Annotated in this window: 59 protein-coding genes (2 of these 59 running past the window's edge); 28 read left to right on the top strand and 31 right to left on the bottom strand. The window is 65.7% G+C overall.

Features of this window, described 5'->3' with window-relative positions:
• On the bottom strand, positions 1 to 470 hold the 5' portion of the coding sequence (locus ACFPPB_RS01335; protein WP_377323613.1) for an alpha/beta hydrolase family protein. Its footprint begins 448 nt before the window's first position; the window shows 470 of its 918 coding nt (coding positions 1-470); its start codon is at positions 468 to 470; its stop codon lies beyond the left edge, outside the window.
• Positions 471 to 557: 87 nt separating this feature from the next.
• Complete coding sequence (locus tag ACFPPB_RS01330) at positions 558 to 767, bottom strand: cold-shock protein (protein ID WP_072761891.1); 210 nt, start codon at positions 765 to 767, stop codon at positions 558 to 560.
• A 550-nt stretch (positions 768 to 1,317) separates the two neighbouring features.
• Here ACFPPB_RS01330 and ACFPPB_RS01325 point away from each other — a divergent pair.
• Complete coding sequence (locus ACFPPB_RS01325) at positions 1,318 to 1,785, top strand: hypothetical protein (protein ID WP_377323611.1); 468 nt, start codon at positions 1,318 to 1,320, stop codon at positions 1,783 to 1,785.
• Positions 1,786 to 1,806: 21 nt separating this feature from the next.
• Here ACFPPB_RS01325 and ACFPPB_RS01320 read toward each other — a convergent pair whose 3' ends face one another.
• Positions 1,807 to 3,042 (bottom strand): winged helix-turn-helix domain-containing protein, encoded by a 1,236-nt coding sequence (locus ACFPPB_RS01320; protein WP_377323609.1) that lies wholly within the window; start codon positions 3,040 to 3,042, stop codon positions 1,807 to 1,809.
• A gap of 192 nt (positions 3,043 to 3,234) precedes the next feature.
• On the opposite strand from ACFPPB_RS01320, the gene ACFPPB_RS01315 reads away from it, so the two are divergent.
• Positions 3,235 to 3,639 carry a hypothetical protein gene (locus tag ACFPPB_RS01315; protein ID WP_377323607.1) on the top strand — a complete coding sequence of 135 codons (405 nt, stop codon included), beginning with the start codon at positions 3,235 to 3,237 and terminating at the stop codon, positions 3,637 to 3,639.
• 135 nt (positions 3,640 to 3,774) lie between these two features.
• The gene (locus ACFPPB_RS01310; RefSeq protein ID WP_377323605.1) at positions 3,775 to 4,866 is read left to right on the top strand and encodes a phospholipase A; all 1,092 of its coding nucleotides are present in this window, start codon (positions 3,775 to 3,777) and stop codon (positions 4,864 to 4,866) included.
• A 74-nt stretch (positions 4,867 to 4,940) separates the two neighbouring features.
• Here the strand turns inward: ACFPPB_RS01310 and ACFPPB_RS01305 are convergent, their stop codons facing one another.
• Together ACFPPB_RS01305 and ACFPPB_RS01300 are read right to left on the bottom strand one after the other, a co-directional pair.
• A complete protein-coding gene (locus ACFPPB_RS01305) occupies positions 4,941 to 5,423 on the bottom strand; it encodes an FKBP-type peptidyl-prolyl cis-trans isomerase (RefSeq protein ID WP_377323603.1) in 483 nt (160 codons plus the stop codon).
• A 115-nt stretch (positions 5,424 to 5,538) separates the two neighbouring features.
• A complete protein-coding gene (locus ACFPPB_RS01300; RefSeq protein WP_377323601.1) occupies positions 5,539 to 6,024 on the bottom strand; it encodes a glutathione peroxidase in 486 nt (161 codons plus the stop codon).
• A gap of 100 nt (positions 6,025 to 6,124) precedes the next feature.
• Between ACFPPB_RS01300 and ACFPPB_RS01295 the strand changes: the two genes are divergently transcribed.
• The 3 genes from ACFPPB_RS01295 to ACFPPB_RS01285 all read left to right on the top strand — a co-directional run bounded on the left by ACFPPB_RS01295 (position 6,125) and on the right by ACFPPB_RS01285 (position 8,844).
• A complete protein-coding gene (locus ACFPPB_RS01295; RefSeq protein WP_377323599.1) occupies positions 6,125 to 7,135 on the top strand; it encodes a methionine ABC transporter ATP-binding protein in 1,011 nt (336 codons plus the stop codon).
• Positions 7,132 to 7,809 (top strand): methionine ABC transporter permease, encoded by a 678-nt coding sequence (locus ACFPPB_RS01290; protein WP_377323597.1) that lies wholly within the window; start codon positions 7,132 to 7,134, stop codon positions 7,807 to 7,809. The genes ACFPPB_RS01295 and ACFPPB_RS01290 overlap by 4 nt, the downstream gene beginning before the upstream one ends.
• A 246-nt stretch (positions 7,810 to 8,055) precedes the next feature.
• Complete coding sequence (locus tag ACFPPB_RS01285) at positions 8,056 to 8,844, top strand: MetQ/NlpA family ABC transporter substrate-binding protein (protein WP_377323595.1); 789 nt, start codon at positions 8,056 to 8,058, stop codon at positions 8,842 to 8,844.
• A gap of 27 nt (positions 8,845 to 8,871) precedes the next feature.
• Here the strand turns inward: ACFPPB_RS01285 and pncB are convergent, their stop codons facing one another.
• Positions 8,872 to 10,059, bottom strand: coding sequence for a nicotinate phosphoribosyltransferase (gene pncB / locus ACFPPB_RS01280; protein ID WP_377323593.1), 1,188 nt, complete (start codon positions 10,057 to 10,059; stop codon positions 8,872 to 8,874).
• Positions 10,060 to 10,420: 361 nt separating this feature from the next.
• Between pncB and ACFPPB_RS01275 the strand changes: the two genes are divergently transcribed.
• Positions 10,421 to 11,239: a c-type cytochrome gene (locus ACFPPB_RS01275; protein ID WP_377323591.1), complete on the top strand. Its 819-nt coding sequence runs from the start codon at positions 10,421 to 10,423 to the stop codon at positions 11,237 to 11,239.
• Between the two features lie 84 nt (positions 11,240 to 11,323).
• Here ACFPPB_RS01275 and ACFPPB_RS01270 read toward each other — a convergent pair whose 3' ends face one another.
• The 4 genes from ACFPPB_RS01270 to ACFPPB_RS01255 all read right to left on the bottom strand — a co-directional run bounded on the left by ACFPPB_RS01270 (position 11,324) and on the right by ACFPPB_RS01255 (position 14,455).
• Positions 11,324 to 12,334 carry an aminopeptidase gene (locus tag ACFPPB_RS01270; RefSeq protein ID WP_377323842.1) on the bottom strand — a complete coding sequence of 337 codons (1,011 nt, stop codon included), beginning with the start codon at positions 12,332 to 12,334 and terminating at the stop codon, positions 11,324 to 11,326.
• 113 nt (positions 12,335 to 12,447) lie between these two features.
• Positions 12,448 to 12,852, bottom strand: a complete 405-nt coding sequence (locus tag ACFPPB_RS01265; protein WP_377323589.1) for a hypothetical protein — start codon at positions 12,850 to 12,852, stop codon at positions 12,448 to 12,450.
• 155 nt (positions 12,853 to 13,007) lie between these two features.
• A complete protein-coding gene (locus tag ACFPPB_RS01260) occupies positions 13,008 to 13,847 on the bottom strand; it encodes a histone H1-like repetitive region-containing protein (protein ID WP_377323587.1) in 840 nt (279 codons plus the stop codon).
• On the bottom strand, positions 13,844 to 14,455 hold the full coding sequence (locus ACFPPB_RS01255) for a rhomboid family intramembrane serine protease (protein WP_377323585.1): 612 nt from the start codon (positions 14,453 to 14,455) through the stop codon (positions 13,844 to 13,846). Before ACFPPB_RS01255 ends, ACFPPB_RS01260 begins: the two co-directional genes overlap by 4 nt.
• Before the next feature lie 207 nt (positions 14,456 to 14,662).
• Here ACFPPB_RS01255 and ACFPPB_RS01250 point away from each other — a divergent pair, with 207 nt between their 5' ends.
• Positions 14,663 to 15,547 (top strand): PhzF family phenazine biosynthesis protein, encoded by an 885-nt coding sequence (locus ACFPPB_RS01250; RefSeq protein ID WP_377323583.1) that lies wholly within the window; start codon positions 14,663 to 14,665, stop codon positions 15,545 to 15,547.
• A 116-nt stretch (positions 15,548 to 15,663) separates the two neighbouring features.
• On the opposite strand, the gene ACFPPB_RS01245 is transcribed toward ACFPPB_RS01250, so the two are convergent.
• Complete coding sequence (locus ACFPPB_RS01245) at positions 15,664 to 16,548, bottom strand: NAD(P)-dependent oxidoreductase (protein ID WP_377323581.1); 885 nt, start codon at positions 16,546 to 16,548, stop codon at positions 15,664 to 15,666.
• A 70-nt stretch (positions 16,549 to 16,618) separates the two neighbouring features.
• On the bottom strand, positions 16,619 to 17,791 hold the full coding sequence (locus ACFPPB_RS01240; protein ID WP_377323579.1) for a BaiN/RdsA family NAD(P)/FAD-dependent oxidoreductase: 1,173 nt from the start codon (positions 17,789 to 17,791) through the stop codon (positions 16,619 to 16,621).
• A 94-nt stretch (positions 17,792 to 17,885) separates the two neighbouring features.
• Between ACFPPB_RS01240 and ACFPPB_RS01235 the strand changes: the two genes are divergently transcribed.
• Positions 17,886 to 18,368, top strand: a complete 483-nt coding sequence (locus ACFPPB_RS01235) for a YajQ family cyclic di-GMP-binding protein (protein ID WP_377323577.1) — start codon at positions 17,886 to 17,888, stop codon at positions 18,366 to 18,368.
• A gap of 250 nt (positions 18,369 to 18,618) precedes the next feature.
• On the opposite strand, the gene ACFPPB_RS01230 is transcribed toward ACFPPB_RS01235, so the two are convergent.
• Complete coding sequence (locus tag ACFPPB_RS01230) at positions 18,619 to 19,284, bottom strand: NrsF family protein (RefSeq protein WP_377323575.1); 666 nt, start codon at positions 19,282 to 19,284, stop codon at positions 18,619 to 18,621.
• 4 nt (positions 19,285 to 19,288) lie between these two features.
• A complete protein-coding gene (locus tag ACFPPB_RS01225; RefSeq protein WP_377323573.1) occupies positions 19,289 to 19,894 on the bottom strand; it encodes an RNA polymerase sigma factor in 606 nt (201 codons plus the stop codon).
• 199 nt (positions 19,895 to 20,093) lie between these two features.
• On the opposite strand from ACFPPB_RS01225, the gene ACFPPB_RS01220 reads away from it, so the two are divergent.
• From ACFPPB_RS01220 to ACFPPB_RS01195, 6 genes are all read left to right on the top strand, one after another.
• On the top strand, positions 20,094 to 21,815 hold the full coding sequence (locus ACFPPB_RS01220) for a cytochrome c biogenesis protein DipZ (RefSeq protein ID WP_377323571.1): 1,722 nt from the start codon (positions 20,094 to 20,096) through the stop codon (positions 21,813 to 21,815).
• 116 nt (positions 21,816 to 21,931) lie between these two features.
• On the top strand, positions 21,932 to 22,534 hold the full coding sequence (msrB, locus tag ACFPPB_RS01215) for a peptide-methionine (R)-S-oxide reductase MsrB (protein ID WP_377323569.1): 603 nt from the start codon (positions 21,932 to 21,934) through the stop codon (positions 22,532 to 22,534).
• Between the two features lie 118 nt (positions 22,535 to 22,652).
• Entirely contained in the window at positions 22,653 to 23,420 is a 768-nt protein-coding gene (locus tag ACFPPB_RS01210) for an SH3 domain-containing protein (protein WP_377323567.1), read from the top strand.
• Positions 23,421 to 23,560: 140 nt separating this feature from the next.
• Positions 23,561 to 24,643: an aromatic ring-hydroxylating oxygenase subunit alpha gene (locus ACFPPB_RS01205; protein WP_377323565.1), complete on the top strand. Its 1,083-nt coding sequence runs from the start codon at positions 23,561 to 23,563 to the stop codon at positions 24,641 to 24,643.
• Entirely contained in the window at positions 24,636 to 25,940 is a 1,305-nt protein-coding gene (locus ACFPPB_RS01200; protein WP_377323563.1) for an amino acid permease, read from the top strand. Before ACFPPB_RS01205 ends, ACFPPB_RS01200 begins: the two co-directional genes overlap by 8 nt.
• A 44-nt stretch (positions 25,941 to 25,984) precedes the next feature.
• A complete protein-coding gene (locus tag ACFPPB_RS01195; RefSeq protein WP_377323561.1) occupies positions 25,985 to 26,158 on the top strand; it encodes an SH3 domain-containing protein in 174 nt (57 codons plus the stop codon).
• Positions 26,159 to 26,640: 482 nt separating this feature from the next.
• Here ACFPPB_RS01195 and ACFPPB_RS01190 read toward each other — a convergent pair whose 3' ends face one another.
• The gene (locus ACFPPB_RS01190; protein ID WP_377323840.1) at positions 26,641 to 27,051 is read right to left on the bottom strand and encodes a hypothetical protein; all 411 of its coding nucleotides are present in this window, start codon (positions 27,049 to 27,051) and stop codon (positions 26,641 to 26,643) included.
• Between the two features lie 172 nt (positions 27,052 to 27,223).
• On the opposite strand from ACFPPB_RS01190, the gene trxC reads away from it, so the two are divergent.
• The gene (gene trxC, locus ACFPPB_RS01185; RefSeq protein WP_377323559.1) at positions 27,224 to 27,667 is read left to right on the top strand and encodes a thioredoxin TrxC; all 444 of its coding nucleotides are present in this window, start codon (positions 27,224 to 27,226) and stop codon (positions 27,665 to 27,667) included.
• Between the two features lie 166 nt (positions 27,668 to 27,833).
• Positions 27,834 to 29,330 (top strand): S10 family peptidase, encoded by a 1,497-nt coding sequence (locus ACFPPB_RS01180; RefSeq protein ID WP_377323838.1) that lies wholly within the window; start codon positions 27,834 to 27,836, stop codon positions 29,328 to 29,330.
• A 49-nt stretch (positions 29,331 to 29,379) separates the two neighbouring features.
• Here the strand turns inward: ACFPPB_RS01180 and egtD are convergent, their stop codons facing one another.
• The 5 genes from egtD to ACFPPB_RS01155 all read right to left on the bottom strand — a co-directional run bounded on the left by egtD (position 29,380) and on the right by ACFPPB_RS01155 (position 35,142).
• Positions 29,380 to 30,372 carry an L-histidine N(alpha)-methyltransferase gene (gene egtD / locus ACFPPB_RS01175; RefSeq protein WP_377323557.1) on the bottom strand — a complete coding sequence of 331 codons (993 nt, stop codon included), beginning with the start codon at positions 30,370 to 30,372 and terminating at the stop codon, positions 29,380 to 29,382.
• Complete coding sequence (gene egtB / locus ACFPPB_RS01170; protein ID WP_377323555.1) at positions 30,369 to 31,619, bottom strand: ergothioneine biosynthesis protein EgtB; 1,251 nt, start codon at positions 31,617 to 31,619, stop codon at positions 30,369 to 30,371. The genes egtD and egtB overlap by 4 nt, the downstream gene beginning before the upstream one ends.
• Positions 31,620 to 31,947: 328 nt before the next feature.
• Positions 31,948 to 32,367 (bottom strand): hypothetical protein, encoded by a 420-nt coding sequence (locus ACFPPB_RS01165; RefSeq protein WP_377323553.1) that lies wholly within the window; start codon positions 32,365 to 32,367, stop codon positions 31,948 to 31,950.
• 64 nt (positions 32,368 to 32,431) lie between these two features.
• Complete coding sequence (gene rlmKL, locus ACFPPB_RS01160) at positions 32,432 to 34,618, bottom strand: bifunctional 23S rRNA (guanine(2069)-N(7))-methyltransferase RlmK/23S rRNA (guanine(2445)-N(2))-methyltransferase RlmL (RefSeq protein ID WP_377323551.1); 2,187 nt, start codon at positions 34,616 to 34,618, stop codon at positions 32,432 to 32,434.
• Entirely contained in the window at positions 34,615 to 35,142 is a 528-nt protein-coding gene (locus ACFPPB_RS01155) for an alpha/beta fold hydrolase (protein ID WP_377323549.1), read from the bottom strand. Before ACFPPB_RS01155 ends, rlmKL begins: the two co-directional genes overlap by 4 nt.
• 89 nt (positions 35,143 to 35,231) lie before the next feature.
• On the opposite strand from ACFPPB_RS01155, the gene ACFPPB_RS01150 reads away from it, so the two are divergent.
• The 4 genes from ACFPPB_RS01150 to ACFPPB_RS01135 all read left to right on the top strand — a co-directional run bounded on the left by ACFPPB_RS01150 (position 35,232) and on the right by ACFPPB_RS01135 (position 37,967).
• Complete coding sequence (locus ACFPPB_RS01150; RefSeq protein WP_377323547.1) at positions 35,232 to 35,819, top strand: N-acetylmuramoyl-L-alanine amidase; 588 nt, start codon at positions 35,232 to 35,234, stop codon at positions 35,817 to 35,819.
• A gap of 112 nt (positions 35,820 to 35,931) precedes the next feature.
• A complete protein-coding gene (locus tag ACFPPB_RS01145; RefSeq protein WP_377323545.1) occupies positions 35,932 to 36,798 on the top strand; it encodes an acyl-CoA thioesterase in 867 nt (288 codons plus the stop codon).
• A gap of 22 nt (positions 36,799 to 36,820) precedes the next feature.
• Positions 36,821 to 37,213, top strand: a complete 393-nt coding sequence (locus ACFPPB_RS01140) for a hypothetical protein (protein WP_377323544.1) — start codon at positions 36,821 to 36,823, stop codon at positions 37,211 to 37,213.
• A gap of 43 nt (positions 37,214 to 37,256) precedes the next feature.
• Positions 37,257 to 37,967 (top strand): arginyltransferase, encoded by a 711-nt coding sequence (locus ACFPPB_RS01135; protein WP_377323542.1) that lies wholly within the window; start codon positions 37,257 to 37,259, stop codon positions 37,965 to 37,967.
• Here the strand turns inward: ACFPPB_RS01135 and ACFPPB_RS01130 are convergent, their stop codons facing one another.
• Both ACFPPB_RS01130 and purT read right to left on the bottom strand, forming a co-directional pair.
• A complete protein-coding gene (locus tag ACFPPB_RS01130) occupies positions 37,968 to 39,479 on the bottom strand; it encodes an FMN-binding glutamate synthase family protein (RefSeq protein ID WP_377323540.1) in 1,512 nt (503 codons plus the stop codon). It abuts the gene before it with no gap.
• Between the two features lie 57 nt (positions 39,480 to 39,536).
• A complete protein-coding gene (purT, locus tag ACFPPB_RS01125) occupies positions 39,537 to 40,718 on the bottom strand; it encodes a formate-dependent phosphoribosylglycinamide formyltransferase (RefSeq protein ID WP_377323538.1) in 1,182 nt (393 codons plus the stop codon).
• Positions 40,719 to 40,877: 159 nt separating this feature from the next.
• Between purT and ACFPPB_RS01120 the strand changes: the two genes are divergently transcribed.
• The 5 genes from ACFPPB_RS01120 to ACFPPB_RS01100 are packed head-to-tail and all read left to right on the top strand — an operon-like array spanning position 40,878 to position 43,364.
• Complete coding sequence (locus tag ACFPPB_RS01120) at positions 40,878 to 41,741, top strand: SPFH domain-containing protein (RefSeq protein ID WP_377323536.1); 864 nt, start codon at positions 40,878 to 40,880, stop codon at positions 41,739 to 41,741.
• Positions 41,742 to 41,750: 9 nt separating this feature from the next.
• Positions 41,751 to 41,942 carry a type II toxin-antitoxin system antitoxin gene (locus ACFPPB_RS01115; protein ID WP_377323534.1) on the top strand — a complete coding sequence of 64 codons (192 nt, stop codon included), beginning with the start codon at positions 41,751 to 41,753 and terminating at the stop codon, positions 41,940 to 41,942.
• Between the two features lie 23 nt (positions 41,943 to 41,965).
• Positions 41,966 to 42,160 carry a DUF4177 domain-containing protein gene (locus ACFPPB_RS01110; RefSeq protein WP_377323532.1) on the top strand — a complete coding sequence of 65 codons (195 nt, stop codon included), beginning with the start codon at positions 41,966 to 41,968 and terminating at the stop codon, positions 42,158 to 42,160.
• A 29-nt stretch (positions 42,161 to 42,189) separates the two neighbouring features.
• Positions 42,190 to 42,570, top strand: a complete 381-nt coding sequence (locus ACFPPB_RS01105; RefSeq protein WP_377323530.1) for a DUF3887 domain-containing protein — start codon at positions 42,190 to 42,192, stop codon at positions 42,568 to 42,570.
• On the top strand, positions 42,567 to 43,364 hold the full coding sequence (locus tag ACFPPB_RS01100) for a CPBP family intramembrane glutamic endopeptidase (RefSeq protein WP_377323528.1): 798 nt from the start codon (positions 42,567 to 42,569) through the stop codon (positions 43,362 to 43,364). Before ACFPPB_RS01105 ends, ACFPPB_RS01100 begins: the two co-directional genes overlap by 4 nt.
• A gap of 10 nt (positions 43,365 to 43,374) precedes the next feature.
• On the opposite strand, the gene ACFPPB_RS01095 is transcribed toward ACFPPB_RS01100, so the two are convergent.
• A complete protein-coding gene (locus ACFPPB_RS01095; protein WP_377323526.1) occupies positions 43,375 to 43,737 on the bottom strand; it encodes a PQQ-binding-like beta-propeller repeat protein in 363 nt (120 codons plus the stop codon).
• A gap of 50 nt (positions 43,738 to 43,787) precedes the next feature.
• Positions 43,788 to 44,165, bottom strand: coding sequence for a DUF423 domain-containing protein (locus tag ACFPPB_RS01090; protein WP_377323836.1), 378 nt, complete (start codon positions 44,163 to 44,165; stop codon positions 43,788 to 43,790).
• A gap of 80 nt (positions 44,166 to 44,245) precedes the next feature.
• Between ACFPPB_RS01090 and ACFPPB_RS01085 the strand changes: the two genes are divergently transcribed.
• Positions 44,246 to 44,854, top strand: coding sequence for an SCO family protein (locus ACFPPB_RS01085; RefSeq protein WP_377323524.1), 609 nt, complete (start codon positions 44,246 to 44,248; stop codon positions 44,852 to 44,854).
• Positions 44,851 to 45,318 (top strand): copper chaperone PCu(A)C, encoded by a 468-nt coding sequence (locus tag ACFPPB_RS01080; RefSeq protein WP_377323522.1) that lies wholly within the window; start codon positions 44,851 to 44,853, stop codon positions 45,316 to 45,318. The genes ACFPPB_RS01085 and ACFPPB_RS01080 overlap by 4 nt, the downstream gene beginning before the upstream one ends.
• A gap of 58 nt (positions 45,319 to 45,376) precedes the next feature.
• Here ACFPPB_RS01080 and ACFPPB_RS01075 read toward each other — a convergent pair whose 3' ends face one another.
• From ACFPPB_RS01075 to ACFPPB_RS01045, 7 genes are all read right to left on the bottom strand, one after another.
• Positions 45,377 to 46,258 carry a cytochrome c oxidase assembly protein gene (locus ACFPPB_RS01075; protein ID WP_377323520.1) on the bottom strand — a complete coding sequence of 294 codons (882 nt, stop codon included), beginning with the start codon at positions 46,256 to 46,258 and terminating at the stop codon, positions 45,377 to 45,379.
• 118 nt (positions 46,259 to 46,376) lie between these two features.
• The gene (locus ACFPPB_RS01070) at positions 46,377 to 48,296 is read right to left on the bottom strand and encodes a GldG family protein (protein ID WP_377323519.1); all 1,920 of its coding nucleotides are present in this window, start codon (positions 48,294 to 48,296) and stop codon (positions 46,377 to 46,379) included.
• Positions 48,297 to 48,300: 4 nt separating this feature from the next.
• Positions 48,301 to 49,035 carry an ABC transporter permease subunit gene (locus ACFPPB_RS01065; protein WP_377323517.1) on the bottom strand — a complete coding sequence of 245 codons (735 nt, stop codon included), beginning with the start codon at positions 49,033 to 49,035 and terminating at the stop codon, positions 48,301 to 48,303.
• On the bottom strand, positions 49,032 to 49,976 hold the full coding sequence (locus ACFPPB_RS01060) for an ABC transporter ATP-binding protein (RefSeq protein ID WP_377323515.1): 945 nt from the start codon (positions 49,974 to 49,976) through the stop codon (positions 49,032 to 49,034). Before ACFPPB_RS01060 ends, ACFPPB_RS01065 begins: the two co-directional genes overlap by 4 nt.
• 184 nt (positions 49,977 to 50,160) lie before the next feature.
• Positions 50,161 to 51,531 (bottom strand): SRPBCC family protein, encoded by a 1,371-nt coding sequence (locus tag ACFPPB_RS01055; RefSeq protein ID WP_377323513.1) that lies wholly within the window; start codon positions 51,529 to 51,531, stop codon positions 50,161 to 50,163.
• A 234-nt stretch (positions 51,532 to 51,765) separates the two neighbouring features.
• On the bottom strand, positions 51,766 to 52,407 hold the full coding sequence (locus ACFPPB_RS01050; RefSeq protein WP_072761839.1) for a response regulator: 642 nt from the start codon (positions 52,405 to 52,407) through the stop codon (positions 51,766 to 51,768).
• Between the two features lie 103 nt (positions 52,408 to 52,510).
• Positions 52,511 to 53,703 carry the 3' portion of a sensor histidine kinase gene (locus tag ACFPPB_RS01045; protein ID WP_377323511.1) on the bottom strand. It continues 31 nt past the right edge of the window, so the window shows 1,193 of its 1,224 coding nt (coding positions 32-1,224); its start codon lies beyond the right edge, outside the window; it ends in the stop codon at positions 52,511 to 52,513.

Here is a 53,703-nt window from a genome sequence, read left to right as displayed (position 1 = left end):
AACCGGCGCCAGTACGGCGCCCCACTGGCCACCAGCAGCAGGCCGGCAAACTCGGCCGCATGCAGGCTGGCGTACAGCAAACCCAGTTGACCCCCCAGGCTGTGCCCACCCAGCCAGCAGGTCGCCTGCGGCCAGCGTGTGCGCAACGCCGCCATCCCGGCCGGAAGATCGTCCTGCAGCAGTTCGCGATAGCCCCAGTCGCTGGCCCGACCGGCACGCCGATTGCTGGAACCGATGCCGCGCCACTCGTGCACGGCCACCGCTGTCCCTTGCGCCGCCAGCGCTTCGGCCAGCGGCAGGTAGTGCCGGGCCGATATGCCCATGGCCGGCATCCAGTACAACAACCGGTGCCAGTCGCCGGCGGGCTGGACGCACAGCAATTCGAAATGGGAACCGTCGACGGCCGCCACCTGAATCACCACCGGCTCAATCCCCGCGGCAACGACAACTTCGGCAGAATGATCGGACATCCCGACAGGCTAACGAATTGGCGCGATCATTACAAAAAAAGGCCGGCATATGCCGGCCTCTTCAAAAAACAGGATCCGCCACCTCAATCAAACGGGTGTGACGTCTTCGGCCTGCAAGCCCTTCTGGCCGTCGACGACCTTGAAGCTCACCTTCTGCCCTTCCTGCAGGCTTTTGAAACCCGAACCCGTGATGGCGCGGAAATGCACAAACACGTCAGGGCCATTATCGCGGCTGATGAAGCCGAAACCCTTGGCGTCGTTGAACCACTTGACTGTACCCACTTCACGATCCGACATGACTCACTCCGATCCATTACCAGACGCTGAGACAAACCGGCCCCAACGGGCCGACGGTTTACTGAGCATGCAGGGGCGGGTGCAACGGCGGATTCAGGAAACCCTTACGGGGCACGCACGTAGCCAAGCAGACACAGTGGCCCAAGCATAACGGATTTCATGCGCGCAAGTGATTTGTCAAGCCGATTGTCACGGCGATTAACCCGGCGGGATAAAACCGGGCATCGCTGTCAGGTTTCCCGTGGAAAAGTGCCCATCGGCCGGGGCACTTCGCCGGCCTGCCGGTCCTTCTGGCCTTGCGCTGCCATGTAAGGAGACCTGCCGCCTTCCCGAAAACTTGACGCCGCCGGTAATCGCCCGAAAATGCACAAAGCGTCCAAGCCCATTGCCACCGGCAATGAATCGATCAATGCATTCGATTTTGTCCATCGGGCGGTAAATTCAGATTTCCTTTACCTCGAACCTTGTCTAGTGTGGATAAATTCCGCGATCCGCTACCGGCTTGCCATTCGGCCGCCGGCAAGGTCGCCAAGCTGGAGGAGTGTCGACAATGCCTATCCTGACCCGTCTGACGCTGGTCGCCATGGTCGGTGGTCTGTTACTGACTGGTTGTGCCGAGCAAAAGGCCACCCGGACGACCACCACATCGACTGAAACATCCTCTGCAACCACCTCCGCAGCCGCCGCCGGGAATGCCCGCCAGCGCAGGACCCCCAAAGGCCATATCATCGTCACCGACGTCAACCTGCCTGACCGCACCGGCATCCCGGCCTGCGACGATTATCTGTCCAGCTACCTCGCCTGCCATCGTGCCGCGGCCATTTTTGCGCCGAATCAACTGCAGTCTCGTTACGAGGCGATGCGCACCAGCCTGCTGCGCGACTCGGAGAATCCCGACATCCGCCCGCAGCTGGCGGCACGCTGCAACTCGCTGGCCAGCCAATTGCGCGAGGCCTTGCACGGCAAATCGTGCGCGGAAACACCCGCCCCGAACAGCAGCGGCAGCGGCACGCCCTGATTCCGGGTACGGTGCCGGCGCTTACTGATCCTTCGAGACGGCACGCAATGCCTTCGCCAGCGTCGCCGGCTGGGTGCGGCCCAGCCGGATTTCCGGGGTGCCGTGCCAGCGGGCCGTCTCGACGATCGCCTTGGCCACAGCCTGGACCAGCGAAGGCACGGGCGTCACGCCGGGCTCCAGAAACAAGGCCTTGATCTCGAAGACGCCGTCGCTGCGATGTGCCTTCGCGTCGAGCCGGCCGATCAACTGGCCGCGATGCAGGATCGGCAGCACGAAGTAGCCGTAGCGGCGCTTCGCTGCCGGTGTATAGCACTCGATGGTGTATTCGAAATCGAACATCGTCAGCGTCCGTGCGCGATCCCATACCAACGGGTCGAACGGCGACAGCAGTGCCGTATGCGTGGCGCGCAAGCGGCCCTGCCGCACCTTGTCCAGCACGTCGCCGTGATCGCGGTGCACATACCCCGGCGTGGCCCAGCCCTGCACCGGCACCGCCAGCAGTTCGCCGCTGGCCAGCAGCGGCGCCAGCTCATGGTCGGTGACCTTCGGCCTGAGGCGAAAATAATCGGCGATCCAGCCGGCCGGCGTCACGCCCAGCGCGCGCACGCTGTCGATGATGAAGCGACGCCGGAGGTCCGCCGCCGAGAATGCGTCGGCCGCGGGATCGAACGGTGGATCGAGCCGCGCCAGTACACGTTCGGCGAGGTCGTATACGCGCTGAAAATTCTCCCGTCGAGCCACCATCAGCTCGCCCAGTGCGAACCAAGCCTCCAACCAGCGCTTCTCTGGCTTCCATTCCCACCAGCCCGGCTTGGCCGCGCCGTCCTTGCGCACAAAGTCCGCCGCGCGCACCGGGCCGGATTCGCGTATGCCGGCCAGCAGCGCATCCATGTCGGCGCGTTGTTCGCGAAGCATGCGCGCCGCGTGCCGCTGCGCCCAGTGGTGCATGCGCTGATCGTGTCCGCCGCGATGCCATCCCACATCGGCCGCGCTGATGAAGCATGCCTCGTGCGCCCAGCATTCGGCCAGGCGACCTTGGGCCAGGGCCTCGTCCAGCCAGCTCATCGGGTAGTCGCCCAGCCGTGCATGCAGTACCAGATACGGGCTGCGCGCCACCACATGGATGGTGTCGATCTGCAGCAGGCGCATGCGCTCGACCATCGCCACCACATCGCCGGGCCGGGGGCGCCGCCGCAATGGCTGCAACAGGCCTTGCGCAGCCAGCTGCAGCAGGCGCGCCTGCGTCCGGCTCAGCATGCGGCCATCACCTGAAGCGGGGCTCAACGACACGGCAGCTTCACGGTGTGTTGATCAGGATATTGAGCCGGCATTTACAAAGTCCCTGTTAGCGTGACCCCGAGTTGGACACCGGCAACGGAGGTCCCGCCCCAATGGATTGCGGATATCCGCACAATCTCACGCAACATATTCTGGCATGGAGTCTCGATCATGAAATTTCGCAAGCCACTGCTGTCCACTCTCGCTGCCGGCGCCTTCGCGATAGCCGGTCAGCTGATCGCCCAGAACGCACCGCCGTCTTCGCCGACAGGACAGGATATGCCCGCCCCGGCAACCTCGACGCAGCCAATGCCCTCTCCCTCGCCAGCGCCCTCCTCCGCTTCGACCAGTGGTCAGGCGGCGCAGGGGCAAGTCATCGTGCGGAGCGTTCCGCCACCGGCGCCTACGATCGGCCCGGCGCCTCCATTCGAACAGCTGTCCGGCGGCAAGAAGTCGATTTCAGAGGAACAAGCCGCCGCCTATCCACCGCTGGCCAACGATTTCATCCACGCCGACACCAACCGCGACGGTCACATCAGCAAGACCGAATACACCAACTGGACCAAGCAGCTCTGACGGTCCGTCCCATCGAGCCGGTCGTGATCGCATCATGGCCGGCTCTCGTTTTGCCGGTCTCGGTCATGGTTTCCCGCCTCAGCCGGGTTGCATGGACTGGGCTGCAGCCTCGACCGCCTGGGAAACTCGTTCCTGATGAAGCCTCCTTCCGCCGTCCCGCTACTGGTACTGACCGCCGTCCTGATTGCCCCATCCGCGCATGCACAAAACCCGGACCCGTCCGATATCCGCGCCTGTACTGCGATCGAGAGCGATGCCCAAAGGCTGGCCTGCTACGACCACGCTACGGGACGGGTGAATCTGCCTGCCGCGCAGAAACGGGTGAACACGGCAACGGCCGCGCCGAACATTTTCAGCCGTGACCGCAAAGACACGACGGCCGCGGTGGAAACCAACAGCGAAGTGGCGCGGCCGCTCTCGCTGCTCGACAGCCGCTGGGAACTGTCGCCCGAGAGCAAGCTGGGCACCTTCAACATCCGAGGCTACCAGCCGGTGTATGTGCTGCCGGTGTTCGCCACCAGCGACCAGAACAAGCAGCCGCACAGCCCGAATCCCGACAACACGGTGGCGCACAGCGAGCAGCTGGACAATGTCGAGATGAAATTCCAGCTCAGCCTGAAAACCAAGGTGTGGCAGGGAGTATTCGGCGATGCCGGCGACGTGTGGGTCGGCTACACCCAGTCCTCGCGCTGGCAGGTCTACAACACGAAGCAGTCGCGGCCGTTCCGCGAGACCAATTACGAGCCCGAGGCGATGCTGGTGTTCAACACCGACTATCGCCTGCTCGGCTGGGATGGCCGCTTGCTTGGCGTCGGCTTCGACCATCAGTCCAACGGGCGCGGCAACCCGCAATCGCGCGGCTGGAACCGGGTGATCGCGAACATCGGTTTCGAACGCAACGGCTGGACGGTGATGATTCGGCCGTGGTGGCGCATACCCGAAGCGCGCATCACCGACGACAATCCCGACATCAGCGACTACATGGGACGCGGCGAGATCCAGATCGTCCATGAATGGCGCGGCCAGGAATTCGGCATGATGCTGCGCGACTCGTTCCGCGGCGGCAGCCGCCAGCACGGCGCCGCCAAATTCAGCTGGAGCTTCCCGATCGCCGGCAACCTGCGCGGCTATGCGGAAGTGTTCAAGGGCTACGGCGAAAGCCTGATCGACTACAATCACAACGCCACCTATGCCGGCGTGGGTATTTCACTGCTCGACTGGTATTGAGCCGGCTGAAAAAATGAAGGTCCGGCGATGCAGCATCGCCGGACCTTGGTCATATCAGGGTGCAACCGCTACGCTCAGTGGTGATGACCGCCCGCGCCGTGCACGTGACCGTGCGCCAGCTCTTCTTCGGTGGCGGCGCGCAGATCGGTCACTTCGATCGCGAAATGCAAGGTCTTGCCGGCCAGCGGATGATTGCCGTCGATGAACACCTTGTCGTCCTCGATCTTGGTCACGGTGACGTTGATCTCGCCCTGCGGGCCACGACCCTGGAATTGCATGCCGGGCTGGATGTCCGCGACACCCTGGAAGGCCTCGCGCGGCACTTCCTGCATCAGCTCGGCGTGATGCACGCCGTAACCCTCTTCGGGGCTCACGTCGGCGATGAATTTGTCGCCGACCGCGCGGCCTTCCATCTGCTTTTCCAGGCCGGGCACGATCTGGCCGCTGCCATGCAGGTAGGTCAACGGCTCGCGGCCTTCGGAACTGTCGATGACCTGACCCTCGTCATCGGTCAGCGTGTAGTGGAAGGCAGCAACGGAGTTCTGGGCAATCTGCATGTGAATCTCGCGAATAAGTTCAAGTCCGCCGGCCAGGTGCCGACACGAACGCGCAAGGTTACCAGAACACGGCAAAACGCCCCCGACCGCGGCGGGGTTGGCGATCGTCTACCCCTCAACCGCCCAGCCGCACCAGCGTGTCCTTGCCGATCTTCTCCGGCGTATCGGTGGAGGCGTAGCGCTTCACCACCTGGCCTTCCGCGTCGACCAGGAATTTGGTGAAATTCCACTTGATCGACTCGCTGCCCAGGATGCCCTTGCCCTCGCTCTTCAGCCACTTGTACAGCGGATCGGCCTGTTCGCCGTTCACCTCGATCTTGGCGAACATCGGGAAAGTCACGTCGTACTGCGTGCTGCAGAACGTCTTGATCTCGGTCTCATCGCCCGGCTCCTGATGGCCGAACTGGTCGCACGGAAAGCCCAGCACCACCAGCCCGCGATCGCGCTGATCCTGCCACAACGTCTCCAGTCCCTTGTATTGCGGCGTGAAACCGCACTTGGACGCAACATTGACGATCAGCAAGGTCTTGCCGCGCCATTCGGCGAGCGAGCGCTGATTGCCGTCGATATCGCGGGCGCTGAAATCGTAGACACTGGACATGGCCGGACTCCCTCTGATTGGATCAATCAGGCAGTCTACGCCATTGCGTGTGACGCCCGTGGCATAGAATGGCGCTCCCAGCCGCAGGCCCAGGTCCGTCGTGATCCGCTTTGTCGATGTCCACAAGTCCTACCGTGTCGACGGCAAGGACATTCCCGCGCTGCAACCCTTCAGCCTCGACATTGCCGATGGCGAGGTGTTCGGCATCATCGGCCTGTCCGGTGCCGGCAAATCGACGCTTATACGGCTGATCAACCTGCTCGAACGACCCAGCGGCGGCGGCATCTTCATCAACGACGTCGAGATGACTGCACTGGCCGAACCGGCGCTACGCGCGCAGCGGCGCAGAATCGGCATGATCTTCCAGCACTTCAACCTGCTCGCCTCGCAAACGGTGGCGGACAATGTCGCGTTTCCGATGCGGCTGGCGGGCGAACGCGACCCCGCCGTCCTGCGTGCCCGTGTCGACGAGCTGCTGGCAAGGGTCGGGCTCACGGCGCACACCGACAAGTATCCGTCGCAGCTTTCCGGCGGCCAGAAGCAGCGCGTCGGCATCGCCCGCGCGCTGGCCAACCGGCCCTCGATCCTGCTGTGCGACGAGGCCACCAGCGCACTCGACCCGCAGACCACTGCAGCGGTGCTCGACCTGCTGGCCGAGATCAACCGCGAGCTGAAGCTCACTATCGTGCTGATCACCCATGAGATGGACGTGGTACGGCGCGTCTGCGATCGGGTGGCGGTGCTGGATGCCGGCGTGATCGTGGAGCGCGGTTCGGTGGCCGACGTGTTCCTGCATCCGCAACACGCCACCACCAGGCGCTTCGTCAACGAGGCATTGCCGGAGGAAGCGGCGAGCGAACTGGCACCGTTCGCCCAGGTGCCCGGACGCATCCTGCGGCTGAGCTTCCGCGGCGACACCACGCTGACCCCGGCACTGGGCCGCGTCGCGCGCGAGACGGGAATCGACTTCAACATCCTTGCCGGCCGCATCGACCGCATCAAGGACCTGCCCTACGGCCAGCTCACCCTGGCCATGCAGGGCGCCGGCGTGGACGCCGCCCTGGTGGCACTGCGCGAGGCCGGCATCGAGATCGAGGAGTTGCACCGATGAACATGCTGCAGACACTGTTTCCCAATATCGACGACTGGGGCGAGATCGGCCACGCCTGCATCGATACCTTGCTGATGCTTGGCGGCTCGCTGCTGCTCACCATCCTGATCGGCCTGCCGCTGGGCGTGCTGCTGTACCTCACCGGCAAGGGCCAGCTGCGCCCGATGCCCAAGCTCTATGCGGTCACCTCGCTGCTGGTGAACATCCTGCGCTCGGTGCCGTTCATCATCCTGATGATCGTGTTGATGCCGGTGACTTATTTCCTCGTCGGCACCAAGCTCGGCATCCGCGGCGCGATTCCGCCGCTGGTGATCGGCGCCGCGCCGTTCTTCGCGCGGCTGGTGGAAACCGCGCTGCGCGAAGTGCAGCAAGGCGTGATCGAAGCCAGCCAGGCGATGGGCGCCAGCCTGTGGCAGATCGTGCGCCATGTGCTGCTGCCCGAGGCGCGCGGCGGCCTGTTCGCCGGCATCACGGTCACCGCGATCGCCCTGGTCGGCTATACCGCCATGGGTGGCGCGATCGGCTCCGGCGGCCTCGGCGACCTCGCCTATCGCTACGGCTATCTCAGCTACAAGTCCGACTACATGCTGGTCACCGTGGCGCTGCTGATCGTCCTGGTACAGCTGCTGCAGATGATCGGCGATCGCATCGTGATGCGTTATAAGCGACGCTGATTTGGTTATTTGCGTTCGGCGGTGTGCGCAGCCAACCTTTGTTGGCCGCCCATGAGAAATCGCCGCCATGAGTTTGCTGCTTGCCGCCGTCGCCTTCGTCCTGGCCCTGCTCCTGCTGGCCGGCTATGTCGCGCCCAAGGCGTGACGCGTTACCGGCAACGGCCGTCCCATCAAGTTGAGCCCATCGGTTTGTGTTTGGCGGTATAGACGGCTTATCATTGTGCGCCGCACAAGCGAATATTCATCATGAGACTGCTGTTCGCCACCGCCCTGACCCTGTTCTTGCTCACGGGCTGTTCCACGCCCAAGGAAGATGGCCAGACACTTCGCGTGGCCGCCACCGCGATTCCTCATGCCGAAATCCTCAAGCAGGCCAAGCCGCTGCTGGCGAAGGAAGGCGTGGATCTGCAGATCAAGGTGTTCGCCGACTACGTGCAACCGAACACGCAACTGGTCGAGAAGAACATCGACCTGAACTATTTCCAGACCAAGCCTTATCTGGACACGTTCAATCGCGAGCACGGCGCCCATCTCGTGACCATTACCGGCGTGCACATCGAGCCGTTCGGTGCGTATTCGCACAAATTCAAGAGCATCGATCAGTTGCCCGACGGCGCCAGCGTGACCATCCCGAACGACCCCAGCAACGGCAGCCGCGCGCTGCTGCTGTTGGCGAAACACGGCCTGATCACGTTGAAAGACCCGAGCAACGAGCTTTCCACTCTGAAGGACATCACGGCGAACCCGAAGCATCTGCAGTTCCGCGAGCTGGAGGCGGCGATGCTGCCGCGCACGCTGGACGAGGTGGACCTCGCGTTGATCAATACCAACTACGCGCTGGCGGCCGGCCTGAATCCCACCAAAGACGCGCTGCTGATCGAGGACCGCAATTCGCCCTACGTGAACTACCTGGTCGGCCGCCCCGACAACCAGAACGATCCGCGCGTGCAGAAACTGGCCAAGGTGCTGAACAGCCCGGAGATCAGGGCGTTCATCGAGCAGAAGTACCACGGCGCCGTGTTGCCGGCTTTCTGAGCGCAGCCGGCTTCCCGGCGGAATGAACTAAAGCCCCTGCGTCGCAGGTATCTGGAATACCTGGCGCAGGTAGGTCACGTACGCCGCGTCCTCGCACATGTTCTTGCCCGCCGAGTCGCTGAGCTTGGCCACCGGCTGGCCGTTGCAGCGGATCATCTTGATCACGATCTGCAGCGGCGTCGGCCCTACATCGTTGGTCAGGTTGGTGCCGACGCCGAACGCAAGCAGGCAGCGATCGCGGAAGTACGCGTACAGCTGCATCACCTTCGGGACGTCGAGGCCGTCGCTGAACACCAGCACCTTGCTGCGCGGATCGACCCGGTTCGCGCGGTAATGCGCCAGCACCTTGTCGCCCCAGGCGAACGGGTCGCCGGAATCGTGCCGGGTGCCGTCGAACAGCTTGCAGAAGTACATGTCGAAATCGCGCAGGAACGCTTCGAGTCCGTAGACATCGGACAAGGCGATGCCGAGATCGCCGCGGTATTCCTTCGCCCACGCTTCCAGCGCAGCCACCTGCGAATCGCGCAGACGCGGGCCCAGCGCCTGATGCGCCTGCAGATATTCGTGCGCCAGCGTACCCAGCGGAGTCAGGTTGAGCTGGCGCGCCAGCCACACATTGCTGGTGCCCGCCAGCTGCGCGCCCAGTCCGTCGCGCAACTCGGTCACCACTTCGCGCTGCCACGTCCGCGAGTAGCGCCGACGCGTACCGTAATCGGCGATCTTGCAGCCGGCGTAATCCGGCGTATCGCGCAATAACGCGATCTTAGCCCGCAGCCGCCGCCTGCCCTCGGCCAGGTCGAGGTCCGCGCTGGTATGGCGGAAATAGACTTCGTTGATGATGGCCAGCAGCGGCACTTCGAACAGGATCGTATGCAGCCACGGCCCGCGGATGCGGATCTCGATCTCGCCGTTGCCCGCCGCGGCCGGCGCAATCTCCACGTACTTCTCGTTGAGCTGGAACAGCCCCAGGAAATCGACGAAGTCGCTCTTGATGAAGCGCCAGCCGCGCAGATAGTCCAGCTCGTCCGCCGCGAAGCGCAGCTGGCACAACGCCGCCAGCTCGGCGCGGATCTCCTCGATGTACGGCACCAGGTCGATGCCCGGGTTGCGGCACTTGAAGCGGTACTCGACCTGGGCAGCCGGATACTGATGCAGCACCACCTGCATCATCGAGAATTTGTACAGGTCGGTATCGAGCAGCGAATCGATGATCATCAGTGGCCCAGGCACGATTAAGAGGTGCGCATGAGCCATTATCCATGCCGAAGCGCATCCCACGCGAACCGCCGTCGGTTTCGCACAAAAAAAAACTCCATCCGCCAGGGGAGGACGGATGGAGTTTGTCAGGTGGCCTCCAGGGGAGGTAAGGCCAGCCCCTCAGTGGCTCGATGTGCTGCGCCACTTCCTGTCGCCATCACGGCGATACGTGTGCTTAGTGTAGCCATTGCGGTGAGAGTTCAATGCGCATGCCGGGATTTGTTCAGCTCTCCGACAGGCTCGCCGGACGACCGAGAGGAATGCATGTCGCCGCAGCAGCTGGCCTTACAATTTCTTCACGCCTTCCCCGGAGCTAGTCATGAAGTTGCTGTGCCTGCTTACACTCGGGCTGATGCTCCTGAGCGCAATCGCGCCTGCGCGGGGCGCCGAGCTGAAGATCGATCTCGGCCACGGCGTCACCACTTATCGCACCGAAACCCTGCTGGCACGCCACGACGTGCGAACGATCGACGTACCCGGAGACGTCGCGTTCCATCGCGCGATGCGTTACCGCGCGGTACCCCTGACTGCGCTGCTCGAGGGCATCGGCACCGGCGATCACCTGCAGTTCGTCGCCGGCGATGGTTTCGCCGCCGAGATTCCCGCTGCGCTGCTGTTGAACAGACAGGGCAGCGAAGCGTGGCTGGCGATCGAGGACCCGACGCAGCCGTGGCCCGCATTGGGCAAGGACCATGGCCACGCCGGCCCCTTCTACATTGTATGGACCCGGCCACAGGCCGCCCAGGTGAATCCGGAACAATGGCCGTATCAGCTGGCATCCATTCGCAAACTGGACGGCGTGGCCGCGCGCTTTCCGGCGATCCTGCCCGATCCGTCGCTGCCCGCGGACAGCGCGGTGCAACGCGGTTTCGTGGTGTTCCGGCACACTTGTTTCGCCTGCCACACGCTCAACGGCCAAGGCGACGCGAGACTCGGGCCGGACCTGAATCTCCCGCACAATCCGACGGAATACCTGCGCGCCGACCTGCTGCGCGCCTTCATCCGCAATCCGCAGTCACTGCGGCAATGGCCACAGGCGAAGATGCAGGGATTCGACGCGAAGACGCTGTCCGATGCCGATCTCGACGCCGTGCTCGCCTACCTGCGGCATATGGCCGGGCGCAAGGCCGTTCATTGAGGCCGAGCCCGCGGCCAGGCGCCATCAACGATATGGCTGTGCGTCCCGCCGCCGCCATGCTCGAGCGGCGCCGGCGGAGCCACCTCACTGGCCAAGCAGCGCCTGCAGCGATTTCTCGCGCAGTGCTTTCGGTTTGCGCGCCAGCTCGCGCACACCGGCATAGAACGCCGGCCACTGGCGCTCAGCCTGCCGAAACAGTGCGGCGAAGGCCGGGGTCCACTGCTCATACAGACCGAACGGCAGCAGCCGCGCGTTGTTGATCGGTTGCGCGACCCAGCTGTCGTAGCGATGATCGTGCGGCCAGTTACGCTCGCGCCACTGCGCGTAACGCGCGCGGAACGCCTCGATCTCGCGGCGCTTGCCGGTGGCCATGGATGCCTCATCCACACCGCTGGCATAGAGCGCCTTCAGGCGTTCGCGCAGATCCAGCGCCAGCCGGGTGAAGCCGTCATCCATCTTCTGCACGTGATCGTCCTGCGGCGGCAGGCCGCGCGACTGCCGCCATTCGCGCAAGCCTTCGGCCTGCACGAAAGTGGCGAAGGATTCGTTGAACGCAGTGTCGCCCTTCACATAGATCAGCTGGTGCGCCAGCTCGTGGAAAATCGTGCCGGCCAGTTCGTCGTCATCCCAGCGCAGCATGCTGGAGAGGATAGGGTCGGCGAACCAGCCCAGGGTGGAATACGCCGGCACGCCGCCGACCCAGGCGTCATCGCCGCGCGCCTGCAGCCGGGCCGCGTCGGCCCTGGCATCGGCCTCGCGGAACCAGCCCCGGTACGCCACGCATCCGGTGATAGGGAAACACTGCGGCACCGCTTTCACCGAATAGCGTGGCGTGGCAAACACGTTCCACACCACGTACGACCGATGCAGTTCGACGTAGCCGATGTAGCTGCGATTGTCAGGCAGTGCCAGTCGCCGCGAGGCGAACCGGCGCGCCTGCCGGGCCAGCTGCAGGCGCGCGGCGAGCTTCGGGTCGGTGGCCGGATCGCGCACAAGTTCGTCCAGCGCGCGGCGGTGAGCGATCAGCTCGCCCTGGCCGCGCGCCGCCTGCACGTAGTAACGCAGGCTGCTGCAAGCACACAGCACAAGGCCCACCGCCGCGATGACGATGAGCCTTGGGAAGCGAGTGCTGGAGGACACGAAGCGGGATCGGGACATCCCGCGATTGTGCCCGAAGGATCAGCGATGCTCAGCGACGATCACGATGGTCAATGATCGTCGTGGTGGCGGGTATCGCGGCGGCCACGACTGCCGGACGACTGATGGCCTTGTCTGCCGCTGTCATGACCACGGTGGTCGCCACCCCGATAGCCGCCGCGATCATGGTCGTGGTAGCCACCGTGGTAACCGCCGCCCCCGTAGTAGCGATAGCGCGGGCCGCTGTAATAGTCGATGCTCAGGCCCGGCGCGTAACAACATCCGTAATAGCCGCTGCCGTAGTAATAATTATCGTAGTAGCCCGGTGCCACATAGTAGGCGTTGCCACCGTAGCCGTAGTACGCATCGCCGCGATAACCGCCGCCGCGCACGTAGCTGTAACCCGGATCGTAATAGCAGCCTGACAACGCCGCGAAGGCGGCGATCAGGGCGAAGCTGGCCAACAGGCGTTTCATGATCCGTCTCCACCAAGTGACGGTACTACGCTAGGACGCCATGCTTGAACGTCTACTGAGCTTTCGGCGCATGGCCGACCGGCATTTACCTGCCAGCCATGTGCAAATACCGAAAGGACATCGCCCGAAGGCTGCCGTCGAGTGGCAGCCGCCGATCAGTCCTTGCGCTTGCTCTGCTCGCCGCGCTGCGGCGCCAGCACGCGGCCATCGCCGCCCGCGCCGCCTTCGGCCGATATCGGCGGATGCAACTCCGCGCCATTCGACGCCGGATGCGCCTGATCGGCGTCGGGCCAGCTCGGCCCTTGCCGGACCCGTTCCTGCTTCGCCTCCAGCAGCGCCTGGATCTTCGCCACCGCATCTTCCTGGCTGATGTGCTGGATCGGCGCCTCCACCGGTATGGCCGGTACGGTTTTGCGTACAGCTGACTTGGGACTGGCGGGAACGGGCTTGGCAGACGGACGCTTGACGGCTTTGGGAGCCACCGGCCTGCCGGCTGCCGCTTTCCTCTGTACGACTTTCTTCGTGGAGGCCTTCTTTACCGCAACCTTCTTTACGGCGACCTTCTTGGCGACGGGCTTTTTGACGACGGCCTTCTTCGCGGCCGGCTTCCTGGTCGCGGCCTTTTTTGCCACCGCTTTCTTCGCGGCCGCCTTTTTCACGGCGGGCTTCTTCGCCGCGGGTTTGCGTACGGCGGTCTTCTTTGTCGCTGATTTCCTGGCGGCGACTTTCTTCGCTGCCGCCTTGCGCGGCGCCGGCTTGGCGGCGCTGCGTGAGGCTGCTTTCTGAGCAGACGTTTTCTTCTTGACGGGTGCCTTCTTTGCCGCGGACTTCTTCGCAGCCGACTTGCGGGTCATAGCCATGCGTTCGTTCTCCTGCGGTGATCGATGGGACCATGCCAGTATGCGCGCATGCGCCACTGCAGGCATCCTTCGCCGCAGGATCCATTCATCATCGGCGCATCGGAAGGAAGGTCCTGCCAACAATGGATCGCTCATCGCATGCCGGGATGCAGCAGCGCATCGAGAAAATGCGGCAGTACCCGCTGGTTCACCAGCAAGGTGAAGACCACGCCGTACGCCGCGCCCCACAGATGCGCGCTGTGGTTGACGTTGCCGTGCCCGCGGCGGTCCATGTAGATCGAGTAGCCGGTGTACAGCAAGGCATAGATGATCGCGGGAATGGGAATCGCGAAGAAGACATTGATGGTCGCCCACGGCGCCAACAGGATGAACGCGAACAGCACGGCCGACACCGCGCCGGAAGCACCCAGACTGCGGTAGTTCGGGTTGTCGCGATTCTTCAGGTAAGTCGGCAGGATCGACACCACCAGGCCGCCGAGATAGAACAGGGCAAACCCGAAGGTGCCCAGCGCCCTGGTGAAGAATCCTTCCATCGCCTGGCCGAAGAAATACAGCGTCAGCATGTTGACGAACAGATGGGAGAAGTCCGCGTGTACGACCCCGTAGGTCACCAGCCGGTGGTATTCGCGCTGGCGGGCGATCGCCGGGGGCCACAGGATCAGGTCGTTCATCAACCGGATGTTCTTGAAGGCCATGAACGAGACGATGCTGGTGATGGCGACGATGACCAGGGTGATAGGCATGAACGTTCCCGCGGCAGATGCGCAAAGCGTGGCATCTTGGCGTGCCGGCCCACGCTTGTCGACTTTCCGCAGGCGCCGCCGCCTGCCTGGCCATCGCTTATGTCCTGCCCGCGGCGCTGATATTCCGAAAGATCACTGCCCAGGACACCGCCGCACCGCTATGATCCGGCGTTTTACGCGGCCGTTTGCCGCCTGACGGATCTATCGATGGCCTCGCTCCGTTACCTGCACCTGGACGTCTTTGCCGCCACCCTCGGCGGCGGCAATCATCTTGGCGTGGTGATCGGCGCGGAGGGCTGGAGCGACCAGGCGATGCAGCGTTTCGCGCGCTGGACGGCGCTGGTCGAGACTACCTTCCTGCTGCCGCCGACCGATCCGAAAGCGAGCTATCGGGTGCGCATCTTCACCCCGAACAAGGAAATCCCGTTCGCAGGCCATCCCAGCATCGGCAGCGCGCATGCCGCGCTGGCCTGCGGACTGGCCGAAACCTGCGACGGCCTGCTGTGGCAGGAGTGCGGCGCCGGGGTGCTGCCGATCCGTGTCGAGGGCAACGGCCACGGCCGCGAGCTGCTGCTGCAGTCGCCCGGTGAACGCGTGCTGGATACCGGCCCCGCAGCGCATCCGCTGCTGCCGGCGGCACTGGCCGGCATCGAACTCGGCGTGCTGCCGCCGGCGCTGGTCGACGGCGGGCGGCGCTGGTGGCTGGCCGAGGTCGCCGACGAAGCCGGCCTGCGGGCATGGCAGCCCGATCATGCGGCGATCGGCGCGCTGGCGCGGGCCAGCGACAGCATGGGGTTGTGCGCCTTCGCAAGAAGCGCCCATCCCGACTATCAACTTGTCGTGCGCGCGCTCCCCGCTGGCGTCGGCATCGTCGAGGATCCCGCCTCGGGCGCCGCCAATGGCCTGATCGCTGCCTATATCGCGCATGCCGAACCGCACGGCACGCTGGCGCGCGGCTACCAGGTCAGCCAGGGGCGCGAGATCGGCCACGATGCGCGGCTGGTCGTGCGGATCGACGGTACGTCGATCTGGGTCGGCGGACGCAGCCATACCGTAGTCGACGGCACGCTGGCGTGGGACCCGCAAGGCTGAGCGACCGGTTCACCCGACGGCACCTGCCGTCCATTCCGCCGTCGTAGGAGCGCACCCTGTGCGCGATCGCCGTTGACCCGGGTCCGGGCAAGAGCTTTCGCGCACAAGGCATGCTTCTACAGGGGCTCGTCCAGGTGGGCGCGGCGCGCGGCCACCAGCGCCAGCGCCGACCAGTCCAGTTCCGCATCGCCGGCGGCCAGCGCCTCCAGCAAGCTGTCGCGCAACACGCCGGCGAACGGCAACGGCACCCGTGCCGCCGATCCTGCCGTCAAAGCCAGCTCGACATCCTTCAGGCCCAGCGGCAGCGTGAATCCGGCCGGCTTGAAGCGCTGCTCGGCGATCAGCTTGCCGTAGCCCTGGTAAGCCGGCGCAGCGAACAGAGTATTGGTCATCACGTCGAGGAAATCCGCCGCGCTGACGCCGTGCCCGCGGGTCAGCGCGGTCGCCTCGGCCATGCTCTCGATCGCCGCCGCCAGCATGAAGTTGCCGGCGATCTTCGCCACGTTCGCGCGCTCCGGCGCGTCGCCCAGCGGCCACAGCTTGCTGCCCATCGCGTCCAGCAACGGCCGCACTCTTTCGATCGCCGCCGACGAGCCGGCGACAAGGATATTCAGCTTCGCCGCGGCCGCCACGTCCGGACGTCCAAATACCGGCGCCGCGACGTACTCCAGCCCGCGTTTCGCATGTTCCTCCGCGAGCTGCCGTGCCAGCGCCACCGAGATCGTGGCGTGATTCACATGCACCGTGCCGCGATCCATCGCATCGAGCAGGCCGCCGTCGAGGAACACCTCGCGCACCGCCTGGTCGTTCGCCAGCATGCTGCACAGCACCTCGCCCTGCGCGGCCCGATCGGCCGTGCGCGCCACCTTGGCGCCGAGCGAGGCCAGCGGTCCGGTCGCCGCTTCGGAGCGATTCCACACGGTCAGCGCATGGCCGGCCGCCAGCAGGTTGCTGGCCATCGCGCTACCCATCGCGCCAAGACCGATAAATCCGACTTTCATGCAGGCATCCTCATCGTCGACTGCCGCGCAGTGAAGCATGCGATGTGTTCATGATGCGCGAAGTCGCGAGCTAGACGGCTTCACCCGCCGCCTGTCCCGATGCCCACGCCCACTGGAAGTTGTAGCCGCCCAGCCAGCCGGTGACGTCCACCACCTCGCCGATGAAATACAGCCCCGGCACCAGCTTCGACTGCATCGTGCTGGAGGACAGTCCGTCGGTATCGACCCCGCCCAGGGTGACCTCGGCGGTGCGGTAGCCTTCGGTGCCGCTGGCTGTGATCGGCCACGCGTTGAGCTGCGTACCGATCTGGCCCAGTTCGGCGTCGCGGTACTGGCGCATCGGGCGGCTCTCAAACCATTGCTCGCACAGGCGCTGCGCCAGCCGCTTCGGCAGCACGTCGCCGAGCACGGTCTTCAGTTCCGCCAGCGGCCGCGCCGCGCGCTGGCCGATCAGCCATTCGCCGGCCTGCTGATCCGGCAGCAGGTCGATGCGCAGATCATCGCCGGGTTTCCAGTACGAGGAAATCTGCAGGATGGCCGGCCCGCTGATGCCGCGATGGGTGAACAGCAGACCAGCACGAAAACTTTGCTTGCCCACGCGCGTCTCGACCGCAGGCAGCGCCACGCCGGCCAGGTCCTGGTAATGCTCCTGATGCTTGCCGCTCAAGGTCAGCGGCACCAGTCCGGCACGCATGGGCAGCACGGCATGGCCGAACTGGCGGGCCAGTTCGTAACCGAACCCGCTGGCGCCCATGCTGGGAATCGACAGGCCGCCGCTGGCCACCACCAGCGACTCGGCATGTACTTCGCCGCGCGCGGTGAGCACGCTGAAACCTTCCGGCGTCTTGCGCACTCTCTGCACACCGCAGTTCGCTTCCACCGTGACATCGGCGGCGGCACATTCGTCCAGCAGCATGCGCACGATCTGCTTGGACGAGTCGTCGCAGAACAGCTGCCCCAGCTCCTTCTCGTGATAGGCGATGCGGTGCTTCTCGACCAGCGCGATGAAATCGGCCGGGGTGTAACGCGCCAGCGCGGACTTGGCAAAATGCGGATTGGCCGAGAGGTAGTTCGCCGGGGTCGCTCCGGTATTGGTGAAATTGCAGCGGCCGCCGCCGGACATCAGGATCTTCTTGCCGACCTTGTTGGCGTGATCGACGACCAGCACGCGGCGGCTCCGCTGGCCCGCGGCGATCGCGCACATCAGCCCGGCGGCGCCGGCGCCGATGACCAGCACGTCCATTTTCACGAATCCGCACCCTTACACCGCACAAGTCGCGCATTATCGCCCAGTCGCATCGCTTACACTTTGCCCCTGTTTCCAGCGAGCCGCCGCCATGCCTTCCTTTGACGTGATCTCCGAAGTCGACAAACACGAACTGACCAACGCGGTCGACCAGGCCAACCGCGAGCTGTCCACCCGCTTCGACTTCAAGGGCCAGGACGCGTCGTACACGCTGGACGAGTTCGTCATCACGCAGAGCGCACCCAGCGAATTCCAGCTGCAGCAGATGCTGGACATCCTGCGCGCCCGGCTGGTGGCGCGGAAGATCGACATTCGCGCACTCGATGTCGGCGACCCGGAAACCAACCTGGGTGGCTCGCGGCAGAAGATCACCGTCAAGCAAGGCATCGAGCAGCCGGTCGCGAAGAAACTGGTCGCCTCGCTGAAGGCCGCCAAGCTCAAGGTCGAGGCACAGATCAACGGCGACAAGCTGCGCGTCACCGGCAAGAAGCGCGATGACCTGCAGGATGCCATGGCCGTGCTGCGCAAGGCCGATGTCGAGCTGCCGCTGCAGTTCGACAATTTCCGCGATTGAACGCACATGGCCTTCTTGGCGATTGAACGCACATCGCCCCCTTGGCGATTGAACGCGCATCGCCCCCTTGGCGATCGAACGCACATCACCCCCTTGGCGATTGAACGCGCATCGCCCCCTTGGCGATCGAACGCGCATCGCTTCTTGTAGGAGCCCGCTGGCGGGCGATGCTTTTGCTTTGATGATTGGTAGGAAAAATTAAAACAAGAGCATCGCCCGCTAGCGGGCTCCTACCGCAAGGGCGGAGGTTCTAGGTTTTGGAGAGCAGCCGGCCGCCCATCACGGCGTTGACTGCCACCACGACGGCTACCGCCAGCGCGTGTGTCAGCAGATCGGTGGCGGCGGCGTCGAACGCGTGGCAGATCTCCAGCAGGCTGGCCGAGGCGGCGGCGCTGGCCAGCCCGATCAGCACCGCGGTGAGCACCGGCCGCAACGGGCAGGCGCGGCGCACCAGCAGGATCAGCAGCGCGGACAGCGGGATCGAGAAGCTGATGATGAAGACCAGGCAATCGGCCGACTGATGCATGGTGGGGAGCTGGGTCCCGGCAGCGACTACATTCCGCAGGTGCAGCCGCAGGCAGCCGAGGCCGCTGGCTCCGATCCACAGCACGGCTCCGGGCAACGGCAACCATGCCCAGGCCGTCGGACGCCCCGGCACACCCAGCGCGAACGCAGCCCAGGCCGCCGTGATCGCGGTGATCACCGCGCCCATGCCGGCCCAGCCCAGATCCGGCGTGGCGGCCCAGCGCCGCAACATCGGATCTGCGCCGTAATGCATCAGCAGTACGGCGGCGATCGCCGCCACCACCAGCATCCAGCCGACGGTGCGCAGCCATGGCGGCAGCAGACGCCGCACCGGCACCAGGTCGGTGCCGAGGCGGTCGATCAGTGCCTCATGGGATCGCAGATCGGACATGGTCTCAGTGCTCTCCATGGAAACGTTCGCGCAGCGCCTTCAGCGCGCGATGCAGGTTCACTTTCAATGCGCCGCTATTGCGGCCGGTCAGCTCGGCCGCCTCGCTCAGCGAGAGCTCGCGCAGGCCCAGTTGCTCCACCGCCTCGCGCTGCCCCGGCGGCAATTCGGCGATCGCCTCATGTAAACGTTGAGCGCGCTGCCCGCTTTCGGTGACGGCACTGGCATCGTCGACGTCGGGGTGGCTGTCGAGCGCGAATTCGTCGTGCAGCTCGCGACTGTCGCGACGCCCACGGCTGCGCAGCGCATCGATCGCCCGGCGATTGGCTATCGCGGTGATCCAGGCATCGTAGGAACGGGCCGGATCGTAGGTGTGACGCACGCGGTGCACGGTGATCAGGGTTTCCTGCACCACGTCATCCAGATGATCGTGCGCCACGCCCTGCCGCCGCGCCGCCGCGCGGATCAATGCCACCGAATCGGCCAGCAGCTTCTCGTAGGCGCGCCGGTCGCCCGCCTGCGCAGCAGCCATCCACGCCGCCCGACGCTGGTCGGGCGTTTCGTTGCTGCTGGCGGTGGCGGCTGCGGCAGGCACGGTCCAGACGAGACTCATCCCACGGGGAAGTCCACTATCTAGACCCATGAAGCCGGTGGCGGTCAAGGGTTGCGACATGCTCGGTCCACAAAGGAACACTTGAATGACCTTCGCTGCATCCGCCGCAGGGGTTACCTCGTAGCTGCTGGCACCCCGCAGGTAACCGCTGCCGGCCTGCCGGCGAATAACCAGGCAACCTCCCTCGGATGACGCTCCCATGCTCGTGTTGATCCTCGCCTACCTCGGCGGCGTACTGACCATCCTCAGCCCCTGCATCCTGCCGGTGCTGCCGTTCGTGTTCGCCCGCTCCGACCGCCCGTTCATGCGCAACGGTCTGCCGATGCTGCTGGGCATGGCGATCACCTTTGCCGTGGTGGCCACGCTGGCTGCACTGGGCGGTGGCTGGGCGGTGCATGCGAACCAGTACGGCCGCTACGTCGCGATGGTGGTGCTGGCCTTTCTGGGCCTGACCTTGCTGTCGACTCATCTGGCCGAATGGATCAGCCGCCCGTTCGTGGCGCTGGGCAACCGGTTGTCGCAGCGCTCGGCCGGCGACGGCGAATCGATCTGGGGCGCTGCCGGCCTCGGCGTCGCCACCGGCCTGCTGTGGGCACCGTGCGCGGGTCCCATCCTCGGCCTGCTGCTGACCGGCGCGGCGCTGAACGGCGCCAGCGTGCAGACCACCTTGCTGCTGCTCACCTACGCGGCCGGCGCGGCGACTTCGCTGGGGCTGGCGCTGCTGATCGGCGGCAAGGTCTTCGGCTTGATGAAGCGCTCGCTGGGCGCCGGCGAGTGGGTCCGCCGCGCACTCGGCGTGCTGGTGCTGTGCGGCGTCGCCGCGATCGCACTGGGTCTGGATACCGGCCTGCTCACCCGTGTCTCGCTGGCCAGCACCGGCGGTATCGAACAGAAGCTGATCAACGCCGTTCGCCCTGCACCGGCGCCCGAAGCGGCGCTGAAAGCCGGCGAACCGCTGCCGGTGGAAGGCCAGATGCCGTCGCTGGCCGGCGCCACGCAATGGCTCAACAGCCCGCCGCTGACCAGCGAATCGCTGCGCGGCAAGGTGGTGCTGGTCGATTTCTGGACGTATTCCTGCATCAACTGCATCCGCTCGCTGCCGTATGTGCGCGGCTGGGCCGACAAGTACAAGGATCACGGCCTGGTGGTGATCGGCGTGCACGCACCGGAATTCGCGTTCGAGAAAGATCCGGCCAACGTGGCCAAGGCGGTCAAGGATCTTGGTGTCGATTACCCGGTCGCGCTGGACAATGACTACGCGATCTGGAAAGGCTTCAACAACGAATACTGGCCGGCGCATTACTTCATCGACCCCGCCGGACAGATCCGCCATCACCATTTCGGCGAGGGCAACTACCGGGAAAGCGAGGACGTGATCCGCCAGCTGCTGACCGTGGCGGGCCAGAAGAATCTGCCGGGGGGCTACGTCAGCGACAACCATCAAGGCGTCGAGGCAGCCGCATCGAACGATCCCACCCGCTCGCCGGAAACGTACGTCGGTTATGCCCGCGCGCAGAACTTCGTCGGCGGACGCGTAGCGAACGACGAGGAGCAGGACTACCGCGTCCCCGGCACGCTGGCGGCCGACCAGTGGTCGCTGGGCGGGCACTGGACCGTGCGTGACGAAAATGCGCAGCTGGAGCAGGCCGGCGGCAGCATCGTCTACCGCTTCCGCGGCCGCGACCTGCACCTGGTGCTCGGCCCTGCCGGCGACGGCAAGCCGGTCCGCTTCCGCGTCACCATCGACGGCAAGGCGCCCGGCGCCGATCACGGCATGGACACCGACGCCGACGGCAACGGCACCGTCACCAGCCAGCGCCTGTACCAGCTGGTGCGCCAGGCCAGCGGCAGCGGCGAGCGGCTGTTCCAGATCACCTTCCTCGATCCCGGCGTGCAGGCCTACGCATTCACGTTCGGCTGATTCGACCTCGGCAGGAGCGCACCCTGTGCGCGATGGCTTCCGCGAGATGCAGCAAAAAGCATCGCGCACAGGGTGCGCTCCTACCCAAAGTACCTTTCCAACCCCCGGAGGTTGCCATGTCACGCATTGATGAAACCCTCGCGATGGATCGCCGCCGTTTCCTGCGCGCGACGCTCGCCGGCGGCGCGCTGCTGGCCGTCGGCGGCGGCCTGGTCGTGCCGCGCCTGTTCGCTGCCGACAACACGCCGGTCGGCCGGCCCGGCAACGTGCTGCTGGAAATCTTCGGCGACGACGGCCGCGACCTCGGCCCCCGCCAGGTACCCAAACTGGTCCTGACCGACGCGCAATGGCGTCGGCGGCTGTCGCCGGCCTCGTACGAGATCATGCGCCGCGACGGCACCGAGCCGGCGTTCAGCGGCGAACACGAGAAGCCCGCCGTCGCCGGCCTGTTTCGCTGCATGGCCTGTTCCACGGCGCTGTATGACGCCGCCACCGAATTCGATTCCGGCACCGGCTGGCCCAGCTTCTGGCAGCCGATCGCCAGGCGCAACGTGATCGAATACAGCGACCGCACGTTCGGCATGGAACGCACCGCGATCAGCTGCGCCGGCTGCGACAGCCACCTCGGCCACGTCTTCGACGACGGCCCGCCGCCGACCGGGCTGCGCTACTGCATGAATTCGGTGGCGTTGCGGTTCGTGGCGCGGACGAAAGCCTGAATAAACCTTGATGTAACCGGACCTGACCGGGCCGAACCGATTGGCCATTCGCCAACGATTTCGTCACGTCGGCACGCGCATAAGAGAAGACGACATCCACCCGCTGGAGACTGCCCGCATGAAACGCCTGACCCGGCTCGCTCTCGCATCACTGTCGGTGGCGTCGCTGTCACTGGCCTTTCCCGCGCTGGCGCGAGCTGCGGATGCCTACGTCACCGGCAACGTCAACTTGCGCGCCGGACCCGACCCGGATTACCCGCTGATCGACCAGATTCCGGCCGGCACCGAGGTCGACGTGCAAGGCTGCACCGACGGCTGGGAGTGGTGCGACGTAATCGTCTTCGGCAATCGCGGCTGGATCGCCGGCAACTACATCGAATACGAATACGATGACCGACCGGTGCTGGTGCCCGAGTACGGTGCGCAGATCGGCATACCGATCGTCACCTTCGTGATCGGCGATTACTGGGGCCACTATTATCGCAGCCGCCCGTTCTATCGCGACCGTGATCGGTGGTACAGCCGTCCCATCGGCCGCCGCCCGCCGCCGCCGCCGATGAGTCGCCCGTATGAGGGACGACCGATCCCCGAAGGTGGCGGGCAACGGCGTGATCGAGGCGAGGAGCGGGCTGCGCCGCCATACCGGCGTCCAGAGCAAGCCGTTGAACGCGCGCAACCCCGGCAGCGTGGCACCTACGAGAATCGGCCCGCTCCGTCGTACCAGCGGGCGGAACAGGTCGGCGTACCGCAGCAGCGTGGCCCGATCCCCGGTGCCCGCCCGCCTGAACGGGCCGCCCCGCGTGGTGAAGCGCAGGCACACGGCGGTCACGAGGCCAAGCCGGCCCAACGCAAGAAGGAAGATCACCGCGACGACAGCGGTCATTGATCGCTGATCACGCGACGCGAACGTCGATCACTCGCCGCATCATTGCCGGACCCGGGACGGCGCGCCCTGCCATGGCGCCCTTCCCGTCGCGCCCGCAGCGGTCGATACTCCAGCATCGCAACTGATTGGCGAATCGCCCGATGGCCGACTTGTTCTCTCCCGACGTGCTTGTCGCGCAACCGCTGGATCATGCGATGGCGCTTTCGGCGCGTTACTACACCGACCCCCGCATGCCGCAAATCGACGACGCCGCGGTGTTCGCGCGGAGCTGGCAGCTGGTGTGCCATCGATCCCAGCTGAGCGGCGTGGGCGATCACGTGGTGACCCAGATCGCGGCGCTGCCGCTGCTGGTCGTGCGCAGCGACGAGTCCACGATCCGCGCGTTCCACAATGTCTGCCGGCATCGCGCCGGCCCGATCGCCAGTTGCGACGGCCGCGGCGCCAGCGCCCTGCGCTGCCGCTATCACGGCTGGACCTACGGGCTGGACGGCGTGCTCCGTGGCGCACCGGAAATGGGACGCACGCCGGACTTCGACCCATCCACGATCCGGCTGCCGGAAGTGCGCGTGCAGGTGTGGCAGGGGCTGGTATTCGTTGCCACCGGCGAAGCGCCTCCGTTCGAGGATTTCGTCGCCGGCATCGATGCGCGGCTGGGACCGGATCGTTCGCTCCCCGGCTACGAATTCCATCATCGCGCCAGCTGGGAAGTGGCGTGCAACTGGAAGGTCTACGTGGACAACTACCTGGAGGGTTACCACGTCCCGCACATCCATCCCGGCCTCAACAGATTGCTCGATTACCGCAGCTACGTCACCGAAACGGCGGACTGGTATTCGTTCCAGTTCAGTCCGCTGGACAGCGGCGACGATCTCTACGGCAGCGGCGAAGCGCTGTACTACTTCCTCTATCCGAACGCAATGCTCAACATCCTGCCCGGCCGCCTGCAGACCAACCGCGTACTGCCGCTGGGCCTGGATCGCTGCCGGGTGGAATTCGACTTCTATTACGCACCGGCGGCCACGCCCGAAGCACTGGAGCGCCGCGCCAGGGACATCGCATTCAGCGACGAGGTACAGGAGGAGGACGTGACGATCTGCCAGGACGTGCAGCGCGGCCTGGCCTCCGGCTCTTACGAGGCCGGCCGCCTGAATCCGCTGCGCGAGAACGCGGTGCATCACTTCCACGAACTGCTGCGTCGCGCTTATCGCGGCATGCATGACTAGCCGCACGCGGCCGCTCGGGCTGTGGATGCTGATCGCGCTGGTAGTCGGCAACATGATCGGCTCCGGCGTGTTCCTGCTGCCCGCCGCACTGGCGCCGTACGGCGCGGCCAGTGTGCTCGGCTGGGGGTTCACCCTCGGCGGCGCCCTGTTGCTCGCGCTAGTCTACGCATGGCTGGCGCAGGCGATGCGCAATCACGGCGGCGGTTACGGCTACGCGCGCAAGGCGTTCGGCGACGGCATCGGCTTCGTCGCGGCATGGAGTTACTGGGTCAGCGTCTGGACGGCCAACGCGGCGATCGCGGTGGCCTTCGCCGGCAGCCTCGGCGCGGTATGGCCGGCGGCAACCGCCACGCCGCTGCGCGGCGCGTTCTGCGCGCTCGGTGCGTTGTGGTTCTGCACCGCGGTGAATCTGGCCGGCGTACGCGAGGCCGCGCGCATGCAACTCGTCGCCACCGTGCTCAAGCTGGTGCCGCTGGTGCTGTTCGGCGTGATCGGCCTGGGCTGGATCCACGCCGGCGCGTACCGGCCGTTCAATCCCAGCGGGCAGCCCCTGCTGCAGACCACCACCGCAGTAGCCGCGTTGACGCTGTGGGCTCTGCTCGGTCTGGAATCGGCGACGGTGCCGACCGGCGTGGTGCACGATCCCGAACGAACGGTACCGTGCGCCACCGTGATCGGCATGCTGATCGCCGGACTTACCACCATGCTGGCCTGCACCGTGGTGATCGGCCTGCTGCCGATTGACGTATTGCGCAATTCGGCGGCACCGATGGCGGAGGCGGCGAGCCGATTGTGGGGGCCGCTGGCCGGCATCGGCGTAGGCGTGGTCGCCACGGTCTCCTGCTTCGGCGCGCTCAACGGCTGGGTGCTGCTGCAGGCGCAGACGCCGCTGGCGGCGGCGCAGGACCGGGTATTTCCCGCGGCGTTTGCGCGAATGGATCGTCACGGCACGCCACGTTTCGGCCTGCTGCTAAGCAGCGTGCTGGCCAGCGCATTGATCGCCGCCAACTACAGTCGAGACCTGGTCGCGCTGTTCACCTTCTCGATCCTGCTGTCCACCGCCACCTGCCTGCTGCCGTATCTGATCAGCGTGCTGGCGTGGTGGCGTATCGATCCCGGCGCCGCAGGCTTGCGCAAGCTGGTGGCCGCGGGCGCTTTGCTCTACAGCGCATGGGCGCTGTTCGGAACAGGCATGGAATCGTTGCTGTGGGGCGGCGTGCTGGTACTGGCCGGGCTGCCGATTTATGCCTGGCAGCGTTACCGCACAACGCTCAGTGACGCTGCAGATCATCCGTAGTGCTTGCGCGATTGCTGCAGCAGGCTCGAGGTGGCAGAACGCGCATGAACGCAATTACAGATGCACTGACGCTACCCGCGCTGGCCCAGGCCGCCGACGGTTTTGTCACCGGCAACGTCAATCTGCGCGCCGGGCCCGGCGCGGAATACCCGCTCATCCTCACGATTCCGGGCGGCGCCCCGGTCAATATCCAGGACTGCACCACTGGCTGGGAATGATGCGATGTGACCACGATGGGTGCGCGTGGCTGGGTCGCCGGGACCTCCATCGAATACCGGTATCAAAACCGACCGGTGGCGGTGCAGGAATACGGCGGCAGCATCGGCATTCCGATCATCAGCTTCGTGATCGGCACCTACTGGGGCAACTACTACAGCAACCGCCCGTTCTATCGACAGCGCAACTACTGGTATTGCCGACCGACCATCGGTCGCCCGCCGCCACGGCCCATCCACCGGCCGCCACCAGGCCCGCAGCCCGGCGGCGGAAACAGGCCGCCGCGTCCCGGCATCGGTAATCCAGGTAATGGCCATCGGCCGTCGCCGGGGTCAAGGCAATCGCCCTGGCCAAGGCCAGCGCCCCAAGCCACAGGCCAAGCCGGCCCCTGCCGACAGGAAAAACAGAGGCAACCAGGGCAACTGATGGATTTGCGTCACCGTGACAGATCCCGTCCAGGCGAGATCGAGGCTGCAGCGCCGGATCAGCGGCGCCCAGCCCATGGCCACCAGCCTCGCCCGCTTTGGGCATAGCGGTCCGCCGAGCGCTCGAACGGATTGCGCGCGTTGACGCCACCGCACGCCAGATACAGCGGCAGGAACAACGGCCCCAGCAGCATGTACTGGTACACATGGGCGCGCTCGTGGTCGGCCAATGACACCGGCGGCTCGATACCGTGGCCGGCGCGATGCGCATAGGTAAGGCACGACGTATCCAGCCGCTCTCCCGTGTGCACTATGACGTTGCCGAGCGTCAGCGCGCCGCCCGCTCCCCAGGGCCAGCGCCGCACTACCAGCGCCAGCTCGCTCCGCTGCCAGCGCATGCGTGCGCCGAACGCTAGACCGATGAACCCCGCCAGAAGACCGAGCAAGGTGTTCGGAAGCGTCCAGCACATGCCGAGTGCGACGACGACGCGCCATATCGGCGGTGACAGGGGCGCCCCGGATTCATGGACATGATTCTGCATGCTCAATGGCTTCGGCTACCTGCAGACGGCTTGGGTTTTCGGCCGGCGCCGCCATGTTGTCGGTCATGGCGCCGTGCGCCGCCCATTGCCGGAGTCTGCCATGAGTACGCCGCTGGCCATCCCCTGTCCGCACTGCAACGCGCTCAACCGCGTGCCGGCCGAGCGTGTCGGCGAACATCCGAACTGCGGCCGCTGCAAGCAGGCGCTGTTCGACGGCCATCCGGTGGAACTGACCAGCGCGAATTTCGAGGCGATCGCCGCCCGCGGCGACCTGCCGGTACTGGTGGATTTCTGGGCACCATGGTGCGGGCCGTGCGTCGGTTTTGCCCCCGTGTTCGTACAGGCGGCGGGCGAGTTCGAACCGCGGCTGCGGCTGGCCAAGCTCGACACCGAGGCGCAGCCGCAGCTGGCTCAGCGCTTCAACATCCGCAGCATTCCCACCCTGGTCATGCTGAAGCAGGGGCGCGAGATCGCACGGCAGTCCGGCGCGCTGAACGCGGCGCAGTTGCAGCAGTTCATCGAAGGCTCGCTGGCGCGCGGCTGATCCGCACGCTCGGTTCTTGCCCCTCATGACACGGGAGCCGCAAGCCGCCGTGCCGGCCCTGCGCTGATCGGCAGGCTGCACCCATGCCTTTACGCACACTCCCCCGGCCGCGCAGCCGGTTAGGCTTGGCGCTTTCGCCGATGAGGAAACCTCTGTGCGCAAGTCCATGCAAACCGCCTTGCTGGCAGCCTTCGTGCTGACCGGGTTCGGCACCACATCGGCCTCCGCGGCTGATACCCACAAGCCCGCGGCGGCCCAGGATGCTCCCAACAGCAACGGCTTCCACCTGCCGCCGTTCCCGGCCGATGCCCACGTATCGCAATCCACGACGGTGGGCGGCAAGACGCTGAAGTACACCGTCACCGTGGGTTCGCTGCCGGTACGCGACGAGAAGGGCGTAATCATCGGTGAGGTGGTGTTCACCGCCTACCGCATGCCTGGCAAGGATCGACCGGTGACGTTCGCGCTCAACGGTGGCCCTGGCGCATCGTCGGTGTATCTGAACTTCGGCGCGATCGGGCCGAAGAAGGTGAACTTCGGCGTCGAGGGCGACACGCCATCGGCGCCGGCGACGCTGCACGACAACCCCGGCACCTGGCTGGGCTTCACCGACCTGGTGTTCATCGATCCGGTCGGCACCGGCTACAGCCGCGCGCTGGTCGACGACAAGGAAGCGACCAAGCAGTTCTACAGCACCGACAACGATATCAAGTACCTCTCGCGCATCGTCTACGACTGGCTGGTCAAGAACGGCCGCATGACTTCGCGCAAGTATCTGATCGGTGAAAGCTACGGCGGCTTCCGCGGCCCGCGCATCACCGACTATCTGCAGACCCAGCTCGGCGTGGCGATGAACGGCGTGGTGCTGCTGTCGCCGTACCTCGACCCGGCCGCATCGGACGACGAGAACGTGTCGCCGCTGCCGTGGATGCTGACCCTGCCCTCGATCGCCGCCGCGCACCTGGAGCGCGAGCACAAGCTCACGCCGGAGGCGATGGCGTCGATCGTCGAATACACCCGCGGCGAATACGCCAGCGACCTGATGCGTGGCCGCTCCGACCCGAAGGCGATCGACCGCGTGGTGAACAAGGTCACCGCGCTGACCGGCCTCGATCCGCTGTTCGTGAAGCGCTCCGGCGGCCGGCTGGAGACCCAGGCCTACCTGCGCGAGGTGTATCGCGCCGAAGGCCGGCTCGGCAGCCGCTACGACTCCAACGTCACCGCGTGGGACCCGTTCCCGTATGCGCCGCATCAACAGACCGGCGACCCCATCCTCAACGGCATCATCGCGCCGACCACCAGCGCGATGGTCAACTTCGTCACCCAGACCGTGGGCTGGAAATTCGAGGGCCGCTACAACGCGCTCAGTTACGCGGTGAACAAGCTGTGGCACGAGGACGACGACGCCCGCAAGGGTTCCGTGTCGCAGCTGCGCGAAGCGGTAGCCAACGATCCGGGGCTGCGTGTGCTGATCGCGCATGGCTGGGACGATCTGTCCTGCCCGTTCATGGCCTCGGTGCTGATCGTCGACCAGATGCCGGCGATGGGCGATCCGACCCGGGTGCAGGTGAAAAGCTATCCGGGTGGGCACATGTTCTATGCGCGGGCGGACAGCCAGGCCGCACTGACCGCGGACGTGCGGGTGCTATACGGCGTGAAATAAACGGCGGCGGCCTGCTGAAGGCCGCCCCATCACCATCCCGGCTCCCGCTTCAGCGGCCCAGCGTCACCGTGCTGGCCCGCACCAGATACTGCACGCTGAACATCTGTTCCGCGTCGGTCCATACGCGCAGAACCGCCAGGCCTGCCCTGGCGGCCAGCGCGGCGAAGTCCTCCAGCGAGTACTTGCAGCTGTATTCGACCTGGATCGCCTCGTCCGCGCGGAACGCCACATTCACCCTGCCGACTTTGACCTGTTGCTGACGGCGACTGACGATATGCGTCTCGATGCGCCCGGCCATCGGGTTGTAATGCGCGCGGTGCGCAAACGCCGACAAGTCGAAGTTGCTGCCGATCTCCCGGTTCAGCCGGGCCAGCATGTTGAGGGTGAACTCGGCGGTGACGCCGGCGCGGTCGTTGTAGGCCGCTTCGATCACCGCAGGATCCTTCTTCAGGTCGACCCCGATCAGGATGCCGCCGGCGTCGCCCATCTCGTTGCGCATTTTGCGCAGCAGCGTGGCCGCCTCACGGTTCTCGAAATTGCCGATGGTGGAGCCGGGGAAATACACCACCGTGCGGCGCGGTGCGCGCGGCGGAATCGGCAACCGCAGCGGCCTGCTGAAATCCGCACACAGCGGCTGCAGCGGCAACTGGGGGAACGCTCCTGTCAGCCGCTCCACACTTTGCCGCAACGGCTCTGGCGAAATTTCCACCGGTACGTACGCAACCGGCGCATGCAGATGGTCGAGCAGCATGCCGGTCTTGCGCGCATTTCCGCTGCCGTATTCGACCAGCCGCACGTCGCTGCCTAGCGTTTCGGCGATGCTCGCCGCGTGTTCGTCCATCAGGGCGATTTCGCAACGGGTGAGGTAGTACTCCGGTTGCTCGCAGATCTTGTCGAACAACGCGGAACCGCGCTCGTCGTAGAACAGCCACGACGGCAACCGCTTGGGTTTGGCGCCGAGACCACGCTGGGCGACTTCCAGCAAATCGTTTATCGGTGGGCGACGATCGTCGTCGCTGACACAAGGTTGCACACTGCTCATCGGTCCTGTCCCAATCTCAGCCCGGCAAACTGCCAGCGGGCATGGGGTGGAAAGAAATTGCGGTAGCTGGCGCGGATGTGATCACGCGGCGTGACGCAGGAGCCGCCACGCAACACCCACTGGCCGCACATGAATTTGCCGTTGTATTCGCCCAGCGCACCGGGCAGCGGGCGAAAGCCCGGATAATTGATGTAGGGCGAGGCCGTCCATTCCCATACATCGCCATACAACTGCAGCAGAGCCGCGTCGCCGTTCGCCGCGCGCGGCTGGAATCGCTGCTCGTCCTGCAGGTTGCCGTCGACCGCGACGCGCTGCGCTGCCGACTCCCACTCGGCCTCGGTCGGCAGCCGCGCGCCAGCCCAGCGGGCGAAAGCCTCCGCCTCGTAATAGCTGAGGTGGCACACCGGCTCGTGCGGATCGAGTCCGCGCAGGCCGGCAAGCGTGAACTCGCTGGCCAGGTCGTCCTGCCAGTAGATCGGATGCTGCCATCCCTCGCGCTGCACCGTGGCCCAGCCGTCGGACAGCCACAGGCCCGGTTCGCAATAACCGCCTTCGCGCACGAATGCCAGGTACTCGGCATTGGTCACCAGCCGGTTGGCCAGGGCATGCGGATGCAGCAGACTGCGGTGGCGCGGGGTTTCGTTGTCGAACGCGAACCCTTCTCCGCGATGACCGATCTCGACCACGCCTTCACGGCCATCGACGAAGCGTAGCGGCACCGCTTTCGCGGTTGCCGTATCCGTCAGCGCAGCGCGATATGCCGGCTGCAACGGGTTGCACCAGAAAGCGTGCTTGATGTCGGTCAGCAGCAGTTCCTGATGCTGTTGTTCATGCTGCAGGCCCAGCTCGACCAGCGCCGCCAGCTCCGGGTCGTCGCCCCGGTTCAGCAGCTCGCTCATCGCGTCGTCGATGTACTGCCGATAGCCGCGCACTTCGTCCAGCGAGGGTCGCGACAACAGGCCGCGCTGCGGCCTGGCATGCATCGGGCCGACCGACTGGTAGTAGGAGTTGAACAGGTAATGCCACGCCGGATCGCGCGGCCGGTACGCCGGATCGCGCCCCAGTACGAACTGCTCGAAGAACCAGCTGGAGTGCGCCAGATGCCACTTGCCTGGACTGGCGTCGGGCATCGACTGCAGCAACATGTCCTCGGCGCTCAGGCCGCGGCACAGCGCCAGCGTCTGCTGCCTCACCTGCCGGAAACGCGCCATCATGCCGGCCGGCGCCGTCGACTGCCAGTTTGTCATCGCCGCCCCTCCGGCACAGCCAGCGAGGTGGCCGTTGCGCAGGGGGTCTCGCGGCATGGAGCGTTCAAAAACATGGCCGGCAGCATGCCGTGCCGACCGTTCACTTCTTGTGATATGCAGATGGCAGATACTTTGCAGCGACGCCTCCCTCATGCCGGGCGCAGATACTGTCGGCATGCGGCTCGATCGACTACCGCATCGCGGTACGAATGACCCGCGAACCGGACCTTGCCTGCCCATTGAATCTGCGCCGCCCTGCCTGATAAACGGAAAAGCCCGGACGTGCCGGGCTCTTCTGTTTCAGCTGGGATGGCGCTGAACGGACGGATCAGTCGCCGTCGTAGCCATCGTCGCGGATGTAGCGCGTCTGCGGACCGTCGTACACCACCGTGCGGGTTTCGACCACGCGACGCCGCACGACCACCGGCGGGCCGTCCTCATACACGACGCCGGGCTCGGCGTAGACCACCGGCGGGCCGTAATACACCGGCCGCGGGGCCAAGGCATCGGCCACTACACCCATCACCGCACCCGTAACAATCGCCCCGGCAATCCAGCGGCCGCCGCTCCAGTGACCTCCGCCATGGCCGTAGTAACCGCCATGGTAGCCACCGTGGTGACCGTGACCCCAGCCGCCACGACCGCCCCAGCCGTCATGCGCAGATGCACTCAGCGGCATGGCCACTGCGGTCGCGACCGCCAGACCGATGGCTGCCAGCTTGCCTGCACCACTGAAACGTTTGGTCATGACACCTCTCCGGTTGATACCGACTCTATGCTCGGCCCGATCCGCTTAATGCGGTCTGAAGGGTTCATTTCTTGATGCGTGCGGTATCCCAGGGGTTGATCCCCGCTTCAGCCTTGCGCCGTCGCAGCAGCCAGCAGCCGTGGATGTCGGCGCGGCGGGCGAAGTCGAACGGGATGCTCGGCGCGGTCCAGTCCTCGATCTCGAAGCGTTGTTCGAGCTCCGTGCGATCGAGCTTGAAGCGGCGGAAGTTGTTGGAAAACACGATCACGCCGTCACGGGTCAGCCGCTCGTTGCAGGCATCGAGCAGCTTTACGTGATCGCGCTGCACGTCGAAATCGTCGGCGCGCTTGGAATTGGAGAAAGTGGGCGGGTCGGCAAAGATCAGCCCGTAATGGCCGCGGTCGCGCTGCAGGAATTCCAGCGCATCGAACTGCATCAGTCGGTGACTCGAGCCGCTGAAGCCGTTCAGCGCGAGATTGCGCGACGCCCATTCCAGATAGGTGGCCGACAAGTCCACGCTGGTGGTTTCCAGCGCACCTCCGGCTGCCGCGTACACACTGGCGGTGGCGGTATAGGCAAACAGGTTGAGGAAGCACTTTCCGTCGGCAAGCTCACGCACCTTCGCGCGCACCAGCCGGTGATCGAGGAACAGCCCGGTATCGAGATAGTCGGTGAGGTTGACCAGGAACTTCAGGCCACCCTCTTCCACCTCGATGAACTCGTTGCGCTGATCGAGCTGGCCGTACTTGGAGCCGCCCTTGCCGCGTTCGCGGGTCTTGATCGCGATGCGCTCGCGCGGCACGCCCAGCACTTCGCCGGCGACACGGGCGATCTCGCGCAGGCGCAGGCGGGCGATGTCCGCAGGCACGTCGGCCGGCGCGCGGTATTCCTGGATGTGCAGGTGGTCGTCGCCGTTCGTGGCGCCGTAGACGTCGATCGCGGCCGCGTACTCGGGCAGGTCCTGATCATAGGCCCGCCAGCAGCGGATACTTTTGCGGGTCAGGCGCTTGCGCAGGTGCTTGAGGTTTTTCTCCAGCCGGTTCTTCAGCATCTGCGCGCCTGCCGACAACGGCTTCGGCTCGCGCGGCGCTTCCTCGCGCCTGCTCAGGTCGAAGGTCAGCAGCACCGTTTCGAGCGCGCCGTTGTACAGCGCATAGCGCTTGTCCGCGTGCAGCTGCATCGCCCGGCCCAGCTCCACGTCGCCTGCCAGCACGGCGGCACGCCAGCCGCAGAAGCGGTTGCGCAAGGTGTCGCCCAGTGCGCGATACAGCTTCGGCATCTCGGCCCGCTCGCCCAGCCGCTCGCCGTACGGCGGATTGGTGATGACCAGGCCGTAGTCGACGCCCGGCGGCGGTGCGGCGTGAGTCAGGTCCTGCTTTTCGAGGGTGAAGAAACCGGCCACACCCGCAGCCTGGGCGTTGCGTTTGGCCGTCTGCACCATGCGCGGGTCGGCATCGCTGCCGAAGAACATGCTGCGCAATCCGCGCAGGCCGGTCTCGGCGCGTTGCGTCGCCTCGTCGAGCAGGCCGCGCCACAGCGCGATGTCGTGCTGCTGCCAGCCGAGGAAACCGAAGTACTCGCGGCGCAGGCCGGGGGCCACGTCGGCGGCCATAAGCGCCCCTTCGATCAGCAGCGTGCCGGAACCGCACATCGGATCGAGCAACGCGCCACCGGCCGCATACACCTCCGGCCAGCGCGCGCGCAACAGCATCGCGGCGGCGAGATTTTCCTTCAGCGGCGCCTCACCCTGTTCTTCGCGCCAGCCTCGGCGGTGCAGCGGCGAACCGGCGAGATCGAGCGACACGGTCGCGCGGTCGCGCCGCAGGCGCAGGTTGATGCGGATATCCGGCTCGTCGGTATCGATGCCCGGCCGGTTGCCGTCGCGCTGGCGGAACTGGTCGACCACCGCATCCTTGGTGCGCAGGCCGATGAACTGACTATGGGTGAGGTTGCTCATCGCGGTGCCGGCGTCCACCGCAAAGGTGGCGTGCGCGGCCAGATGCCGGCTCCAGTCGATCTCCTGCACGCCGCGGTACAGCGCATCATCGTCAGCCGCATCGAACTCGGCCAGCGGCAGCAGGATGCGGCTGGCCAGGCGCGACCACAGGCAGGCGCGATATGCGGTTTCCGGCGTGCCGGAGAAATGCGCGCCGGCCAGCGCCTCGCGCACGTCGCTGGCGCCGATCGCGATCAGCTCGTCGCGCAACAGGTATTCCAGCCCCTTCGGGCAGGTCGCGAAATAGTGGCTCATGCGCTGGCCGCCACTTGATCGAGCATGTGCCGGAACTGCGCGGCGATCATGTGCATGCTCGCACCCAGCCGATGGTCGTCGTCCAGCACCAGCAGCGACAGGCGACGTTGGGCAGCAAACGCCTGCACGCTCGGCAGTGGGCACACGTTGTCGCGCCAGCCGTGGATCAGCAGCGTCGGCACGTCACGGCGCAGGTCGAACGCGCGCGCGTAGCCGGGAATCTCGCTGGGCGTGGCCAGCAGCAGCAAGCCGGCCACTGGCACATCCAGCGAGACCAGTCCGGACACGAACGCGCCCATGCTGGAACCGACCAGCAGCGGCGGCGCATCCAGCGCCTCGATGGTGGCGCGCAGGCGGGCGATCCGCGGCGCCACCGAACCGGCGTGGCCGCGCGCATCGTCGGTGCCGTAATCCGGCCGCTGCGTAGGCCAGCCCAGCGAAGCGGCCAGTGCCGCCAGCGCGCTGACCTTGGTGGCGTCGGGACTGGAGTCCGAACCGTGCGAAAGAATGATCTGGCCGCGCATGGCGGTCTCCATGAAACTGCTGAAAGCAAGGCTCGCATGGTAACAGGCGACGTTTCCGGGGGGCCTTGCCGCGTGCGAAACTGCCGCGCATGAGCCTGACCGTCCATGACCTGCCGCTGCCCTACGCCGAGATCCTGCCCGAGCGTCCCGCCGACGCGGTCGAACTGGTGGTGATCCACTGCACCGAGCTGCCGGACCTGGCCACGGCCCGCGAATACGGCGAGAAAGTGCTCCACGCCAGCGGCGCCGGCAACAGCGGCCACTACTACATCGACCGCGACGGCGCGGTTTACCGCTACGTTCCCGGCACCCGCGTCGCCAATCACGTGCGCGGCCACAACCCGAGCTCGATCGGCATCGAGCTGGTCAACCTGGGCCGCTACCCGCACTGGTGGGACTCGCGGCATCAGCAGATGACCGAGCCTTACGGCGCAGCCCAGATCCATGCGCTGCGCGTCCTGCTCGCCCGGCTGCGCCGCGATTTCCCGAACCTGCGGCACATCGCCGGGCATGAGGAACTGGACACCGCGCTGATGCCGGCCAGCGACGATCCTGCACGGGAAATCCATCGCAAGCTCGATCCCGGCCCGCTGTTTCCATGGGCCGAGGTGCTGGAAGACAGCGGGCTGACCCGGATCGATGGGAGCGGCTTCAGTCGCGACGCTCTTCAGTCTTGATCGGTCAATTCGGAATCGCATCGCGGCTGAAGCCGCTCCCGCAAGAGCCGCCGGAAAGTCTTTCGAGGCGCCTTATAATCGCGCCTTTGCCGCCACAACCGGGTTTTCCTCCATGTCGCCAAACCACGTCACCGAACTGGTCGAACTACTGCAGCTCGAACGGCTGGAGGACAACCTGTTCCGCGGCCAGAGCCGCGACATCGGTACCCGCTTCGTGTTCGGCGGCCAGGTGCTGGGCCAGGCGCTGGCGGCAGCCCAGGAAACGGTGGACCCGCTACGCGAAGCGCATTCGCTGCATGCCTATTTCCTGCGTGCCGGCGATATCGATGCACCCATCGTGTACAGCGTGGAGCGCGCCCGCGATGGCGGCACGTTCTCGTCGCGGCGGGTGCTGGCGATCCAGCACGGCCAACCAATCCTGAATGGCTCGATCTCGTTCCAGGTCCCCGAGCACGGCGTCGAACACCAGACCTCGATGCCCGAAGTGCCGGCGCCGGAGGACATCGAGCCGCTGCATCCGCTGCCGCCGGACGAGCTGGCGCGGTTGCCGGTGAAGCTGCAGCGCTGGCTCGGCATCGACGGTCCGTTCGAGTTCCGCCAGGTGTGGCCGCGCGACGAGCGCCATCCGGCCAAACGGCCGCCGATCCAGCACATCTGGTTCAAGCTGACCTCGCCGATCAGCGATTCGGCGATCCTGCATCGCGCCCTGCTCGCGTATGCGTCGGACTTCCACCTGATCGGCACGGCCATGCTGCCGCACGGCATTTCCTACCTCACCCACAACGTGCAGGTGGCCAGCCTCGATCATGCGCTGTGGTTCCATCGTCCGTTCCGTGTCGACGAATGGCTGCTGTATTCGTTCGACAGTCCCACCGCGCAAGGCGGCCGCGGGCTGGCTCGCGGGCAGATCTTCAGCCGTGACGGCCGGCTGGTCGCCTCCACCGCGCAGGAAGGTCTGATCCGCGTCCGCGGCGACTGAGCCGATCGCGTAAACTGCGCCCATGCGCCAGATCTATACCTCACCCCGTAACGAAAGCATCGATCGCGTGGTCGCCCTGATGGCCGAGCACGGCATCGAGGCTACCGTGGTCAACCGCTCCAACTACAACCGCCCGACCTGGCAGCGCTTCAGCTACTCGCAGCGCAACGACGACCGCAGCAGCTGGGCGCAGGTGTGGATCGCCAGCGCCGACGACTACACCAGGGCCCGGGTGCTGCTGCGCGAGATCGGCATCGAGCCGCTGATCCGCCACGGCGAGGAACTGGCGGCCGTGCGCAACCCCACGCCCGAGATGCGGCGCGAGCACACCGCGGCCAGAGTGCGCCGCATCGTGCTGTTGCTGGTGCTGGCCGCATTCGCGATGGTGGTACTGCGCTACCTGCACGTGATCTGACACCCGATGGTGCGTTGCCGCCATGCAGGCATAGAATCGGAACATGCGCCGCTCCGACCAAGTCCGCCTGTTCCAGACCCTGCCCCATGCGTGCGGCTACTACGCCGACCGCACCGCGCAGAATCTGGTGCTGGATCCGGCCGCGCCGCAGCTTGACCAGCTGTATGGCCCGGCGCTGGAGCGCGGCTTTCGCCGGGCCGGCGGCCATCTGTATTTCCCGCATTGCCCGCAATGCCATGCCTGCACGCCGTGCCGCATCGACGTGGCGAACTTCCAGCCGGATCGCGCACAGCGCCGCTGCCTGAAGCGCAACGCCGACCTCGCCGTCAGCGAATCGATCCCCGGCTACAATCGCGAACGCCACGCGCTGTACGAACGCTATCTGCAGAGCCGCCATGCCGGCGGCGGCATGGACGATGCGGAGGCCAGCGACTTCCGCCGTTTCCTCACCGCACCCTGGAGCCCCACCTTGTTCGTGGAGCTGCGCCTGGGCGAACGCCTGCTGGCGGTGGCCGTCACCGACGTCTGCATCAATGGCATCTCGGCCGTCTACACATTTTTCGACCCCGACGAAACCACGCGCAGCCTGGGCACTTTTGCGATCCTGCAACAGCTGGCGCTGGCCCGCCGCCGCGGCATGCCTTGGCTTTATCTGGGTTTCTGGATCGACGGCCATCCCAAGATGGACTACAAGCGGCGTTTCAGGCCGCTGCAAATACGCACGGACGAGGGCTGGATCGCGATGCCGTGGTAGTCATTCGGCTGTGGCGCGCTGTGGATACGGGAACAGCTTCTCCAGCGGGATCGACAAGCCGTCATCGCCCACCACGCGGCAATGCCCGCGATTGAGCTGGCGTGGCTCGGCGACGCCACAGCTGTGCGCGATGATGCCGACTTCCTTCATCACGTTGGTGGCGTAGTGGTAGACGCGCTCGCTCTTGTCCGTCACCACCAGGCCGCGCTGCAGTTTCGGATTCTGCGTGGTGATCCCGGTGGGACAGGTGTTGCGATTGCACTGCAGTGACTGGATGCAGCCCAGCGCCAGCATGAAGCCGCGGGCTGAATTGACGAAGTCGGCGCCGATCGACAGCGCCCACGCCACGTCGTAGGCGGTGATGCACTTGCCCGAGCAGACCACCTTGATGCGTTCGCGCAAGCCTTTGACGATCAGCATGTCGAGCAATGCCGGCAAGGCCTCGTGCAGCGGCAGACCGACGCCTTCCATCAAGGTCTGCGGCGCGGCGCCGGTGCCGCCTTCGGAGCCATCGACAATGATGAAATCCGGTGCACTCTCGATACCGCGCCGGTGGATTTCATCACACAGCTCGCCGATCCACTCCACGCCGCCGAGCACTGCCTTGAAGCCCACCGGCTTGCCGGTGAGCTCGCGGATGTGGCCGATGCTGTCCATCAGTTGCGACACGTTGCCGATGTCGAGATGGCGGTTCGGGCTTTGCGAATCCTCGCCGACCGGAATACCACGGATCGCCGCGATCTCCGGGGTGACCTTGGCACCGGGCAGCAGGCCGCCCATGCCCGGCTTGGCGCCTTGGCCCAGCTTGATGCTGACCATCTTCACCTGCTTGTACGCGCAGATCGCCAGCAGCTTGCCGTCGTCGAGCCTGCCATCCGGCGTGCGTACGCCGTATTTGGCGGTGCCGATCTCGAAGATGATGTCGCAGCCGCCTTCGAGGTGATACGGCGCCAGGCCGCCTTCGCCGGTATCCATCCAGATGCCGGCCTTGGCCGCGCCGCGCGACAGCGCACGCACCGCCGGTGCCGACAGCGCGCCGAAACTCATCGCCGAAATATTGAAGAACGGCGCATGGCTGTACGGCTCGCGCGCATACGGTCCGATCGTCACCGGCACCGGCTCGACATGATCCACGCCAAGATCGGGGAACGGCGCATTGACGAAGAACGGCACGCCCTCCGCACGCAGGTCGCGGCTGGAACCGAAGGCGTTGGTGTTGTCGACATCCTTGGCGGCGCGGTACACCCAGGTGCGCTGCGCGCGATTGAACGGCATCTCCTCGCGGTCGCTGGAATACAAGTACTGGCGAAAAAACTCGCCCAGATGCAGGAACCAGTAGCGGAAGTGGCCGATCACCGGGAAGTTGCGCAATACCGCGTTGCCGGTCTGGTTGCGATCGACCACCCAGGTCGCCAGCACCACCAGGACCGCCAGTGCCAGCAGCAGCAGTGCGAACGCCGTGCACAGTTCCACCAGGACGACCAGCCAGTGCGCAAATCCGGTTGACTCCATGCCCGCTCTCCTCTCGATCAGTTGCCGTGTCCATCAAGCCTAACGCATCGCCTGTGCTCACAACTCGACGCGCAGACGCCCCGCCGCGCGCACGGCCTTGCCCACCGCCGCCTCCAGCGACTCGGCGCGCGCCAGCGTCACCGCCATGCGCCGACGGCCGCTGACAGTGGGCTTGCCGAAGATGCGCAGTTGCGTATCCGGTTCGGCCAACGCCTCGCCGACACCGTGGTAACGCGGCGCCGAACCATCACCCTCGACCAGCACCGCACATGAGGCGGACGGGCCGTACTGGTGGATCACCGGAATCGGCAAGCCAAGGATCGCCCGCGCATGCAGCGCGAACTCGGAAAGCTCCTGCGAGATCAGCGTGACCAGGCCGGTATCGTGCGGACGGGGGCTGACCTCGGAAAAGATCACCGCATCGCCCCTGACGAAGAACTCCACACCGAACACGCCCCAGCCGCCCAGTGCGCCGGTCACCGCGGCGGCTTGCCGCTGCGCCTCGGCCAGCGCGACCTCGCTCATCGGCTGCGGCTGCCACGACTCGCGGTAATCGCCTTCTTCCTGGTGATGGCCTATCGGCGCACAGAAGCTGACGCCGCCGGCATGCCGCACGGTCAGCATGGTGATCTCGTAATCGAAATCCACGAAGCCCTCGACGATCACCCGGCCCTTGCCGGCACGACCGCCGGACTGCGCGTAGTCCCAGGCGTGCCGCAACTCGCCCGCGCCGCGCACCACGCTCTGGCCCTTGCCGGAAGAACTCATCACCGGCTTGATCACGAACGGGTAGCCGATCGCGGCCACCGCGTCGCGGTACTGAGCTTCGTCGTCGCAGAAGCGGTACGGCGAGGTCGGCAGTTTCAGCTCCTCGGCGGCCAGCCTGCGGATGCCTTCGCGGTCCATCGTGAGCCACACTGCGCGGGCGGTCGGAATCACCCGCTGGCCCTCCTTTTCCAGCTCGACCAGGGTCGGCGTGTGGATCGCCTCGATTTCCGGCACCACCAGGTCGGGCTTTTCCAGCTCGATCACCGCGCGCAACGCCTTGCCATCGAGCATGTCGATGACGTGGCTGCGATGCGCGATCTGCATCGCCGGCGCATTCGCGTAGCGATCCACCGCGATGACCTCCACGGCATAGCGCTGCAGTTCGATCGCCACCTCCTTGCCCAGCTCGCCGGCGCCAAGCAGCAGGACGCGCAACGCATGATCGGAATGGGGGGTGCCGAATGGCTTCATCGGGTTCTCCAGGGCGGGCAAACCGGCATTGTATGCGGCCCGGGGCCTGTCAGGTCGCCAATCCATCCCCCCAGCGATAACAGCGGGCGACTTCGGATCGGCACTTGTGTTTGATATCTATTTGATATCTACTTTCTACATCTCAGTGGAGACAACACCATGAACGAACGCAATGGCTTTTCCGTCGCAGGCATCCCCGTCATCGGTCTATGCATCGTGCTGGCCGGCATCGGTTTCTCGTTGCTGTTCACGGCCGATTCGACGGCACCGGGAGCACATGTGATCGGCGCCGTCGCCTCGCTGTTCCTAGAGGCCTTCATGCTCAAGGGCTTCTTCCAGGTCGCGCCGAATGAAGGCCAGGTGCTGCAACTGTTCGGCGGATACGCCGGCACCGTGCGCGATGCGGGCTTGCGCTGGACCAACCCGTTCTACACCAAACAGCGCCTGTCGCTGCGTGTGCGCAACTTCGAGAGCAGCAAGCTGAAGGTCAACGACAGCGATGGCAGCCCGATCGAGATCGCCGCGGTGGTGGTGTGGCAGGTGGTGGATACCGCCGAGGCGGCGTTCTGCGTGGACGACTACGAAAACTACGTGCACATCCAGAGCGAATCGGCGCTGCGGCAAATGGCCCAGAGCTATCCATACGACTCGCACTACGACAACATACCCTCGCTGCGCAGCCATGGCGACGTGATCAACTCGCACCTGCGCGACGAGATCCAGACCCGTCTCGGCAAGGCCGGTGTGCAGGTGGTCGAGGCGCGTATCAGTCATCTCGCCTATGCCCAGGAAATCGCCCAGGCAATGCTGCAGCGGCAACAGGCCGGCGCCATCATCGCGGCGCGCACCAGGATCGTCGAAGGCGCGGTGAGCATGGTCGAGATGGCGCTGGACCAGCTCAGCAAGCGCGGCGTCGTCCAGCTCGACGAAGAGCGCAAGGCCTCGATGGTCAGTAACCTGCTGGTGGTGCTGTGCGGCGAGCGCGGTACCCAGCCGGTAGTGAACACCGGCACGCTGTACTGATACGTCACGATGGCCGGGGATAAAAAAGCCTACCCGCTGCGCATCAGCGCCACCGTGCTGGACGCGATGCAGCGCTGGTCGGACGACGAATTGCGCAGCGTCAACGCGCAGATCGAATACGTATTGCGCGAGGCGCTGCGCAAAGCCGGCCGGCTGAAGCCCGGCAAGACCGAACCGGTCACGGACGACGACAACCGATAGCTGATTCCAACGAGGAGATTCCGATGTCCACAACATGGGAATACAAAGCGAGCACCCTGAAGCATGGTGGCGGCGGCCTGCAGCTCACCCTGACGCCGACAGACGAAGAAACCACGGCCGTGCTCAATCGCGAAGGCGCGCAGGGCTGGGAGCTGGTCAGCGCCGTCTGCGCCGGCATTGCGCAGCCGACGGTGCTGTACTTCAAGCGGCCGCGCTGAGCGGATTCACGCAGGGGGGAAGCACCGCGATGAAACATGCCTATGTTGTCTGCCTCGCACTCGGTCTCGCCGTCGGCACGGCGCACGCCGCCGATTGCCAGGGCGCTTCCGCCAGGCTGCTCGACAATCTGGATCGGAGCGACTATGCCGACGCCACCGCCGATTTCGACGACCGCATGAAAGCCGCCCTAGGCACCGACCGGCTGACCAGAATCTGGGCGGCCGTTTCGCAACAATTCGGCTCACGTGGTGCACGAGAGCAACCTCGGCTCAGCCAGGTGGACGGCCATACCCTGGTGATCACCCCTGTGCACTATGGCCAGCACCTGATCGACGTGCGCGTGGCCTGTGATGGTAACGGCAGGATCGGCGGCCTCCATATCAGGCCACAGCACGGAGCGATGCCATGACACGGCTTGATTCATCGACGCCCGGTTCCCACCCGAACGGCCCCCACCTGAGGCTGGCGCTGCTGTTCGGCCTCGCGGGAATCCTGGCCACGCTGGCGCTGAGTCCCTATCTCGTCGCGGTGATGCCTCTGAAGCTCGCCGCTGCGCCGGTCCCGCCGTGGGTGTTGCTGACGGCACAGGCACTGCAGGCTGGCGTGTTGTGCTGGGCGCTCGGCTGGCTGGGCCTGCTCCTCGGCGCACGGCATGGACTCGATGCGCCGTGGCTGCGCGCCTGGGCCTACCGCCAGCCGCCCGATCCGTCGCGGCGGGCACGCTGGTGGCTGGCTGCGCTGCTCGGCGTGCTGGCCGCGTTGCTGGTGGTCGGCATCGAGTTGATCGGATCGTCGTGGCACCATGCACCCGATGCGGTCGCCGGGCTCGGCGCCGCCTGGCGCGGTGCGCTGGCCTCGTTCTACGGCGGCATCGTGGAAGAGATCGAATGCCGCCTGTTTCTGGTCAGCCTGTTCGTATGGCTGCTGGCATGGTTCAACCAGCGGCAGGCACGGTCGTGGATGTTCATAGTGGCGATCGCACTGGCCGCGCTGCTGTTCGGCGCCGGCCACCTGCCTGCTGCGCTTGCCATCGGCATGGCGCATGCGCCGCTCGTAATCGCCCGCATCGTGCTGCTGAATGCGCTGGTGGGCCTGGTTGCCGGTGGCTTGTTCTGGAAATACGGCCTGGAGCACGCGATGCTGGCGCATTTCTGCGCGGATCTGGTGCTGCACGTGGCGATGCCGCTGGCGGCGCATCTCTGACCGCGATGCGTCAGTGTGCGCTGGAGGCCACCGTCTTCAGCCGCGGCAACTTGAGCTCGTTCCGCGTGCCGTCATCGTCCACCACGAACAAGTGGCCATCGCGCTGGGCCAGCGCCGCGACATTGCCCACCGCTCCGGGGCCGAGCCGTTGCAGCAACCGTCCATCGGCGGCGTCATACACGGCAAGCTGGTTGGCCTCGTCGTCGGCGACCACCAACAAGTCGCTGCCGGCATGGTGCCAGCGCATCAACGCGCCCGATCTCGGCAGCGGACGAACCAGGCCGAAGCCGTTCAGCACGATGGCCAGCAGCGCCGCCAGCATGCCGGCGGAGCACAACCATGGATGCGTGTGCAGAATCGTGCCCGGGTTCATGCGCACATGCTGACTCGGCGGCATGACACGCGAGTGACGGGCCGCCGGCGTCAGTCCCCGCGCGAGCCCAGCGACAGGCCCAGCGCGATCCAGCCAGCGACGAAAGCCAGGCCGCCAAACGGCGTGATGATGCCGGTCCAGCGTGGCGCACCGAGCGCCAGCGCATACAGGCTGCCGCTGAACAGCACGATGCCGATGGCGAACGCGGCTATCGCGAAACGCCCGCTGCGGCCGCGTCCGAGTCCCGCCGCCAGGGCCAGCGCCAGCGCGTGCCAGACGTGATAATTCACGGCGGTGCGCCACAACTCGCGGCTCTGCGCGTCGAGCGTGTCCCGCAAGGCATGCGCACCGAACGCGCCCAGCAGCACCGCGCTGGCACCGGCCAGGCCAATCAGCAAGCCGGCTCGTGCATGGACAGGTTGTCGCATCATGGTGGAATTTCCCGTTTGCCGGGCCGGCGTCCCGACCACTGTCGTATGCTTGACCGGTTGAAGATCCGGATTCTCGCATGAAGCTCCGCCACGCCTTTCTCCCTGCCCTGCTGCTGATCGCCGGTCTGCTGCTGGGCGGCTGCCGGCACGATGAGCCGCTGCCGTTCCGGCTGACCAATATCAGCGGCCACATGCCCTACCTTGATTTCAAGCTCACCGACGATCACGGCAAGGCGGTGACCGGCGCCGATTATCGCGGCAAGGTGGCGCTGCTGTATTTCGGCTATACCCACTGCCCCGATGTATGCCCGTTGACCCTGGCCCAGCTGCATGTGGTGATGCAGCGGCTGGGGCCGCTGGCCGATGGCGTGCGGATCCTGTTCGTCAGCGTCGACCCCGCGCGCGACACGCCGGCGGTGATGCATGCCTACGTCAATGCATTCGACCCGCACGCGGTGGGCCTCACCGGCGACGCTGGGGCGGTCGAGGCGTTGAGCAAGCGCTATCGCTCGGCGTTCACTCGCGAACCCAGTTCGGCCGACGGCAATTACGAAGTCAGCCATAGCTCGGCGATCTACGTGTTCGACCGCGACGGCAAGGCTCGCTTGCTGGCCACGCCATCCGCCTCGCGCGACGATCTCGTGCACGATCTGCACCTGCTGCTCGATGCCGGAGCCACCTCGTGAAGCCATTCACCTTGTCGATCCTGCTCGCCGGTTTCTTGCTGACCGGCGCCGTGCACGCCGGCGCCTCCGACCACGTCCATGCCAGCCACGCGTGGATCCGGGTACTGCCCGGCGGTCTGCCCGCCGGAGCCTATGTCACACTGCGGAATGATGGCGATCAGGCCGTCTCGCTGAGCGGTGCCCGCAGCACGGTATACGCCGACGCGATGCTGCACCGGAGTTCGACCGCGGGCGGCGTGAGCCGCATGACGATGGTCGACGCACTGAACATACCGGCACACGGCGAAGCGAGGCTGGCGCCGGCCGGCTACCACCTGATGCTGATGCAGGCGAACGCGCCGGTGAAGCCCGGTGACACGGTCAGGCTGACGCTCGACTTCACCGACGGCAGCACGCTCGCCACCGACTTCATCGCGCGTCCGGCCAATGCCATGGATGCCGGCGATGATCACGCTGGACACTGAGATCGCGATGCATCTGTCCATCCATTTGGCTATCGGGTAGGAGCCCGCACGCGGGCTCCTACGATGGGTGGCCTGCGTTGACTCTGGCGGCTGCGGCCGTCGAATGTCGACGCAACGGCCTGCGCGGCAAGCGGCCATTGCGCGACAGGCGCAGCCACTGACGCAGCGCCATCAGGCCGCCGATCGATTCCAGCAATGCGGATGGCACCCAGATGATCACGCCGCCGATCAGCTGGCCGGTCAGCACATCGAAGGTGAACGCGCGCCCGCAGATCTCGAAGATCGGATACAGGTCGGTCTTGGAGAACGTGACGATCGCACCGGCGAGTATCTGCGGCGTCATCGTGATCGCCGGCGACAGCACGCGCAGCCCGGCAGTCATGCGCCCCGGTGGATGCGGCCGGTGATCGAGCACCAGCGACCAGTACGCGAAGCCGCTGATCAGCATGCTCCAGTTCATGAAGCGGTAGATGCGCCAATCCAGCATCGCCAGCGTCTGCATCGACGGGATCAGCCAGATCAGGATGAAGCCGATAAACAGCAGCGTCGCCACGGCTGGATTCAGCAGCGCGCCACTGACGACGCGCCACGGCCAAGAGCGGCGCAGCGGTTGCAGCACTCGCGCGCGCCACGCCAGCGGCATGCCGGCGCGCAGCGCCGTGCCCGGAAACGCGGTGACGATCAGCAGCGGCGCCAGGTGATGCAGCAGCAGCTGCTGCAGCCGATGCATGAAGAACTCATGCTCGGCGTAGTAATCCAGGTAAGTGTGCAGCGACAGGTAGATGATCGCCATGCCGGCCCAGAACGCCAGCTGGCGGCTGAGGCTCACCGACACTCGGCGGCTGCCGCGCAGGTACAGCACACAGGTCAGCAGGAAGCCCGCGAGAAACACCCACGAAAACTCCCACGGAACTATCCACTTCAACAATGTTGCGATCACGATGACGGCACCAGCGATCCGGTTCGCACCGGCGACGGCCGGCGACCCCCAAGCATAACGCCGCACGCCGACGGAGTCTGCCGCACAGGCTCCCGGGGCTTGCGGCAGATTGCCGCTTTCACCGGCGCCGGCGGCTGTGCCGGTTGCGGCGCCAGCCGTACAGCAGGCCGATCAGCACCACCAGTGCCGGCACCAGCACGATGTTGATGACCTTCAGGCGCAACCCCAGCGCGTCGATCTCGGCGTTGAGCTGATGCTGCACGTCGCGCAGTTCCTTGTTGATCGCCAGCTGACGCTGCCGGAACTGCTCGATCTCGCGGCGCTGTTCCGCGGTGACGGTACTGGCGTGGCTGCCCTTGGCCGGCTGCAGCTCGTCCAGCCGGCGCCGGGTATCGGCCAGCTGCTGCTCCAGCTCGTGCTCCTTCTGCAGGAATTTCTGGTCGGCCACATTGCGCAGTGCCTGCACCCGCGTGAACGGGCGCTGCGAAGTGGAGCGTCCGCGGATCGACAGCAGTGCGGACGAGCCGCTGAGGTTGTCCACCAGATTGATGGCGAAATCGCCGTTGTTGGCGAACACCCGCATCATGGTTTCGCCGAGGATGGTCTGCGGCTCCACCCACAGGCGGTCGCTGAGCAGATCGGTATCGGCGACCAGGATCACTTCCGCATTCGGCGCGGAATGCGCCAGGTGGTCCGGCTGGGCGGCACGCTCGGGAAACGCGCTGTCGAAGGTGCCGCGCAGGCGCGCCGCCAGCACATAGTGGGTGCCGTCCGCCTTGTAGTTCTGCAGCAGCGATGAGGGATCATTGCTGGCGTCGAGCACCCGCTGCGTCGGCACCACCTCGGCTTCGGCACTGCTCTGCAGCAGCGGGATCAGCCGCGTCCGTGCATCCGGCGCGAGATCGAAGTAGCCGGCGGTGGACACGTAGATGCGTTGCAAGCTGGCGGTGACGACATCGTCGCGGTTGAGCTCCTGCTCGCCGAGGTCGAGCATCGCCGGATGATTGAGGCTGCTCCCAGCCAGTTCGATCTGCAGCGCACGGGCGCGATCCAGCACGATCCTGTTCGGGTCGTAACTCACTCCCCAGGCGGCGAACAGGCGCGGCAGATCCGAACCGTGGTCGGGGAATGTGGGGCTGTCGGCGGTGTATGGAGTACTGTCGAGCTCCGCATCCGGATCGACGAAAACCACCAGATGGCCGCCGCGCAGCACGTACTGGTCGATCGCGTACTGCGCGTCCGGCGGCAAGCGCTTGGGGTGGATCAGCAGCAGCGCCTTTATGCGCTGGTCGACCTGTTTCAGCGTCGCCGGATTCAGTGTCTTCACGTCGAACAACTGACCGAGCTGCTGGATTACCGCCCAAGGCTGCTCGCTGAGCACCGGATTGCCATCGACCGGCAGCGAGCTGATCACCCCGATCGACGGCTTGCTGGTCTGGTTCAACTCATACAGCAGCTTGGCGATGTCGTACTCGAGGAACGCCTCGCGGGCCGGGTCGAAGAACGCGATCGCCAGCGTCTTCTCCGGCACGCGGTCCTCCGCGCTTTCGCCGTCGACGTTGCCGCCCGACATGGCGCTGCCGGCGAGTCCGAAAAACACCCGCTCGCCGTTGCTGCCCCCGTTGGCGGCAGTCAGCCCACTGCCCTCGGCGCTGGCTTCGTCGTCGGAGTACGGTACCGGGTCGATGATCTGCAGACGGATACGGCCGTGCGAGCGCGCCACCATCTCCTGCAGCATTTCGCGCACGCGCTGCTCGTAGCTGCGCAGCTGAGACAGGTCGCGGGCCGCGTGATCGGAGAAATACAGGGTCAGCCGAAGTGGCCGTTGCAACGTGTCGACGATATGCAGGGTGCCCGGCGTCAGCGTGTACAACTGGTCGGTGGTGAGATCGATCCGCGATGCATGCAGCCAGCGGCTGCTGGCCACGATCAACGGCACGAACACCAGCACCAGCAATACCAGTCCGGCGTACAGCAGGGCGCGCCGGGTGAGTCGCAGCGGCGTGGAAAACATGCGGCGCAGGCGCGAAACGGGCATGGCGTCAGCGCGTCCGTTTCAGATCGAGCAGCAACACGCCGGCCAGCAGCCAGCCGATCATGCTGAGCAGGAAGTACACCATGTCGCGAACGTCGAGCACGCCACGGGCGATAGCTTCGAAATGCCGCAGCATGGACAGATGTGCCACCGCGTTGATCAACCGGCGAGGCAGTGCGCCCGAGAAGAAGTCCAGCACCTGCGGCTGCCCGACCAGAATCAGCAGCACGCATACGAGCGCGCTGAGGATGAACGCTACCACCTGGCTGCGGGTCAGTGCGGACATGCAGCCGCCGATCGCGATGAAGCAGCCGGCCATCAGCCAGCTGCCCAGATAACCGGCCACGATCACGCCGTTGTCCGGCGAACCGAGATAATTGACCGTGATCCAGATCGGAAATGTCAGCACGAGCGCCAGGCCGATGAACAGCCACGCCGCGAAAAACTTGCCGAGCATCGCCTGCCACAGCGTCACCGGGAGCGTCAGCAGCAGTTCCAGCGTACCGCCCTTGGATTCTTCGGCCCACATGCGCATGGTGATCGCCGGCACCAGGATCAGGTACAGCCACGGATGCATCACGAAGAACGGCTGCAGGTCGGCCTGGCCGCGCTCGTAGAAATCGCCGACATAGAACGTGAGAATGCCGGCGAGCACCAGGAAAATCACCAGAAACACGTAAGCCACCGGCGTCACGAAGTAACTGCGCAGTTCGCGCCGCATCACGGCGCTGATCGGACTCATGCGTAGCCCCCGGCGGCGGCGCTGTCGGCCGTGGTGATCTGGCGGAACACCTCGTCCAGCCGGCCACGCTCGAGCTGGATTTCCGAAACCTCCAGCCCCTGCTCGCGCAGCAGCGTTTCGACCGGCCCCAGGATGCGCTCGCCGGGTTTCGGAAACACGGTGATGCGGCCATCCAGCGGGTCGACCTCGATCGCCGCCACCTGCGGCAACCGGCCCAGCATCTCCTGGGACATGCCGCTGCCCGGCGCGCTGAAGGATACGGCGCCGTGATAACGCGAGCGCGCCTCCAGTTCGGCCGGGGTGGCATCGGCCAGCAGCTTGCCGCGGGCGATGATCACTACCCGATTGCACAGTGCGTGCACCTCCTCCAGCAGATGGGTGGAGATCAGGATCGTGCGTTCCCGCGCCATCACGTCGATCAGCTGGCGCACCGCATGCTTCTGGTTCGGGTCGAGACCATCGGTAGGCTCGTCCAGCATCAGCACCGGCGGATCGTGCAGGATCGCCTGGGCCAGCCCGACACGGCGGCGCAGGCCCTTCGACAAGGTGTCGATGCACAGTGCCAGCACCTCGTCGAGCTGCAGTTGCTGCACTATCGCTTCGAAACGCCGATAGCCGGCATCCGGCTTGAACCCGCGCATGCGGATGATGAACTGCAGGAATTCGCGCACCGTCATCTCGCCATAGCTGGGTGCGCCCTCCGGCAGGTAGCCGAGTGCGCGCTTCGCCTTCAGCGGTTCGCGGTTGACGTCGTAGCCGCACACCCGTGCGGTGCCCGAGGTGGGCACCAGAAACCCCGCGATCATGCGCATCGCGGTGGATTTGCCGGCACCGTTGGGGCCCAACAGGCCCAGCACCTGGCCGGGTTCAACACGAATGCTCAGCGCATCCACGGCGGTCAGGTTGCCATAACATCGGGTGAGCTGGTCGGTTTCGATCATGTCCGGTGATGGGCTGTGGCGGGCGTCGGATGCTGGCGGTAGACGCCGCGGATCGTCCTGCAATGTACCGCAAGACATCGACAAAGTTCGGCCTGGCCATCCGTACCGCCTGCCGCCTTCGAAAAAGAAAAGGCCCTTCCTTGGCGGAAGGGCCTCTTGCCGTACTGCACAACCCGCGGTCGGATTACTTGCCGACGCTGGCGCCCGCAGCCGGCGCTGCCGTCGTGCCGGCCGGTGCCGGCGCCGAGCCCGAGGCCGCCGGTGCCTGCGTGCCGTCATCAGGCGACGGCGGCTGCAGGCCAGCTTCCTGTTCCGGGGTCTTTTCCGGCGCATTGCTGATCGGCAGGTACACGTTGTACTTCGCGTACGCGGTGATGTTGCCGCTGGCGTCCTTCACTTCCGGCTTCACCACGATGTCGTACGAACGGTTGACCACATCGTCGAACTTGTAGCCATGGGTCTGCGCGTAGGCCTTGAGCATGTCGCGGGTCTGTGGCACGCCGGCGAAAGTGCCATTCCATACGCCCTTCAGCGCCGCGCCGCCAAACGCCAGCGTGGCGCGCACGTTGCCGTCCACCGCCAGGCGGCCGTAGCGATCGCGGCTGCCGACGGCCACATTGTCCGAACTGGCGGTGGCAGAGGTGCCGGCTTCGGCCGGCGCACTGGTATCCAGCGGCGCCGGGGTCGGCGCGGTCAGCTGCTCGCTCTGGCCATTGACGGTCAGCGTGCTGGAATCGATGGGCAGCGCCACGTCGAAGGTGTAGGTCTGGTCGCCATAGTTGGTGGTGAACAGGATGCGCGGGCCGGTCACGTTCACGCCCAGCTTCTTGGCAGCAGCCTGGATCTCGGTGGTGGCCTTGGCGATGGCGTCATCCAGGCCTTCGAGACCTTCCTTGCGCTCGATCGAGCTGGGCACCAGCAGCACCGGGGTCGGCTGGGTCTGTTCGATGGACGGGATCAGCTGGCTGTAGTCGATGTTCGGCACACCGGCCAGCACGTTCTGCAGGTTGTTGAGGCTGAACTGGATGAACGAATCGGGATCGCCATGGATGTACAGGTTGGCGAACCGGTTGACCAGGTTCCAGCCATAGGACACGTCATACGACCAGGTGACCTGGGTCAATTGCCCGCGGCTGCCCTGACGCTCCAGGTCCAGCGTGAAATGCTTGTCCAGGCCACGCCAGTTGTTGTCCAGGTTCCAGACGATGCTGGCGTTCTTGGTGTTGCTGTCGATCTTGTCGAAATCCGGCGTGGCGCTCGCGATGGTCAGGCCGCCGTTGCCGAGCTTGGGATCGGTGCTGACCCAGCTGATTTCGGCACCCGGGCCGTAGGCCTTGCCGGAGAAACTGAACTGCACGTTCTTGTCGAGCGAACGCAGCACGGAGTAGTCGGGCAGCCGGCGGAAATTGTCGAGCATGTCGTAGACCTGGCGCATGTCCTTGCCGACGACCAGCGCGCGTTCCACATGGCCTCTGCCGGGCATGACCACAGCCGCCAGGACACCGAGTGCCGCAACGATGACCAGGGCAACAAGAAATTCAAAGACACGCATCATTCCAGAGTTCTCCGAAGCGTCTTTACGCCAAACCTAATAAGATGTCGCCCCAGCCGCCGCGCGGGTCTCGGCGGACCGTGACAGGGGGTCGGCAAACGCCGAAGCTACGGATGTTACTTGCTCGCGGGCAGGAACGCTATCCGCTGATGCCGGCGCAGCCGGACGGCCAAAAAAGCGAGCGGCGGAGCCGTGCCCGGCGGCCACGGCGAGCGGCCGGCCGGGGTGCCGACGGACTCAAACGATGCCCATCTCCAGCGCCTTCAGGACCGCCCGGGTGCGATCGCGCACGCCCAGTTTGGACAGGATGTTGGAAACGTGATTTTTCACCGTGCCCTCGGCGACTTTCAGCGAATTGGCGATTTCCTTGTTGCTGTAGCCGCCGGAAAGCAGGCGCAGGATCTCGGTCTCGCGCTCGGTCAGCGGATCGGGCTGCTCCAGGCTGGTGAAATGATTCTGCATACGCGCCACGCCGGCCATCAGGCGCTGGGTGACCATCGGCGCTACCAGCGAACCGCCGGCGGCGACCATGCGTACGGCCTCCACCAGCTGCTCCAGAGAGACATCCTTGAGCAGATAGCCACGCGCACCGGCCTTGAGGCCTTGCAGCACGAGCTGATCGTCGTCGAAGGTGGTGAGGATGATGGTCGGCGGCAGTTCATTGCGCGCGGAAAGCGCCTGCAGCACTTCCAGCCCGCTCATGTTCGGCATGCGCAGGTCCAGCAGCACCACGTCCGGCTTGATCCGCGGAATGTCCTGCACGGCTTGTGCACCGTCGGCACATTCGGCCACCACCCGGATATCCTCGGCCAGATCGAGCAGCGAGCGAACGCCCTGGCGCACCAAATTCTGGTCGTCGACGAGACAAACGGAGATCATCGCGAATCCTCGGGCAAACATGATTCAGGGAGCGGCGCCGGAACCGGCGGGCCGCACCCCTCCCAGATGACGGCGCATTCTCGCACGCCGAGTGAAGCCAACATTACGACACATTCAGCGCAGGCGGTTCAAACCGCGACGGCGCGTGCGCCAGCGCGGAGTGCTCGCCCAGCGGCAGCCGCACGGTCAGCGCGAAGCCCTGGCCCGGGCCGGTGTCCAGGGTCACGCTACCGCCGAATTCGGTCAGCCGTTCGCGCATGCCGGACAGGCCATTGCCCGGTTCGACCCGCTCGGCGCCACGACCATCATCGCGTGCATGCAAGCCCAGCAGGCTTTCCCCGGCGTAGGCGAAATTGAGCCAGAGATTGCGCGCACCGGCATGCTTGGCGGTATTGGTGATGATTTCCTGCGCGCAGCGCAACAGCACCTGCGCGCGGCGCGGATCCTCGACGCTGAAACGCGGCGGCATGACTACATGTACGTTCAAGCCGGGCACGCCCTCGGTCAGGCTGCGCAATGCATGAGTCAGATCGATCGCGTCGTCCTGGCGCAACTCGCTGACCACCTCGCGCACGTCCGCCAGAAGCAGCTTGGCCGTGCTCTGCGCCTTGCGCACATGCGCCCCGGCCGGCTCGCTGGTGAGATGGCTGGCCACTTCCAGGTTCAGGCTCAACGCGGTCAGGTGATGACCGATCAGATCGTGCAGATCGCGTGCGATGCGCATGCGCTCGGCGATGCGGCTGGACTCGGCCAGCAGGGCGCGGGTGGCGCGCAGCTCGGAATTCAGCCGCCGCTGCGCCTCGCGCTGCTCGGCCTGCTGGCTGGCCACCGTCGAGGTGATGAAAACGAGTACCGAAATGCCCAGGTACAGACTGGCCTGCAGGAAACTGACCATCACGCTGTGGTCGTATTCCGGGAAAGTGACGAAAATCGCAACCAGGCTCAAATGCTGCAACACCAGCCAGAAGACACCCGGCCAGAACGGCAGCAGCCACGGCAGCACCAGCGAGACGACCACCATCAGCATGGCCGAAAGCCCGCTGTGGCTGTACCAGCCCACCGCCATGGCGGCGGCCGTCATCAAGGCCAGTCCCAGCAACTTCAGAACCGGATAGCGGCGCGAACCGAGATTCTCGGTCAGCATCCAGTACATCAGGCCGAAGATGAGGTAACACAGCGTCCACAGCAGCAGCGAGAAGTTGGGGCGATGCAGCTGATCGAACCGCTCGGTGATCCAATAGGGAATCAGCGGTGTGCCGGCCGACAGGTAGGTAAAGAAGCCCGCGTAGCGGAACA

This window comes from Rhodanobacter terrae (assembly GCF_042657005.1).
Taxonomy (GTDB): domain Bacteria; phylum Pseudomonadota; class Gammaproteobacteria; order Xanthomonadales; family Rhodanobacteraceae; genus Rhodanobacter; species Rhodanobacter terrae.
Note: the sequence above shows the minus strand (reverse complement) of the source record. Positions and strands in the feature narration are given on the sequence as shown.

Bases quoted from the DNA above. Each gene is read 5' to 3' on its own strand.
- ACFPPB_RS01330 (WP_072761891.1), bottom strand. From the start codon at position 767: ATGTCGGATCGTGAAGTGGGTACAGTCAAGTGGTTCAACGACGCCAAG.
- ACFPPB_RS01325 (WP_377323611.1), top strand. From the start codon at position 1,318: ATGCCTATCCTGACCCGTCTGACGCTGGTCGCCATGGTCGGTGGTCTG.
- ACFPPB_RS01320 (WP_377323609.1), bottom strand. From the start codon at position 3,042: ATGCTGAGCCGGACGCAGGCGCGCCTGCTGCAGCTGGCTGCGCAAGGC.
- ACFPPB_RS01315 (WP_377323607.1), top strand. From the start codon at position 3,235: ATGAAATTTCGCAAGCCACTGCTGTCCACTCTCGCTGCCGGCGCCTTC.
- ACFPPB_RS01310 (WP_377323605.1), top strand. From the start codon at position 3,775: ATGAAGCCTCCTTCCGCCGTCCCGCTACTGGTACTGACCGCCGTCCTG.
- ACFPPB_RS01305 (WP_377323603.1), bottom strand. From the start codon at position 5,423: ATGCAGATTGCCCAGAACTCCGTTGCTGCCTTCCACTACACGCTGACC.
- ACFPPB_RS01300 (WP_377323601.1), bottom strand. From the start codon at position 6,024: ATGTCCAGTGTCTACGATTTCAGCGCCCGCGATATCGACGGCAATCAG.
- ACFPPB_RS01290 (WP_377323597.1), top strand. From the start codon at position 7,132: ATGAACATGCTGCAGACACTGTTTCCCAATATCGACGACTGGGGCGAG.
- ACFPPB_RS01285 (WP_377323595.1), top strand. From the start codon at position 8,056: ATGAGACTGCTGTTCGCCACCGCCCTGACCCTGTTCTTGCTCACGGGC.
- pncB (WP_377323593.1), bottom strand. From the start codon at position 10,059: ATGATCATCGATTCGCTGCTCGATACCGACCTGTACAAATTCTCGATG.
- ACFPPB_RS01275 (WP_377323591.1), top strand. From the start codon at position 10,421: ATGAAGTTGCTGTGCCTGCTTACACTCGGGCTGATGCTCCTGAGCGCA.
- ACFPPB_RS01265 (WP_377323589.1), bottom strand. From the start codon at position 12,852: ATGAAACGCCTGTTGGCCAGCTTCGCCCTGATCGCCGCCTTCGCGGCG.
- ACFPPB_RS01260 (WP_377323587.1), bottom strand. From the start codon at position 13,847: ATGAGCGATCCATTGTTGGCAGGACCTTCCTTCCGATGCGCCGATGAT.
- ACFPPB_RS01255 (WP_377323585.1), bottom strand. From the start codon at position 14,455: ATGCCTATCACCCTGGTCATCGTCGCCATCACCAGCATCGTCTCGTTC.
- ACFPPB_RS01250 (WP_377323583.1), top strand. From the start codon at position 14,663: ATGGCCTCGCTCCGTTACCTGCACCTGGACGTCTTTGCCGCCACCCTC.
- ACFPPB_RS01245 (WP_377323581.1), bottom strand. From the start codon at position 16,548: ATGAAAGTCGGATTTATCGGTCTTGGCGCGATGGGTAGCGCGATGGCC.
- ACFPPB_RS01240 (WP_377323579.1), bottom strand. From the start codon at position 17,791: ATGGACGTGCTGGTCATCGGCGCCGGCGCCGCCGGGCTGATGTGCGCG.
- ACFPPB_RS01235 (WP_377323577.1), top strand. From the start codon at position 17,886: ATGCCTTCCTTTGACGTGATCTCCGAAGTCGACAAACACGAACTGACC.
- ACFPPB_RS01230 (WP_377323575.1), bottom strand. From the start codon at position 19,284: ATGTCCGATCTGCGATCCCATGAGGCACTGATCGACCGCCTCGGCACC.
- ACFPPB_RS01225 (WP_377323573.1), bottom strand. From the start codon at position 19,894: ATGAGTCTCGTCTGGACCGTGCCTGCCGCAGCCGCCACCGCCAGCAGC.
- ACFPPB_RS01220 (WP_377323571.1), top strand. From the start codon at position 20,094: ATGCTCGTGTTGATCCTCGCCTACCTCGGCGGCGTACTGACCATCCTC.
- msrB (WP_377323569.1), top strand. From the start codon at position 21,932: ATGTCACGCATTGATGAAACCCTCGCGATGGATCGCCGCCGTTTCCTG.
- ACFPPB_RS01210 (WP_377323567.1), top strand. From the start codon at position 22,653: ATGAAACGCCTGACCCGGCTCGCTCTCGCATCACTGTCGGTGGCGTCG.
- ACFPPB_RS01205 (WP_377323565.1), top strand. From the start codon at position 23,561: ATGGCCGACTTGTTCTCTCCCGACGTGCTTGTCGCGCAACCGCTGGAT.
- ACFPPB_RS01200 (WP_377323563.1), top strand. From the start codon at position 24,636: ATGACTAGCCGCACGCGGCCGCTCGGGCTGTGGATGCTGATCGCGCTG.
- ACFPPB_RS01195 (WP_377323561.1), top strand. From the start codon at position 25,985: ATGAACGCAATTACAGATGCACTGACGCTACCCGCGCTGGCCCAGGCC.
- ACFPPB_RS01190 (WP_377323840.1), bottom strand. From the start codon at position 27,051: ATGTGCTGGACGCTTCCGAACACCTTGCTCGGTCTTCTGGCGGGGTTC.
- trxC (WP_377323559.1), top strand. From the start codon at position 27,224: ATGAGTACGCCGCTGGCCATCCCCTGTCCGCACTGCAACGCGCTCAAC.
- ACFPPB_RS01180 (WP_377323838.1), top strand. From the start codon at position 27,834: ATGCAAACCGCCTTGCTGGCAGCCTTCGTGCTGACCGGGTTCGGCACC.
- egtD (WP_377323557.1), bottom strand. From the start codon at position 30,372: ATGAGCAGTGTGCAACCTTGTGTCAGCGACGACGATCGTCGCCCACCG.
- egtB (WP_377323555.1), bottom strand. From the start codon at position 31,619: ATGACAAACTGGCAGTCGACGGCGCCGGCCGGCATGATGGCGCGTTTC.
- ACFPPB_RS01165 (WP_377323553.1), bottom strand. From the start codon at position 32,367: ATGACCAAACGTTTCAGTGGTGCAGGCAAGCTGGCAGCCATCGGTCTG.
- rlmKL (WP_377323551.1), bottom strand. From the start codon at position 34,618: ATGAGCCACTATTTCGCGACCTGCCCGAAGGGGCTGGAATACCTGTTG.
- ACFPPB_RS01155 (WP_377323549.1), bottom strand. From the start codon at position 35,142: ATGCGCGGCCAGATCATTCTTTCGCACGGTTCGGACTCCAGTCCCGAC.
- ACFPPB_RS01150 (WP_377323547.1), top strand. From the start codon at position 35,232: ATGAGCCTGACCGTCCATGACCTGCCGCTGCCCTACGCCGAGATCCTG.
- ACFPPB_RS01145 (WP_377323545.1), top strand. From the start codon at position 35,932: ATGTCGCCAAACCACGTCACCGAACTGGTCGAACTACTGCAGCTCGAA.
- ACFPPB_RS01140 (WP_377323544.1), top strand. From the start codon at position 36,821: ATGCGCCAGATCTATACCTCACCCCGTAACGAAAGCATCGATCGCGTG.
- ACFPPB_RS01135 (WP_377323542.1), top strand. From the start codon at position 37,257: ATGCGCCGCTCCGACCAAGTCCGCCTGTTCCAGACCCTGCCCCATGCG.
- ACFPPB_RS01130 (WP_377323540.1), bottom strand. From the start codon at position 39,479: ATGGAGTCAACCGGATTTGCGCACTGGCTGGTCGTCCTGGTGGAACTG.
- purT (WP_377323538.1), bottom strand. From the start codon at position 40,718: ATGAAGCCATTCGGCACCCCCCATTCCGATCATGCGTTGCGCGTCCTG.
- ACFPPB_RS01120 (WP_377323536.1), top strand. From the start codon at position 40,878: ATGAACGAACGCAATGGCTTTTCCGTCGCAGGCATCCCCGTCATCGGT.
- ACFPPB_RS01115 (WP_377323534.1), top strand. From the start codon at position 41,751: ATGGCCGGGGATAAAAAAGCCTACCCGCTGCGCATCAGCGCCACCGTG.
- ACFPPB_RS01110 (WP_377323532.1), top strand. From the start codon at position 41,966: ATGTCCACAACATGGGAATACAAAGCGAGCACCCTGAAGCATGGTGGC.
- ACFPPB_RS01105 (WP_377323530.1), top strand. From the start codon at position 42,190: ATGAAACATGCCTATGTTGTCTGCCTCGCACTCGGTCTCGCCGTCGGC.
- ACFPPB_RS01100 (WP_377323528.1), top strand. From the start codon at position 42,567: ATGACACGGCTTGATTCATCGACGCCCGGTTCCCACCCGAACGGCCCC.
- ACFPPB_RS01095 (WP_377323526.1), bottom strand. From the start codon at position 43,737: ATGAACCCGGGCACGATTCTGCACACGCATCCATGGTTGTGCTCCGCC.
- ACFPPB_RS01090 (WP_377323836.1), bottom strand. From the start codon at position 44,165: ATGCGACAACCTGTCCATGCACGAGCCGGCTTGCTGATTGGCCTGGCC.
- ACFPPB_RS01085 (WP_377323524.1), top strand. From the start codon at position 44,246: ATGAAGCTCCGCCACGCCTTTCTCCCTGCCCTGCTGCTGATCGCCGGT.
- ACFPPB_RS01070 (WP_377323519.1), bottom strand. From the start codon at position 48,296: ATGCCCGTTTCGCGCCTGCGCCGCATGTTTTCCACGCCGCTGCGACTC.
- ACFPPB_RS01065 (WP_377323517.1), bottom strand. From the start codon at position 49,035: ATGAGTCCGATCAGCGCCGTGATGCGGCGCGAACTGCGCAGTTACTTC.
- ACFPPB_RS01060 (WP_377323515.1), bottom strand. From the start codon at position 49,976: ATGATCGAAACCGACCAGCTCACCCGATGTTATGGCAACCTGACCGCC.
- ACFPPB_RS01055 (WP_377323513.1), bottom strand. From the start codon at position 51,531: ATGATGCGTGTCTTTGAATTTCTTGTTGCCCTGGTCATCGTTGCGGCA.
- ACFPPB_RS01050 (WP_072761839.1), bottom strand. From the start codon at position 52,407: ATGATCTCCGTTTGTCTCGTCGACGACCAGAATTTGGTGCGCCAGGGC.